At 47.5% G+C, this 52,350-nt stretch carries 77 protein-coding genes (1 of these 77 only partly in view); 68 read left to right on the plus strand and 9 right to left on the minus strand.

Features of this window, described 5'->3' with window-relative positions; translation table 11 throughout:
- The coding region (locus RDW05_RS03800) for a helicase-related protein (protein ID WP_307977895.1) at positions 1 to 1,389 on the plus strand (1,389 nt) is incomplete at its 5' end.
- A 2-nt stretch (positions 1,390 to 1,391) separates the two neighbouring features.
- Positions 1,392 to 2,621, plus strand: a complete 1,230-nt coding sequence (locus RDW05_RS03805; RefSeq protein ID WP_307977896.1) for a DNA-processing protein DprA — start codon at positions 1,392 to 1,394, stop codon at positions 2,619 to 2,621.
- A 199-nt stretch (positions 2,622 to 2,820) separates the two neighbouring features.
- Here RDW05_RS03805 and RDW05_RS03810 read toward each other — a convergent pair whose 3' ends face one another.
- Together RDW05_RS03810 and RDW05_RS03815 are read right to left on the minus strand one after the other, a co-directional pair.
- Positions 2,821 to 3,774: an L-lactate dehydrogenase gene (locus tag RDW05_RS03810; protein ID WP_307977897.1), complete on the minus strand. Its 954-nt coding sequence runs from the start codon at positions 3,772 to 3,774 to the stop codon at positions 2,821 to 2,823.
- Positions 3,775 to 3,891: 117 nt separating this feature from the next.
- Positions 3,892 to 4,101, minus strand: coding sequence for a DUF1858 domain-containing protein (locus RDW05_RS03815; protein ID WP_021719814.1), 210 nt, complete (start codon positions 4,099 to 4,101; stop codon positions 3,892 to 3,894).
- A 237-nt stretch (positions 4,102 to 4,338) separates the two neighbouring features.
- Here RDW05_RS03815 and mraZ point away from each other — a divergent pair, with 237 nt between their 5' ends.
- The 29 genes from mraZ (at position 4,339) to RDW05_RS03960 (ending at position 27,110) form a co-directional block, all read left to right on the plus strand.
- A complete protein-coding gene (mraZ, locus tag RDW05_RS03820; RefSeq protein ID WP_021719813.1) occupies positions 4,339 to 4,770 on the plus strand; it encodes a division/cell wall cluster transcriptional repressor MraZ in 432 nt (143 codons plus the stop codon).
- A gap of 14 nt (positions 4,771 to 4,784) precedes the next feature.
- Complete coding sequence (gene rsmH / locus RDW05_RS03825) at positions 4,785 to 5,717, plus strand: 16S rRNA (cytosine(1402)-N(4))-methyltransferase RsmH (protein ID WP_021719812.1); 933 nt, start codon at positions 4,785 to 4,787, stop codon at positions 5,715 to 5,717.
- Between the two features lie 45 nt (positions 5,718 to 5,762).
- Positions 5,763 to 6,167, plus strand: coding sequence for a septum formation initiator family protein (locus RDW05_RS03830; RefSeq protein WP_304277611.1), 405 nt, complete (start codon positions 5,763 to 5,765; stop codon positions 6,165 to 6,167).
- A 165-nt stretch (positions 6,168 to 6,332) separates the two neighbouring features.
- On the plus strand, positions 6,333 to 7,820 hold the full coding sequence (locus RDW05_RS03835) for a UDP-N-acetylmuramoyl-L-alanyl-D-glutamate--2,6-diaminopimelate ligase (RefSeq protein ID WP_307977898.1): 1,488 nt from the start codon (positions 6,333 to 6,335) through the stop codon (positions 7,818 to 7,820).
- On the plus strand, positions 7,814 to 9,178 hold the full coding sequence (gene murF, locus RDW05_RS03840; RefSeq protein ID WP_307977899.1) for a UDP-N-acetylmuramoyl-tripeptide--D-alanyl-D-alanine ligase: 1,365 nt from the start codon (positions 7,814 to 7,816) through the stop codon (positions 9,176 to 9,178). Before RDW05_RS03835 ends, murF begins: the two co-directional genes overlap by 7 nt.
- A 24-nt stretch (positions 9,179 to 9,202) precedes the next feature.
- Positions 9,203 to 10,165: a phospho-N-acetylmuramoyl-pentapeptide-transferase gene (gene mraY / locus RDW05_RS03845; protein ID WP_307977900.1), complete on the plus strand. Its 963-nt coding sequence runs from the start codon at positions 9,203 to 9,205 to the stop codon at positions 10,163 to 10,165.
- 88 nt (positions 10,166 to 10,253) lie between these two features.
- Entirely contained in the window at positions 10,254 to 11,627 is a 1,374-nt protein-coding gene (murD, locus tag RDW05_RS03850; protein ID WP_307977901.1) for a UDP-N-acetylmuramoyl-L-alanine--D-glutamate ligase, read from the plus strand.
- Entirely contained in the window at positions 11,624 to 12,727 is a 1,104-nt protein-coding gene (gene murG / locus RDW05_RS03855) for an undecaprenyldiphospho-muramoylpentapeptide beta-N-acetylglucosaminyltransferase (RefSeq protein WP_307977902.1), read from the plus strand. The genes murD and murG overlap by 4 nt, the downstream gene beginning before the upstream one ends.
- 13 nt (positions 12,728 to 12,740) lie before the next feature.
- Positions 12,741 to 14,135 (plus strand): UDP-N-acetylmuramate--L-alanine ligase, encoded by a 1,395-nt coding sequence (murC, locus tag RDW05_RS03860; RefSeq protein WP_293723359.1) that lies wholly within the window; start codon positions 12,741 to 12,743, stop codon positions 14,133 to 14,135.
- On the plus strand, positions 14,125 to 15,072 hold the full coding sequence (locus tag RDW05_RS03865; RefSeq protein ID WP_304258733.1) for a D-alanine--D-alanine ligase: 948 nt from the start codon (positions 14,125 to 14,127) through the stop codon (positions 15,070 to 15,072). The genes murC and RDW05_RS03865 overlap by 11 nt, the downstream gene beginning before the upstream one ends.
- Positions 15,073 to 15,107: 35 nt before the next feature.
- Positions 15,108 to 15,896 carry a cell division protein FtsQ/DivIB gene (locus RDW05_RS03870; RefSeq protein WP_307977903.1) on the plus strand — a complete coding sequence of 263 codons (789 nt, stop codon included), beginning with the start codon at positions 15,108 to 15,110 and terminating at the stop codon, positions 15,894 to 15,896.
- Positions 15,897 to 15,945: 49 nt separating this feature from the next.
- Positions 15,946 to 16,644, plus strand: coding sequence for a DUF881 domain-containing protein (locus tag RDW05_RS03875; protein WP_021719802.1), 699 nt, complete (start codon positions 15,946 to 15,948; stop codon positions 16,642 to 16,644).
- On the plus strand, positions 16,641 to 16,973 hold the full coding sequence (locus RDW05_RS03880; RefSeq protein ID WP_293723366.1) for a small basic family protein: 333 nt from the start codon (positions 16,641 to 16,643) through the stop codon (positions 16,971 to 16,973). The genes RDW05_RS03875 and RDW05_RS03880 overlap by 4 nt, the downstream gene beginning before the upstream one ends.
- Before the next feature lie 111 nt (positions 16,974 to 17,084).
- Complete coding sequence (gene ftsZ, locus RDW05_RS03885; protein WP_307977904.1) at positions 17,085 to 18,155, plus strand: cell division protein FtsZ; 1,071 nt, start codon at positions 17,085 to 17,087, stop codon at positions 18,153 to 18,155.
- Positions 18,156 to 18,174: 19 nt separating this feature from the next.
- Positions 18,175 to 18,642 (plus strand): transcriptional regulator NrdR, encoded by a 468-nt coding sequence (gene nrdR / locus RDW05_RS03890; RefSeq protein ID WP_021719799.1) that lies wholly within the window; start codon positions 18,175 to 18,177, stop codon positions 18,640 to 18,642.
- A gap of 11 nt (positions 18,643 to 18,653) precedes the next feature.
- Positions 18,654 to 18,905, plus strand: a complete 252-nt coding sequence (locus RDW05_RS03895; protein ID WP_293723371.1) for a hypothetical protein — start codon at positions 18,654 to 18,656, stop codon at positions 18,903 to 18,905.
- Positions 18,906 to 19,029: 124 nt separating this feature from the next.
- Positions 19,030 to 19,857 carry a peptidoglycan editing factor PgeF gene (gene pgeF / locus RDW05_RS03900; protein ID WP_307977905.1) on the plus strand — a complete coding sequence of 276 codons (828 nt, stop codon included), beginning with the start codon at positions 19,030 to 19,032 and terminating at the stop codon, positions 19,855 to 19,857.
- Positions 19,858 to 19,993: 136 nt separating this feature from the next.
- Positions 19,994 to 20,728 (plus strand): alpha/beta fold hydrolase, encoded by a 735-nt coding sequence (locus tag RDW05_RS03905; protein WP_307977906.1) that lies wholly within the window; start codon positions 19,994 to 19,996, stop codon positions 20,726 to 20,728.
- Between the two features lie 62 nt (positions 20,729 to 20,790).
- Positions 20,791 to 21,351, plus strand: coding sequence for a peptidylprolyl isomerase (locus RDW05_RS03910; RefSeq protein WP_307977907.1), 561 nt, complete (start codon positions 20,791 to 20,793; stop codon positions 21,349 to 21,351).
- A 33-nt stretch (positions 21,352 to 21,384) separates the two neighbouring features.
- Positions 21,385 to 22,392 carry a PhoH family protein gene (locus tag RDW05_RS03915; protein ID WP_307977908.1) on the plus strand — a complete coding sequence of 336 codons (1,008 nt, stop codon included), beginning with the start codon at positions 21,385 to 21,387 and terminating at the stop codon, positions 22,390 to 22,392.
- Entirely contained in the window at positions 22,382 to 22,888 is a 507-nt protein-coding gene (gene ybeY, locus RDW05_RS03920; protein ID WP_009145976.1) for an rRNA maturation RNase YbeY, read from the plus strand. Before RDW05_RS03915 ends, ybeY begins: the two co-directional genes overlap by 11 nt.
- Before the next feature lie 56 nt (positions 22,889 to 22,944).
- Complete coding sequence (locus tag RDW05_RS03925; RefSeq protein WP_307977909.1) at positions 22,945 to 23,352, plus strand: cytidine deaminase; 408 nt, start codon at positions 22,945 to 22,947, stop codon at positions 23,350 to 23,352.
- Between the two features lie 63 nt (positions 23,353 to 23,415).
- The gene (gene era, locus RDW05_RS03930; RefSeq protein WP_298883569.1) at positions 23,416 to 24,285 is read left to right on the plus strand and encodes a GTPase Era; all 870 of its coding nucleotides are present in this window, start codon (positions 23,416 to 23,418) and stop codon (positions 24,283 to 24,285) included.
- Positions 24,286 to 24,414: 129 nt separating this feature from the next.
- Entirely contained in the window at positions 24,415 to 25,179 is a 765-nt protein-coding gene (locus RDW05_RS03935; protein WP_304277587.1) for a hemolysin family protein, read from the plus strand.
- Positions 25,172 to 25,933, plus strand: coding sequence for a DNA repair protein RecO (recO, locus tag RDW05_RS03940; protein ID WP_307977910.1), 762 nt, complete (start codon positions 25,172 to 25,174; stop codon positions 25,931 to 25,933). Before RDW05_RS03935 ends, recO begins: the two co-directional genes overlap by 8 nt.
- Before the next feature lie 25 nt (positions 25,934 to 25,958).
- On the plus strand, positions 25,959 to 26,165 hold the full coding sequence (locus tag RDW05_RS03945; RefSeq protein WP_307977911.1) for a hypothetical protein: 207 nt from the start codon (positions 25,959 to 25,961) through the stop codon (positions 26,163 to 26,165).
- Positions 26,166 to 26,465: 300 nt separating this feature from the next.
- Positions 26,466 to 26,705 carry a hypothetical protein gene (locus tag RDW05_RS03950; RefSeq protein ID WP_307977912.1) on the plus strand — a complete coding sequence of 80 codons (240 nt, stop codon included), beginning with the start codon at positions 26,466 to 26,468 and terminating at the stop codon, positions 26,703 to 26,705.
- A gap of 21 nt (positions 26,706 to 26,726) precedes the next feature.
- Positions 26,727 to 26,867 (plus strand): hypothetical protein, encoded by a 141-nt coding sequence (locus tag RDW05_RS03955; RefSeq protein ID WP_304104983.1) that lies wholly within the window; start codon positions 26,727 to 26,729, stop codon positions 26,865 to 26,867.
- A gap of 51 nt (positions 26,868 to 26,918) precedes the next feature.
- Positions 26,919 to 27,110 (plus strand): hypothetical protein, encoded by a 192-nt coding sequence (locus RDW05_RS03960; protein ID WP_304104986.1) that lies wholly within the window; start codon positions 26,919 to 26,921, stop codon positions 27,108 to 27,110.
- A gap of 249 nt (positions 27,111 to 27,359) precedes the next feature.
- Here the strand turns inward: RDW05_RS03960 and RDW05_RS03965 are convergent, their stop codons facing one another.
- The 5 genes from RDW05_RS03965 to RDW05_RS03985 form a co-directional block, all read right to left on the minus strand.
- Positions 27,360 to 28,460 carry a site-specific integrase gene (locus RDW05_RS03965; RefSeq protein ID WP_307977913.1) on the minus strand — a complete coding sequence of 367 codons (1,101 nt, stop codon included), beginning with the start codon at positions 28,458 to 28,460 and terminating at the stop codon, positions 27,360 to 27,362.
- 185 nt (positions 28,461 to 28,645) lie between these two features.
- Positions 28,646 to 29,626 (minus strand): RhuM family protein, encoded by a 981-nt coding sequence (rhuM, locus tag RDW05_RS03970; RefSeq protein ID WP_307977914.1) that lies wholly within the window; start codon positions 29,624 to 29,626, stop codon positions 28,646 to 28,648.
- Between the two features lie 195 nt (positions 29,627 to 29,821).
- Entirely contained in the window at positions 29,822 to 30,811 is a 990-nt protein-coding gene (locus RDW05_RS03975; RefSeq protein WP_307977915.1) for an Abi family protein, read from the minus strand.
- Positions 30,812 to 31,187: 376 nt separating this feature from the next.
- Positions 31,188 to 32,279, minus strand: coding sequence for an Abi family protein (locus tag RDW05_RS03980; RefSeq protein ID WP_307977916.1), 1,092 nt, complete (start codon positions 32,277 to 32,279; stop codon positions 31,188 to 31,190).
- 138 nt (positions 32,280 to 32,417) lie between these two features.
- Complete coding sequence (locus RDW05_RS03985) at positions 32,418 to 32,792, minus strand: helix-turn-helix transcriptional regulator (protein WP_307977917.1); 375 nt, start codon at positions 32,790 to 32,792, stop codon at positions 32,418 to 32,420.
- A 147-nt stretch (positions 32,793 to 32,939) separates the two neighbouring features.
- Between RDW05_RS03985 and RDW05_RS03990 the strand changes: the two genes are divergently transcribed.
- Both RDW05_RS03990 and RDW05_RS03995 read left to right on the plus strand, forming a co-directional pair.
- Positions 32,940 to 33,131 carry a helix-turn-helix transcriptional regulator gene (locus tag RDW05_RS03990; RefSeq protein WP_276765294.1) on the plus strand — a complete coding sequence of 64 codons (192 nt, stop codon included), beginning with the start codon at positions 32,940 to 32,942 and terminating at the stop codon, positions 33,129 to 33,131.
- A 97-nt stretch (positions 33,132 to 33,228) separates the two neighbouring features.
- Positions 33,229 to 33,432 carry a hypothetical protein gene (locus RDW05_RS03995; RefSeq protein ID WP_303707354.1) on the plus strand — a complete coding sequence of 68 codons (204 nt, stop codon included), beginning with the start codon at positions 33,229 to 33,231 and terminating at the stop codon, positions 33,430 to 33,432.
- Here RDW05_RS03995 and RDW05_RS04000 read toward each other — a convergent pair.
- Positions 33,403 to 33,684 carry a hypothetical protein gene (locus tag RDW05_RS04000; protein WP_307977918.1) on the minus strand — a complete coding sequence of 94 codons (282 nt, stop codon included), beginning with the start codon at positions 33,682 to 33,684 and terminating at the stop codon, positions 33,403 to 33,405. The genes RDW05_RS03995 and RDW05_RS04000 overlap by 30 nt on opposite strands.
- Positions 33,685 to 33,757: 73 nt before the next feature.
- Between RDW05_RS04000 and RDW05_RS04005 the strand changes: the two genes are divergently transcribed.
- Positions 33,758 to 33,940 carry a hypothetical protein gene (locus RDW05_RS04005; protein ID WP_307977919.1) on the plus strand — a complete coding sequence of 61 codons (183 nt, stop codon included), beginning with the start codon at positions 33,758 to 33,760 and terminating at the stop codon, positions 33,938 to 33,940.
- On the opposite strand, the gene RDW05_RS04010 is transcribed toward RDW05_RS04005, so the two are convergent.
- Positions 33,925 to 34,116: a hypothetical protein gene (locus RDW05_RS04010; RefSeq protein WP_307977920.1), complete on the minus strand. Its 192-nt coding sequence runs from the start codon at positions 34,114 to 34,116 to the stop codon at positions 33,925 to 33,927. The two genes, RDW05_RS04005 and RDW05_RS04010, sit on opposite strands and share 16 nt — an antisense overlap.
- A gap of 140 nt (positions 34,117 to 34,256) precedes the next feature.
- Between RDW05_RS04010 and RDW05_RS04015 the strand changes: the two genes are divergently transcribed.
- The 34 genes from RDW05_RS04015 to RDW05_RS04180 all read left to right on the plus strand — a co-directional run.
- Positions 34,257 to 34,439, plus strand: coding sequence for a helix-turn-helix transcriptional regulator (locus tag RDW05_RS04015; protein WP_303712644.1), 183 nt, complete (start codon positions 34,257 to 34,259; stop codon positions 34,437 to 34,439).
- A gap of 48 nt (positions 34,440 to 34,487) precedes the next feature.
- The gene (locus RDW05_RS04020) at positions 34,488 to 34,772 is read left to right on the plus strand and encodes a helix-turn-helix domain-containing protein (protein WP_307977921.1); all 285 of its coding nucleotides are present in this window, start codon (positions 34,488 to 34,490) and stop codon (positions 34,770 to 34,772) included.
- A 12-nt stretch (positions 34,773 to 34,784) separates the two neighbouring features.
- Entirely contained in the window at positions 34,785 to 35,051 is a 267-nt protein-coding gene (locus RDW05_RS04025; protein WP_307977922.1) for a hypothetical protein, read from the plus strand.
- 106 nt (positions 35,052 to 35,157) lie between these two features.
- The gene (locus RDW05_RS04030; RefSeq protein WP_307977923.1) at positions 35,158 to 35,394 is read left to right on the plus strand and encodes a YdbC family protein; all 237 of its coding nucleotides are present in this window, start codon (positions 35,158 to 35,160) and stop codon (positions 35,392 to 35,394) included.
- A gap of 57 nt (positions 35,395 to 35,451) precedes the next feature.
- A complete protein-coding gene (locus tag RDW05_RS04035; RefSeq protein WP_307977924.1) occupies positions 35,452 to 35,991 on the plus strand; it encodes a hypothetical protein in 540 nt (179 codons plus the stop codon).
- Between the two features lie 12 nt (positions 35,992 to 36,003).
- Entirely contained in the window at positions 36,004 to 36,345 is a 342-nt protein-coding gene (locus RDW05_RS04040) for a hypothetical protein (RefSeq protein WP_307977925.1), read from the plus strand.
- Positions 36,342 to 36,812 (plus strand): hypothetical protein, encoded by a 471-nt coding sequence (locus tag RDW05_RS04045; protein WP_307977926.1) that lies wholly within the window; start codon positions 36,342 to 36,344, stop codon positions 36,810 to 36,812. The genes RDW05_RS04040 and RDW05_RS04045 overlap by 4 nt, the downstream gene beginning before the upstream one ends.
- Before the next feature lie 5 nt (positions 36,813 to 36,817).
- Entirely contained in the window at positions 36,818 to 37,051 is a 234-nt protein-coding gene (locus RDW05_RS04050; protein WP_307977927.1) for a hypothetical protein, read from the plus strand.
- Positions 37,045 to 37,212 (plus strand): hypothetical protein, encoded by a 168-nt coding sequence (locus RDW05_RS04055; RefSeq protein WP_307977928.1) that lies wholly within the window; start codon positions 37,045 to 37,047, stop codon positions 37,210 to 37,212. The genes RDW05_RS04050 and RDW05_RS04055 overlap by 7 nt, the downstream gene beginning before the upstream one ends.
- A gap of 4 nt (positions 37,213 to 37,216) precedes the next feature.
- The gene (locus tag RDW05_RS04060; RefSeq protein WP_307977929.1) at positions 37,217 to 37,486 is read left to right on the plus strand and encodes a hypothetical protein; all 270 of its coding nucleotides are present in this window, start codon (positions 37,217 to 37,219) and stop codon (positions 37,484 to 37,486) included.
- Positions 37,467 to 37,808 carry a hypothetical protein gene (locus RDW05_RS04065; RefSeq protein ID WP_307977930.1) on the plus strand — a complete coding sequence of 114 codons (342 nt, stop codon included), beginning with the start codon at positions 37,467 to 37,469 and terminating at the stop codon, positions 37,806 to 37,808. The genes RDW05_RS04060 and RDW05_RS04065 overlap by 20 nt, the downstream gene beginning before the upstream one ends.
- Entirely contained in the window at positions 37,805 to 38,155 is a 351-nt protein-coding gene (locus RDW05_RS04070) for a hypothetical protein (protein ID WP_307977931.1), read from the plus strand. Before RDW05_RS04065 ends, RDW05_RS04070 begins: the two co-directional genes overlap by 4 nt.
- 12 nt (positions 38,156 to 38,167) lie before the next feature.
- Positions 38,168 to 38,473: a hypothetical protein gene (locus tag RDW05_RS04075; RefSeq protein ID WP_307977932.1), complete on the plus strand. Its 306-nt coding sequence runs from the start codon at positions 38,168 to 38,170 to the stop codon at positions 38,471 to 38,473.
- A gap of 115 nt (positions 38,474 to 38,588) precedes the next feature.
- A complete protein-coding gene (locus RDW05_RS04080) occupies positions 38,589 to 39,158 on the plus strand; it encodes a hypothetical protein (RefSeq protein WP_307977933.1) in 570 nt (189 codons plus the stop codon).
- Positions 39,159 to 39,241: 83 nt separating this feature from the next.
- Complete coding sequence (locus tag RDW05_RS04085) at positions 39,242 to 39,439, plus strand: hypothetical protein (RefSeq protein ID WP_304228406.1); 198 nt, start codon at positions 39,242 to 39,244, stop codon at positions 39,437 to 39,439.
- Complete coding sequence (locus RDW05_RS04090) at positions 39,426 to 39,746, plus strand: hypothetical protein (RefSeq protein WP_304228403.1); 321 nt, start codon at positions 39,426 to 39,428, stop codon at positions 39,744 to 39,746. Before RDW05_RS04085 ends, RDW05_RS04090 begins: the two co-directional genes overlap by 14 nt.
- Positions 39,739 to 40,179, plus strand: a complete 441-nt coding sequence (locus tag RDW05_RS04095) for a dUTP diphosphatase (protein WP_307977934.1) — start codon at positions 39,739 to 39,741, stop codon at positions 40,177 to 40,179. The genes RDW05_RS04090 and RDW05_RS04095 overlap by 8 nt, the downstream gene beginning before the upstream one ends.
- A 253-nt stretch (positions 40,180 to 40,432) precedes the next feature.
- Entirely contained in the window at positions 40,433 to 40,681 is a 249-nt protein-coding gene (locus tag RDW05_RS04100; RefSeq protein WP_307977935.1) for a hypothetical protein, read from the plus strand.
- Between the two features lie 152 nt (positions 40,682 to 40,833).
- The gene (locus tag RDW05_RS04105) at positions 40,834 to 41,649 is read left to right on the plus strand and encodes a hypothetical protein (protein ID WP_276765852.1); all 816 of its coding nucleotides are present in this window, start codon (positions 40,834 to 40,836) and stop codon (positions 41,647 to 41,649) included.
- Positions 41,642 to 42,025: a RusA family crossover junction endodeoxyribonuclease gene (locus RDW05_RS04110; RefSeq protein ID WP_307977936.1), complete on the plus strand. Its 384-nt coding sequence runs from the start codon at positions 41,642 to 41,644 to the stop codon at positions 42,023 to 42,025. The genes RDW05_RS04105 and RDW05_RS04110 overlap by 8 nt, the downstream gene beginning before the upstream one ends.
- A 101-nt stretch (positions 42,026 to 42,126) precedes the next feature.
- Positions 42,127 to 42,558: a hypothetical protein gene (locus tag RDW05_RS04115; RefSeq protein ID WP_307977937.1), complete on the plus strand. Its 432-nt coding sequence runs from the start codon at positions 42,127 to 42,129 to the stop codon at positions 42,556 to 42,558.
- A gap of 451 nt (positions 42,559 to 43,009) precedes the next feature.
- Positions 43,010 to 43,498: a hypothetical protein gene (locus RDW05_RS04120; RefSeq protein ID WP_277219857.1), complete on the plus strand. Its 489-nt coding sequence runs from the start codon at positions 43,010 to 43,012 to the stop codon at positions 43,496 to 43,498.
- Between the two features lies 1 nt (position 43,499).
- Complete coding sequence (locus RDW05_RS04125) at positions 43,500 to 45,485, plus strand: phage terminase large subunit family protein (RefSeq protein WP_307977938.1); 1,986 nt, start codon at positions 43,500 to 43,502, stop codon at positions 45,483 to 45,485.
- On the plus strand, positions 45,482 to 45,709 hold the full coding sequence (locus tag RDW05_RS04130; protein ID WP_277219855.1) for a DUF6148 family protein: 228 nt from the start codon (positions 45,482 to 45,484) through the stop codon (positions 45,707 to 45,709). The genes RDW05_RS04125 and RDW05_RS04130 overlap by 4 nt, the downstream gene beginning before the upstream one ends.
- 27 nt (positions 45,710 to 45,736) lie before the next feature.
- The gene (locus RDW05_RS04135) at positions 45,737 to 47,371 is read left to right on the plus strand and encodes a phage portal protein (RefSeq protein ID WP_307977939.1); all 1,635 of its coding nucleotides are present in this window, start codon (positions 45,737 to 45,739) and stop codon (positions 47,369 to 47,371) included.
- The gene (locus tag RDW05_RS04140; RefSeq protein ID WP_307977940.1) at positions 47,358 to 48,494 is read left to right on the plus strand and encodes a head maturation protease, ClpP-related; all 1,137 of its coding nucleotides are present in this window, start codon (positions 47,358 to 47,360) and stop codon (positions 48,492 to 48,494) included. Before RDW05_RS04135 ends, RDW05_RS04140 begins: the two co-directional genes overlap by 14 nt.
- Positions 48,494 to 48,865 (plus strand): head decoration protein, encoded by a 372-nt coding sequence (locus tag RDW05_RS04145; protein ID WP_307977941.1) that lies wholly within the window; start codon positions 48,494 to 48,496, stop codon positions 48,863 to 48,865. Before RDW05_RS04140 ends, RDW05_RS04145 begins: the two co-directional genes overlap by 1 nt.
- Before the next feature lie 13 nt (positions 48,866 to 48,878).
- Positions 48,879 to 49,931 (plus strand): major capsid protein, encoded by a 1,053-nt coding sequence (locus RDW05_RS04150; protein ID WP_307977942.1) that lies wholly within the window; start codon positions 48,879 to 48,881, stop codon positions 49,929 to 49,931.
- Between the two features lie 11 nt (positions 49,932 to 49,942).
- Positions 49,943 to 50,260 carry a hypothetical protein gene (locus RDW05_RS04155; protein WP_307977943.1) on the plus strand — a complete coding sequence of 106 codons (318 nt, stop codon included), beginning with the start codon at positions 49,943 to 49,945 and terminating at the stop codon, positions 50,258 to 50,260.
- The gene (locus tag RDW05_RS04160; protein ID WP_307977944.1) at positions 50,257 to 50,598 is read left to right on the plus strand and encodes a hypothetical protein; all 342 of its coding nucleotides are present in this window, start codon (positions 50,257 to 50,259) and stop codon (positions 50,596 to 50,598) included. Before RDW05_RS04155 ends, RDW05_RS04160 begins: the two co-directional genes overlap by 4 nt.
- Complete coding sequence (locus RDW05_RS04165) at positions 50,595 to 51,143, plus strand: phage tail protein (RefSeq protein WP_307977945.1); 549 nt, start codon at positions 50,595 to 50,597, stop codon at positions 51,141 to 51,143. Before RDW05_RS04160 ends, RDW05_RS04165 begins: the two co-directional genes overlap by 4 nt.
- 10 nt (positions 51,144 to 51,153) lie before the next feature.
- Positions 51,154 to 51,612, plus strand: a complete 459-nt coding sequence (locus tag RDW05_RS04170) for a hypothetical protein (RefSeq protein ID WP_307977946.1) — start codon at positions 51,154 to 51,156, stop codon at positions 51,610 to 51,612.
- A complete protein-coding gene (locus RDW05_RS04175; RefSeq protein WP_307977947.1) occupies positions 51,602 to 51,853 on the plus strand; it encodes a hypothetical protein in 252 nt (83 codons plus the stop codon). Before RDW05_RS04170 ends, RDW05_RS04175 begins: the two co-directional genes overlap by 11 nt.
- Positions 51,854 to 51,856: 3 nt before the next feature.
- On the plus strand, positions 51,857 to 52,350 hold the start of the coding sequence (locus tag RDW05_RS04180) for a phage tail sheath family protein (protein WP_307977948.1). Its footprint extends 952 nt past the window's final position; only the first 494 of its 1,446 coding nucleotides appear in the window; it begins with the start codon at positions 51,857 to 51,859; its stop codon lies off the right edge, out of view.

Below are 52,350 nucleotides of genomic sequence, written 5' to 3' on the forward strand. Positions count from 1 at the left end.
TTACAAAAGCATGTTGGTATAATTTATTGTGCAACTATAAATGATTGCCAATTAGTAGCAGGCTGGTTGAGAAAATGCTTTCCTGATAAGCGTATAGAAATATATAATGGACAAGTAGATAAACATTTGAGAATAGATTTAGAAACCGATTTTCTGGGTGATAAAATTGATATCTTAGTTGCTACAAGTGCTTTTGGTATGGGGATTGATAAGCCTAATATTGGCTTTGTAATACATTTTAGTAAGCCCAAAAATGTTATTGAATATTATCAGCAGATAGGCAGAGCTGGTAGGGGGAAGGAGATTCCTTTGGCTTATGCAGTGCTTTTAGCATCGCCTAACGATGATGATGTTAATAAGTTTTTTATTCGTAGTGCTTTTGCTACTAAAGACCAGATGATGTCCATTTTTGATTCTATAAAAAAAGCTGATGGTATTTCGAAAGATGATGTTATAAAAGAAGGAAGGCATACGAGTGGATTAGTAGATAAAGTAATAAGATATCTTGTAGCGCAAGATGCAGTGATCAAATATTTTGATTCTGAATCGAGAACTACAAAATATATAGTTAAAGACAATAATTGGCATCCCGATGAAGAGCATATTAATCAATTAACACAACTGCGCCATATGGAATTAGGAGATATGAATGCTTACATTGCCAGCAAGCAATGTTATATGCAATATGTAACCGCTTTATTGAATGATAAAGCATCAAAGCCGTGTGGGCATTGTGCTTTTTGTAAATCTGAGCAGTCTTTGTCAGAGGAATATTCAGCTAGTATAGCATCAGAAGCTGAAGATTTTATTGATAGCTTTGATTATGATGTTGCTGCAAGAAAGAAATGGGCAGTAACTAATAATTTTATTCCAGCAAACGAGAGAATTTGTGGCGATAAAATTTTTGTCTTAACAAAGTATGGTACGGGTAATTATGGTAAGCTTGTTAGAGAAGGCAAATATGAATCTGATCCAGCATACTTTGCAGATGAGCTTGTTGTGGCAGCAGCCAAAAAGCTTAGAGAAGTAGTTCGCAATGAAGACATAAAATACCTTATTCCCATTCCGTCGCTCAACCATCCTTCTTTGGTAAGCAGCTTTACAGAGCGTTTAGCCAAAAAGCTAAATTGTCAATATCTGGATATATTGGGTAAAACTAGTAAAGAAGAACAAAAAAATAAGCACACTTCAGTTCAACAGCAGAAAAATATTGAGGATAGTGTTTTTATAAAGGATAATACTTTGTCAGATGCTAATGTACTTTTAATAGATGATATGGTAGATTCCAAATGGACGATTACTGTTGCTGCCAGCAAGCTGGTTCGTGAGGCTGGTATGGCTAAAGTATTTGCTTTTGCCTTAGCTAATTCACAGAATAGTGAGGATTAAAAATGTCTCATTTAAGCGATAATGCTAAAGTTACAATATTGTTATGTTCTTCACTTGCGCTGAAGGATGATGTGAAACCGTTTACTGCCATTCAGTGGTATAATCTGAGTGTCAAGATATATAAATCTAAGCTGAAGGAACCTGCTGCCTTGCTTGGTTTAAGTGCAGATGAGCTGATTGCTAAACTTGCTATTTCTGAAGCTGATGCTTCAAGAATAACTGTGCTTCTGTCAAGAAGTATAAATGTTGCTTTTGAGTTACAGAAGCTTGAAAGTAAGGGGATTAATGTTATTACTAAAAGTGATGATAATTATCCAAAGCGTCTGATAAAAGTTTTAGGGGGGCGTTATGCTCCGCCTATGCTTTATTATAGCGGAAATTTGGAACTGGCTAAAAATGATTGCATTGGTATTGTAGGCTCTAGAAATATTGATGACAATGGTAAAACTGTGTGTGCTACCATAGCCCAAAAGGCTGCACTAGCAAATATAACTGTTGTTTCTGGCGGAGCTAGGGGTGTTGACAGTACATCGCGTACCATAGCATTAAAAAATGGAGGAGCTTGTATTGAATTTTTAGCTGATTCTATGGCTAAAAAAATAGTGCAGGGAGAGTACATAAAACCAATTTTGCAAAACAGGCTGTTAGTTTTTTCTGTCGTAAGTCCAAATCAAGGTTTTTTGGTATATTCAGCTATGGATAGAAATAAGTACATTTATGCAATGGCTAAAAAAACCTTTGCTATAGCTGCTGATTTAAATAAGGGTGGAACATGGACGGGTGTAATGGAGTCCCTAAAAAGAAAGTGGGGACATCCTTATGTCTGGGATACTGATATCTATCGTGGTAATTCGGAATTGATAAAAGCTGGTGCAACTCCTTTTTCTAATCCTAATGAACTTGATTTTTCAAATTTGGAGCAGGATGAAGCTGTTAATAAATTAACTATGGATAATTTATTTGCAGAACCATCTGATACAGAAGCTTATCTGGTCAGTGATAATTCTTCGGAATATAGTCAGGAGAAGGCCTTTAACAGTGATGCAATTTATAAAGCTGCTTTGCCAATAATCAAAGATTTTCTTGAAAATGAGCATACTTCGAAGGAGATAATTGAAGCATTAGATATTGTTCCTAAGCAAGCAGAGAAGTGGTTGAAAAAGGCTGTTGCTGAAAAGCATATTATCAAATTAACAAGGCCAGTAAGATATATTGTTGCAGAGGATAATTAAAAGTAATAACGCAATGTAGTAGATAGCATTTGAGTTGTAGTTGCTAACCTTTGGGTATGCTTGCTGTTGGCCTGAGCTGGGAGTATTAAGCCTAAAGTCTGCAAGAGTTTAATATATGCTAAAACATGAAAACACCGACGTCTGCCGTACTTGTGGTACGGCGGATGCCGGTGTTTTTTGCTGGGGGGAAGGTATAAGCTTACAGGCTTGCTGCTCTCTCCAAGAAGCCGCGCAGAATGTCGCAGGAAGCGGTGAACTTAGCCTGCTCTTCTTCCGCCAGCGGCAGCTCTAAAATCTCTTCAATACCGTTTTTGCCGATTACGCAGGGAACACCTGCAGCTACGTCCTTCTGGCCATATTCGCCGCTAAGTACGGTGGAGCAGGGCCAAATCAGCTTTTCGTCATGGAAGATGGCTTTAATCAGCATGCAGGCAGCGTTGGCAATGCCGAATTCCGTGCAGCCCTTGCCGTCGACTTCAATGTCGCCGGCTCTTTTAACCTGCAGCTGCAAATCCTCCAGGCTGAGTGCTGCCAGCTCCGGACGTTCAGCGCGCAGCTGGGCAAAGCTCTTGCTGCCGATACGGATGGCAGACCAGACAACGAAGCTGGAATTACCATGCTCGCCCATGCAGAAGGCCTGAATAGATTTGCGGCTGTAGCCTGTAGCGGCGCTGAGCACGCGCAGCAGGCGGTAGCTTTCGAGGCTGGTGCCGGTGCAGAAGCAGCGCTGCGGCTCCCAGTTCATCTTGCGGCGGATATGCTCGCAGATGATGTCTGCCGGATTAGAAATGCTGATCATAATGCCCTTGAAGTCAACCTGCTTAAGGTGGCTGATAACCTCGTTGGCCATCTTAATGGAATCGTCAAACATATCAAGACGTGTTTCGCCGGGACGACGGCTACGGCCGAAAGCCATTACCAGAATGTCTGCATCGTTCAGCTCGCTGTATTCACCGGCGCGGATGATGGCATCACGGCCGCAAAGTGCACCGCTGACGCCGTCATCTAAGTCCAGCGCCTGTGCGGCAGCCTTTTCCTTGAGAATATCAATGAGCACAATATCGTCAGCCTCACCGGATTGGATAAGAGCTAAAGCAACATGGGAGCCGACATGACCTGCGCCGACGATTACAACCTTACGAGTTTTTAACATAACCAAAGCCTCCTTATGAAAACAGGGAACCGTCCCCACTAATGCTGGAGATAGTTCCCTCATTTTTGCTATGCTGTAATAAATATGCCAATGCCGTATTTATCACATTTCGCTATATTATTTGTTTGCTTCTGCTTCAGCAATAACCTTGTTGATATCTTCGATAAGAGCATCAACATCAATGCCGTGAGCGCCAGCGCCCTGACCGATGGTTTCGAAATGAGCAGCCATGCAGCCGATGCAGCCCAGACCATATTCAGCGAAAACCTCCATGATTTCAGGATGGTTTTGAACGGCTTCAATAATGCCGGTATCTTTAGTAATCATTGTATAAATCTCCTTCTTTTAATAAAAATTGTACACATAATCCGTACTTACTCATTATATCATTTGTATCTCTAAAAGCCAAATTTATTACGGAAAATTTTTTGCGAAATCAGCTTGACAGAGTTCACATTTTTTTAATTATTTTTTTACATTAAGCTGTGAAATACTTGCGTTTGCAGCCGATTAACGCTATAATGGAGAAAAGTGGTGTAATGTGGGTGAAAAGGGGGCGACATTATGCTTTTGGGTGAATACGAACATACCATAGATGCCAAAGGTCGTCTTGCTATGCCTGCAAAGCTGCGTGAAAGCTTGGGCGGTAAGTTTATCATCACCAAGGGTCTTGATGGCTGCCTTTTTGTATACGATATGGAGCAATGGCAGAAGCTGGAGCAAAAGCTGTCCGCCTTGCCGATGAGCCGCAAAACAGCGCGTGATTTTACCCGTTTCCTCTTTGGCGGTGCCTGCGAGGGCGAATGCGACAAGCAGGGCAGGGTGCTGCTGCCGGCAAACCTGCGTGCTCACGCCGGTCTGGAAAAGGATGCTGTAATCGTTGGCGTTGGCAGCAGAGCTGAAATCTGGGACGCCGGCCGCTGGAACAAATATAATGAAGAAAATGCTGAGGATGTGAGCGAGCTTGCCGAGCAGCTTGCTGATTTAGGCATATAAGATTGGTGTTGGCTATGGAATTTAAGCATACAAGTATCCTGCTCGCTGAGAGCGTGGAGTTTTTGATAACAGATAAAAATGGTATTTACGTGGACTGCACCATGGGCGGTGCCGGTCACACCAGTGCCTTTGCCGCTCAGCTGGAGGCTGGTGGCCTGATGCTTGGCATTGACCAGGACGATGATGCGATTGCGGCAGGCTCTGCGCGTTTGCTGAACAAGTTTGCCTGCAAAACCGCTGTTGCCAAGTCTAATTTTGAAAACTTTTCCCAGGTATTGGATTCTATGGGCATTGATAAAATTGACGGTATCTTTTTTGATTTGGGCGTTTCCAGCTACCAACTGGATACACCGGAGCGTGGTTTCTCATATATGCATGACGGACCTTTGGATATGCGCATGAATAAAGAAGCAAGTCTGGATGCAGAGTATATCGTCAACCACTATAAGGAAGAAGAACTGGCGGATATTATTCACCGTTACGGCGAGGAGCGCTGGGCGAAGCGTATCGCACAGTTTATTGTGGCAGCACGCAAGGAAAAACCGCTGACCACTACCTTTGAGCTGGTGGATGTAATCAAGAAGGCTATCCCCAAGGGAGCAAGGCTTGACGGCCCGCACCCGGCGAAGCGCACCTTCCAGGCGATTCGCATTGAGGTGAACAATGAGCTGGGAATTCTGGCTGATACGATGGAAAAAGCTGTGGACCGCTTAAAGAGCGGCGGACGTATCGGCGTTATTACCTTCCATTCGCTGGAGGACAGAATTATCAAGCAGACCTTTGCTAAGCTGGCCAAGGGCTGCACCTGCCCGCCACAGCTGCCTGTATGCGTGTGCGGCAAAAAGCCGCAGCTGCGTAAAACCGGCAATATCGTTCCCTCCAAGGCCGAGGTTGAAGAGAATCCGCGCAGCCGCAGTGCTCGCTTGCGTTACGCAATTAAGATTTGACAGATAGATTAAGATAGATGTGATGTGTGATGAAGGGTGATTTTGATGCTTGCTAGAAAATACGACAATTACGCCTGGCAAGAGCAGCCTGCTGAGCAGTACGAAGCCCCGCAGCCTGTCCGTCGCAGAAGACGTAAACCTGATAAAATGAAGCTTATCCGCAGTGGACTGTTCAAAATTCTGGCAGTTGTCATGGTGGCTTATTTCGCTATGGTTCTGCGCAGCGAGGCTATGGTGCAGTGCAGCAATGAGCTTGTCAGCCTGCAGAAGCAGGAGGCGCAGCTGATTAACCAGAACAACGAGCTGAGAATTGAGGTTGAACAGCTCAAAGGTCCGGAGCGTATTATCGGCCTGGCAGAGCAGCGCCTTGGTATGAGCGTTGCCCGCAGCAACATCTATGTTAAGGCTGGCGAGAATGCAAAAAGCAGCAATTCTTTGGCTACCAAATAACAAATATACATAGCCATTCACTGTATATTGTGATATAATTTGAATGGGTTTTTGGGAGGCAGCCTTTTGGCTGCCGTTTCAATTTAAATTCTCCAGTATAAAAAATCTATAAGAAATTTATGCTTTTGCCGTTATGCCGCAGAAGCTGAAACAGGAGGTTTATAAATGGAAAAGCAATTAGCTTCTCTCCTTGCATTGCTGCCGCAGGCTGAAGTCCTTGGCAGTGCTGATAAAGTAATTACTGATGTAACTGCTGATTCCCGTGCAGTTGTGGCTGGCAGCCTTTTTATCTGCCTGAAGGGCGCGACTGTAGACGGACATAAATTTTTGGCGATGGCTGCCGAAAAGGGCGCTGTTGCTGCGCTGGTGGAAGATGTGCCGGCGGAAGTGCCGCAGGGCATTACCCTGATAAAGGTTGCTGATACGCGCGAGGCGATGGAGCTGGTAACGCCGTATTTTTATGATTACCCCGGCCGCAAGCTGAGAATGATTGGCGTGACCGGTACTAACGGTAAAACCACCTCTACTAACATTATCCGCCTGATTCTGCGTAAGGCAGGCTACAAGGTGGGCCTGATTGGCACCATCAATATCATGATTAACGATGAGATTACTGAATCTCACAACACTACTCCGGACGTAGTTGACCTGCAGAAGACGCTGTATGCTATGTGCTGCGCCGGCTGCGACTACTGCGTAATGGAGGTTTCCAGCCACGCGCTGGCACTGAAGCGTGTTGCAGGCATTGAATATGACTGCGCTGTGCTGACGAATATTACCCAGGATCACCTGGACTTCCATAAAACCATGGAAAATTATCGTGATGCCAAGAGCCTGCTCTTTGAGCATCTGACTGACGGCGATAAGCCGAACAAAAATGCTGTCTTCAACATGGACGACGCCAGCTCCGCGATTATCCGCGAGCGTACCAAGGCTAACGTGCTGACCTATGGCGAAGGCCATGACAATGACATCTACCCGCTGAGCTTTACTGTAGAGCCGAAGCATATGCAGCTTTTGCTGCACACTCCGGTGAGTGAAATGGACCTGGAGCTGAAGATTACCGGCGAGTTCAACGTGTATAATGTTATGGGCGTTATCGGTGCGATGCTGGCTGAAAAGATTGACAAGGATATCATCTGCTCCGTGCTCGACGGCTTTGACGGCGTTCCCGGACGCTTCCAGCTGGTTGAGGCAGGTCAGCCTTATACCGTAATTGTTGACTATGCGCATACTCCCGACGGCCTGGAGAATGTGCTGAAGACTGCACGCTCCATTACCCGCGGCAAGCTGTGGGTGGTGTTCGGCTGCGGCGGCGACCGCGACAACAAGAAGCGCCCGCTGATGGGTGCATTGGCGCTGCAATTGGCTGATAATATCGTCGTAACCTCCGATAACCCGCGTACAGAGGATCCGGAGCTGATTATCGACGAAATCTTTACAGCGCTGCAGGATGTGCCTGCAGGCAAGCAGGTTACCCGTCTGAGCGACAGACATGAGGCTATCTGCTATGCGCTGGCCAACGCTGCTGCCGATGATGTAATCCTGATTGCCGGTAAGGGCCATGAAAATTACCAGATTTTGAAGGACAGAACTATTCACTTTGACGATAAAGAAGTTGTAATGGAATACTGGAGTGATAAAAAATGCTGAAGGCCAGTGAAGTTTTAGCAGCCACCAAGGCTGTTTGTGCAGATTTTGAGTTTAGCGGCGTAACCACCGATTCACGTGCGGTGAAGCCGGGAGAATTGTTTGTAGCGCTGAAGGGCGATAATTTTGACGGCCACGATTATTGTGCCAAGGCTGTGGAGCTGGGTGCTGCGGGCGTTGTTGTTTCCCATGAGGTTAGTGGCCTGCCTGCGGGCGTTGCTGTGTTCATGGTTGATGATACACTGCTTGCCTACCAGCAGCTGGCGCATGCCTACCGTCTGCGTAAGCAGGGCCTGAAGGTTTTTGCTATTACGGGCTCTAACGGCAAAACCTCTACCAAGGATTTGCTGGCTGCCTGCTTGAGCTGCAAATATAATGTTGTCAAAACTCAGGGCAACTTCAATAATGAAATCGGTCTGCCGAAAACATTGCTGAGCATTCAGCCGGATACGGATATTGCCGTTGTGGAAATGGGTATGCGCGGCCTGGGTCAGATTGCTGAGCTGTGCCGCATAGCAGAGCCTGACAGCGGCCTGATTACCAACGTGGGTGAAACCCATATGGAGCTTTTGGGCAGCATGGAAAATATCGGCAAGGCTAAGAGCGAGATTGTAGTTAATCTGCCGGAGGATGGCTTTGCTGTGCTCAACGGCGACAATGAATACGTGCTGGCGGCAGCAGGCAAGACGAAGGCGCAGGTTGTGTACTTCGGCCTGGGCGAAAACTGCGACTTCCGCGGCAGCGACATTGTGACCAGTGGCGCAGGCACTACCTTTACCTGCACACACAAGGCTACAGGTGAGGCTGTGAAGGTGAGCCTGCAGCTGATTGGCGAGCATAATGTTTACAACGCGCTGAGCGCTATTGCCGGCGCTTACTGCTACGGCGTGCCGCTGGCAGCCAGTGCGCAGGCATTGGCAACTGCCCGTCTTACAGGCAGCCGCCAGGAAATAATTTATATCGGCGACATTACCTTTATCAATGACGCATATAATGCAAGTCCTGCTTCTATGGAAGCGGCACTGAAAACCTTGGCGGAGGCCAAGAAGGCAGCGCATGGCAAGGCACGCACTATTGCTGTGCTGGCTGACATGCTGGAGCTGGGCGCTATCAGCGAGGACGCTCATCGCCGCGTGGGGCGCTGGGCTGTAGAAAACGGTGTGGACTTTGTGCTGACCTATGGCCCGCAGGCTGCTTATATTGCGGACGAGGCTGCTAAGCTGGGCGGCAAGAGCAAGCATTGCGCTGACCGTCAGGAGGCAGCGGATGCTTTGCGTCTGATGGCTAATGCAGGTGATATTATCCTGCTGAAGGGCAGTCATTCCATGCAGGTTGACAAGATGCTGGAGCTGTTCAAGTAAACTTTAGAGAGTGAGATTTAATAGATGTTGAAATTAATCGGAATTCCTGTGACTGCGTTTATCGTTTGTGCCTTAATCGGCCCGGTGCTGATTCCTTATCTGCACAAGCTGAAGTTTGGCCAATCCATCCGCGAATGCGGACCGGCAAGCCATATGGCTAAAAGCGGCACACCGACGATGGGCGGACTTATGATGCTGGCAGCGTTGCTAGTTGCTTTGCTGTGGGGCAAGTTTACTCCCCATGTGATTATTGCCCTGGTGCTGACGGTGGGCCATGCAGTTATAGGCTTTATAGATGATTACATCAAGGTTGTAATGAAGCGCAATCTGGGCCTGACAGCGAAGCAAAAATTTTTGCTGCAGTTCATTCTGGCCGGCGCTTATGTATATTTTGCTGAAACCCATATCCACAATACCGAGCTGTGGGTTCCGGGCATCAACGCTGTTATTGACCTGGGCTGGGGTTATTATGTGCTGGCCTTCTTGCTTTTGGTTGGCACAACCAATGCCGTAAATCTGACAGATGGTCTGGACGGACTGGTTTCCTTTGTCAGTCTGCCTGTTACCATGGTTTTCGCTTTTATTGCTTACATGCAGGGTATGTTGGATCTGAGCGGCTTCGCTCTGGGTCTGACCGGTGCCTGCCTTGGCTTTTTGCTGTTTAACCGTCATCCTGCCAGAGTATTTATGGGTGATACCGGTTCCTTGGCCTTGGGCGGTGCTATTGCCGCTTTAGCGCTTTTGACACGTACAGAGCTGCTGCTGGTTATTGTCGGCGGTATCTATGTAGCGGAAGCACTGTCGGTAATTATTCAGGTTACCTATTTCCGCTTCAGCGGCGGTAAGCGTATTTTCCGCATGTCTCCGCTGCATCATCATTTTGAGCTGGGCGGCTGGCCTGAGGTTAAGGTTGTGCGTGTGTTTACAGCAGTAAGCTGCGTATTGTCTGTCATTGGCTTATGTCTGTGGCTTAATGCATTTGTATAAAAAATCTTCGGCTATAACCGTTTTGTCGCAAATTTTGCGGTTAAAGGGCTATAGCCTATGTATGTTTATGAATAGAGGGTGTTTCTTGATGACTAAAAAGGATGCTGTAATCGTTTACGGCGCAGGCATCAGCGGCCGTGGAGCAGCGCAGGTGCTGGCAGATAAAAAGCAGCAGGTATATTTGTATAATGATATGGACTGCACTTTAGAGCCGCAGCTGCTGCAGCTTTTGCAGAGCGTTGGCGGTGGGCTGGCCATCGGTCAGGCTGCATTTGAAGGCCTGCTTGATATTGCAGGGGTGTTGGTGCTTTCTCCGGGTATTGCCTGCGATAACGCAAATGTGCTGCTCGCAGAGCAGCGCGGACTGGAGGTCATCAGCGAGGTAGAGCTGGGCTACAGGCTGTACGGCGGTCATATTGCCGCTATCACCGGTACGAACGGCAAAACCACTACCACTACTATCGTGGGTGAGATGCTCAAGCGTTTGCCAGTGCCTTCCGCTGTGGGGGGCAACATTGGCCTGGCGCTGTCTAAGGAAGTAGAGAGCCTGCCGCAGGAAGGCTGGCTCGCTGCTGAGCTTTCCAGCTTCCAGCTGGAAAAAGTCAGCAGCTTCTGCCCTGATATCGCAGTAGTGCTGAACCTGACTCCGGATCATCTGGAGCGCCATCATACGATGGAGGCCTACGGCGAGGCGAAGAAAAATATTTTTCGTCAGCAGGGTGAGGCACAGGTTACAGTGCTGAATTACGATGATCCTATCGTGCGTACCTGGGGTGCGGAAACTAAAGGCCGCCTGTGTTACTTCAGCCGTAAGGAAAAACTGCAGCAGGGCGTATATATGCAGGATGGTGACTTTATCATCAGCTGGGACGGCAAAGAGGAAACTGTCTGCAATATCAGCGAGCTGCATCTGTTCGGCGGTCACAACGAAGAAAACGTGCTGGCAGCCATTGCCTGCGGCTTTTTCGCCGGTGTGAGCATCAGCGATATGGCTGATGTGCTGCGTAACTTCCGCAGCATTGAGCACCGCATTGAGTACGTCGCTACCATCGACGGCGTACCGTATTATAACGATTCCAAGGCTACCAACACCGATTCTACGATTAAAGCGTTGGAGGCCTTTAAGGACGGCCACATCATCCTGCTGGCAGGCGGTCACGATAAGCTGACACCGCTAGAGCCGATGATGGAGCTGGTGAAGGAAAAGACGGATGCCCTGATTCTGCTGGGCGCAGCCAAAGAACGCTTCCACAAGGCGGCTGTTGACTGCGGCGTGCAGAACATTGTGCTGGCCGACAGCTTTGAGGACGCAGTAGCTAAGGCGCATGCGCTGGCGCATAAGCCACAGGTAGTGCTGCTTTCCCCGGCCTGCTCGTCCTTTGATATGTTCAATAATTATCCGGAACGTGGTAACTATTTTAAAAAGCTGGTACACGAGCTGGAGGGAGGTAACGTTAAGTGAAGGTAATTCTTTCCGGCGGCGGTACGGGCGGACACATTTATCCGGCCCTGACCATTGCGGACCAGATAAAAAAGCTGCAGCCTGAGGCGGAGGTCAGCTTCGTAGGTACCAGGCAGGGCTTGGAGAAGGATATCATTCCCCGCTATGGCTACAAGCTGCAGTTCATTGAGGTGGCAGGCTTCAAGCGCAGTCTGAGCTTTGACACCCTGCGCAGTGCGGCCAAGCTCTTTGCAGGCCTTTATGATGCCTACAAAATCATCAGCGACGAAAAGCCTGACTTGGTGATTGGCACCGGCGGCTATGTCTGCGGTCCTGTTGTCTTTATGGCAGCGCTTAAGGGTATTCCATGCTGCATTCAGGAGCAGAATGCGATGCCAGGTGTGACCAATAAGATTTTGTCACGCTATGTACGCAAGGTCTTTTTGGGCTATGAGGCAGGCCGCAAATATTTCCATGGCAAGGCAGAGCTGGAATATACCGGCAACCCTATCCGCAGTGAAATATTGCAGCATACGCGCGAGGAGGCTATTAAAGAGCTGGGGCTGGACGCCAAAAAGAAGACAATTCTTGTCAGCGGCGGCAGTCGCGGTGCACGCACCATCAACAACGCTATGCTGGAGGCCGAGCTGGCGCTTTCCGGCAGACCGGAGGTGCAGGTGCTGCATGCAACAGGTGATGTGAACTACGAAGCCTATATGGCCGAAATCAAAAAGCGTGGCGGCGTGGCTGATAACATTATCATCAAACCGTATCTGCATAATATGCCGGTGGCGCTGGCTGCCGCAGATCTGGCAGTATTCCGTGCCGGTGCAATCGGCCTGGCGGAGCTGATGGCGAAGGGCGTACCATCGCTTTTGGTGCCTTATCCGTATGCTACAGCAAATCACCAGGAATTTAATGCCAGAGCGGTAGAAGCGCAGGGTGCAGCCAAGGTTATTTTGGATAAGGACCTGACTGGCGATACCGTTTTGGAATTTATCGAGCATTTATTAGTGCACGAGGAGGAATTGCAGCAAATGCAGGCGGCAGCCAAAAAGCTTGGCAGACCGCAGGCTGCAGAGGTTATAGCCGAAGAGGCTGTGGCCTTGACTAAACAATAAGGGAGGGCCTCGAGTGGCTGAAAACAAATTAGCAAACCTGCATAACATACATTTTATCGGTATCGGCGGCGCCGGCATGAGCGCAATTGCTTATGTCCTGATTAAGCGCGGCTATGATGTGAGCGGCTCTGATCTGAACGCCGGCCATATGTCGGCACATCTGGCGGAGGAGGGCGCTATGGTTTATATGGGCCATGCTGCCAGCCAGGTGGAGGATGCCGAGGCTGTAGTTATTTCTACAGCGATTCACCAGAACAATCCGGAGCTGGTGGAGGCACGCAGACGCGGCATTCCTGTGCTGCATCGCAGTGATGTGCTGGCAGCAATTATGAATGCTGACGACGGCGTGGCTGTTGCCGGTGCACATGGCAAAACTACTACCAGTGCGATGATTTCTTGCATTGCGGCCGAAAGCGGCATTGACCCGACTGTCATCATCGGCGGCGAGGTAAGCAGCCTGGGCGGCAACGCGCGCAATGGCGCAGGCCGTTTCGTAGTAGCGGAGGCAGACGAGAGCGACGGCTCCTTCCTCAAGCTGTATCCGTATCTGGCAGTAGTAACTAATATTGAAGATGACCATCTGGACCATTATGGTACAGAAGAAAATATATATCAGGCCTTTAAGCAGTTTGTTGGCAATATCAAAGAGGGCGGCAAGGCGATTCTTTGCTTTGACAATGCCAAGGTGCGCCGTCTGGCTGGCGAAACTGATAAAGAGGTCATTACCTATGGTGTTGAGGGCGAGGGTGCTGACTACATTGCCCGCGACATTTCCTATGGTGTTGACGGCACCAGCTACAAGCTTTACTACAAGGGAGAATTTGTGACTGAGGTACATCTTGTTGTTCCCGGCAGACATAATGTGCTCAATTCTATGGGTGCCTTTGCTGCTGCTCGCGAGATGGGCATTGCTACCGACCAGATTCTTGCTTCCCTGAAAAAGTTTGGCGGTGCTAAGCGTCGTTTTGAAACCAAGGGTAAGGTCAATGGTGTGTGGGTTGTTGATGATTATGCCCACCATCCGACAGAAATCGGCGTAACGCTGAAGGCTGCCAGACAGACTAAGCCTGAACGTTTGCTGTGCGTGTTCCAGCCGCATCGCTACACCCGCACTAAGCTGCTGTTCTCCGAGTTCTGCGAATGCTTTAAGGATTGCGATGAGCTGATCCTGACCGACATTTATGCAGCCAGCGAGGAAGCAATTCCCGGTGTGAGCAGCATGCATCTGGCGGAGGGTATCAAGGCAGCGACAGGTCAGGAGGTGCTGTATATCGGCAAGCTGACCAAGGCTGAAGAATATCTGGAGCGCGTTGTACGTGCCGGCGACTTGGTGATGACCATTGGTGCCGGTGATGTATTTAAAATTGGTGAAGAATTAGTTAGGGAGTTGGAAAGAAATGCAGATTAATAAGCAAGATGTTGTTGCTGTTGTTTTGGGCGGTCCTTCCTCTGAGGCCGAAATTTCGCGTGTTACCGGCGGTGCTATCGCCAATGCGCTGCGCGAAAAGGGCTATAATGCCCAAGAGCTGGAGCTGGAGCCTGCTAATCTGATTAACGAGCTGCGCGCAATGGATGCCAAGGTAGTATTTAATGCAGTGCATGGCATGTACGGCGAAGATGGCCGCCTGCAGAGCATTCTGGAGGCAGCAGGCATTCCCTACACCGGCTGTGGTGTGCTGGCAAGCGCTGTTTCTATGGATAAATCTGCTACGAAGCGTTATCTGCAGTCTGCAGGCATTCCTACTGCACCCTGCATGATTATCAACAAGCGTGATGCAGGCGACCTGCAGGAGCTGGCAGAGAAAATTATTTCCGAGTTCGGTCTGCCTGTAGTTATCAAGGCAGCAACCCAGGGCTCCAGCATTGGCGTTGTTATTCCTAAGACTGCGGAGGAGGTTGTTCCTGCGCTGGAGGAAGCCTTCAAGTATTCCGAAAACGTGCTGGCAGAAAAGTGCATCAAGGGCAAGGAGCTGACCATCTCCATTATGGAAGAAAATGGCGAGCCGAAGCCGCTGCCGGTTATCTGGATTGCACCGCATTCCGGTGCCTATGATTTCCATTCCAAATATACCAAGGGTGCTACGGACTACCATTGTCCCGCACCGTTTGATGAGGAAACTACCGCTTATATCCAGAAAATAGCTGTAGAAACCTACAAGCTGCTGGGCCTTTCCGGCGTAGCGCGTGTAGATGCAATGCTGGGTGATGCAGATGGCGTTGCTTATGTGCTCGAGGCCAACACTGTGCCTGGCATGACCGCAACCAGCCTGGTTCCGAAGGCTGCTGCTGCTGTAGGCATCAGCTTCCCAGATTTGTGTGAGAAAATTTTGCTGAGCGCTAAATAATACAGCGCTTCGCTAATGAATGAAGGAGGTGCAGCATGGATTCGTCGCAAAGCTTTCGCGAGCAGGTGCGCAGGCGCCGACGCCAAAAAATATGGCGGCTGGTAAAACTTGTGTTATTTACGGCGGCCTCTGCTGCCGCCTGCTTCTATGGCTGGCGCTTTCTGCACAGTCCGTCCTTTGCCTTCGGCAGTGTCAGCATTTACGGCACCAGCCTGCTGACGGAGGCGGATGTTATTTCGCTCGCCGGCTGCGGCAAGGGACCGCTGAACCTGTTCAACGCCAGCACGTCGCGTGTGCGTGAAGCACTTTCGCATGATGTGCGCTTTCAAAATGCGGAGGCGGCCTACCGCTTCCCGGCGACGCTGCAGGTGAGCGTTGAGGAGCGTCAGCCGGCACTTTATGTAGCCAATTCGTATCGCAGCTACCTGAAGCTGGATTACAATGGCATTGTCATCAGCGTGACGACGACCATTCCTGATGCTAAGGCACCGGTGCTTGCCGGTGTGAAGTGCGGCAATCTGTATCTTGGCGACAGGGTGGAGGATGAAGGCGTGCTGCAGATCCTGAAGTTTTTGCAGCAGCTGACGCCGGAAGCACAGCAGCGTATTGGAGAAATTGCTGTTGACAACAAGCAGGAGGTCAAGCTGCAGCTGAGCGGCTGCTTCCCGGTGCGTCTTGGTAAAGCGCAGGAGCTTGCGCAGAAGGCGCCGCTGTTTATGACAGTGTTTAATGAAATTAAAGATAAAAATATTAAGGCTGAATATATTGATTTGACCTTTGCCAAGCCTTACATCAAGCTTCTGCCGAAGCAAGGCGCCGTTTAAAGGGATTTGACTGCATTTGTGCAGTGATTGTCACAGTGAGGGAGAAAAAATGAAAGAAATTTTGACTATGGATTTAAAGGGCAAGCTCTTGATTGCCGTGGTATTCATGGTGTTGGGCTTTATGCTTTCTGTACAGTACAAAGCTACTGAGCGTCAGCGCTCGGTACGAATGGACCGCGTTGAGGATTTGTCTGAACGCCTGAGGTCTATGGAAAGCGAAAACAAACAGCTGCAGCTGGAGCTGGAAACCTTGCGTGCAGGTGCTGCCAAGGATCCGGCAGATGAGCGCATGAAGCTGATGGCCGGAACTACTGATGTAGAGGGCACAGGCATTGAGATTTTGCTGGACGACAGCAACATTGCCAAGAAATCCAACGAAAACCCCAATCTGTATATCATTCATGATGAGGATTTGCTGCGTGTGCTCAACGAGCTGCGTGCTGCAGGTGCGGAAGCGATTTCGCTGAACGACCAGCGCATCGTAGCGATGAGCGAGGTGCGCTGTGCAGGACCGACGATTTCAGTCAACAATGTGCGCAGTGCTCCGCCCTATGTAATCAAGGCCATCGGCGCTCCCAAAACGCTGAGCAGTGCGCTGCGTCTGCGTGGCGGTGTTGTTGAAACCTTTGAGTTCTGGGGCATTCAGGTAAAAATCAAAACGGTAGAAAAGCTGCATATCCCGGCGCTTAAATCGTCGCGCAGCTTTGAATATGCCAAAACGGTGGAAGGGAAGGAGGCAGCAAAATGATTGCATTTGCTATTGCGGGCCTTGTGCTGGGCCTGATGCTTGGTGTTTACTGTCCCTTCAGCGTGCCGCCTGAATACGCCCGCCTGCTGGCTGTAGCCGTTATGGCAGGCATGGACGCAGTGCTTGGCGGTATGCGTGCTTCGTTAGAAGGCAATTATGATGCACAGGTCTTTATATCCGGCTTTTTCATTAATGGTATTCTGGCAGCCTTTTTGTGCTATGCCGGCAACCTGATTGGTATTGATTTATATTTGGTAGCAGTCCTGATTTTTGGCATGCGTGTCTTCCAGAATATGGGCATTATCCGTCGCCTGTATATGGGTAAATAGTGCTGCAGAAAAAAATTCTGCAATAAGCAGGAAAATGGCAGGCGTATGTTGAAAAGTAAACAGTGAAGTTTATAGCAAAAAAGCTACCCAAAGCTAAGGGGGACGTAAAATATGTTTGATGACGTAGAAACAACCTTTGAACCATTAGCCAACATTAAGGTAATCGGTGTTGGCGGCGGCGGCAATAATGCCGTTAACCGTATGATTGATGCAGGCGTAAGCGGCGTTGAATTTATTGCTGTGAACTGCGATAAGCAATGCCTGATGCTTTCCAAAGCAGAAAAACGCATTCAGATCGGCGAAAAGCTGACTAAGGGCCTGGGTGCAGGCGCTAATCCTGAAATCGGCGAAAAGGCTGCCGAAGAATCCCGTGACCAGATTCTGGAGGTCCTGAAGGGTGCAGATATGGTATTTGTTACTGCCGGTATGGGCGGCGGCACCGGTACCGGCGCTGCGCACGTTGTTGCAGAATGCGCCAAGGAAATTGGTGCACTGACTGTCGGCGTTGTAACCAAACCCTTTGGCTTTGAAGGTCCTCGCCGTATGAAGCAGGCGGAAACCGGTATCGTTAACCTGAAGGAAAAGGTTGATACCCTGGTTACCATTCCTAATGACCGTTTGCTGCAGATTATTGAAAAACGCACCTCCATGCTGGAGGCATTCAAAAAGGCCGATGACGTTCTGCGTCAGGGCGTTCAGGGTATTTCCAACCTGATTGCTGTTCCCGGTCTGATTAACGTTGACTTTGCCGATGTGAAGACTGTTATGTCCAACGCAGGCAGCGCACTGATGGGCGTTGGTACTGCCAAGGGCGAAGGCGGCGGCAAGGCCGCAGCCGAAGCTGCAATCAAAAGCCCGCTGCTGGAAGCATCTATTGATGGTGCCCGCGGCGTACTGATCAACATTATCGGCGGCAAGGAGCTGTCCCTCTTTGACGTCAACGAGGCTGCTAATATTGTCAATGCAGCAGCAGATCCGAACGCTGTTGTTATCTTCGGTGCTGTTATTGACGAAAGCCTGAACGATGAAATCCGTGTTACGGTTATTGCTACCGGCTTTGAGAAAAAATCTCCGGTTACCAGAAATACTGTTGGTGGTCCGGCATCTATCAACCGCAGCAACGGTGGCGTAATCAAGAGCTTCTCTGATCCTAACGAGATTCCGCCATGGCTGCGCCACTGATTGAAAGGAAGGCAGTAATATGAAGTGCCCGTATTGCTCTCACAGAGACAGCCGCGTTATCGACAGCCGCGCTGTTGAGGAAGGCTGCTCCATTCGTCGCAGACGCGAATGCCCTAATTGCGGCAAACGCTTTACCACGTATGAAAAATATGAGGAAACTCCGCTGGTTGTCAGCAAGAAGGACGGCCGCCGCGAGCTTTTTGACGGCAAAAAGCTGCTGGCAGGCTTGCTCAAGGCTTGCGAAAAACGCCCTGTTCCTTATGAAAAAATCAAAGATATTGCTGACAGCATTGAGCGTGAGCTGCGCATGAGTGCTGATGCTGAGGTTCCCAGCGCCCAGATTGGCGAGCTGGTGATGAAGCATCTGGAGCAGACGGACCAGATTGCCTACGTTCGCTTTGCTTCTGTATATCGTCAGTTTGCTGATGTACGCAACTTTATGCAGGAGCTGGAGCGCATTATGCAGAACACCAAGGAAGAAAAATAGAGGTGCAGTCGATGAAACGGTATTTGCTTCTTGCTTTGACAACTGCTATGCTGGTGGCTGGCTTCAGCAGCTCGGCGCTGGCGAAGGAAAGACTCTTTACCTTTTCCAACAACAATAACGGAGCGGTGAAAGAGGTAAATTACTATTTGGATAACGGTGCCAAGGTTGTGTTTATGGACACTGCAGCCAAGGCTACGGACAGCACTGTGATTATCACCGTTGTGCTGGAAATACCCGATGGTACTGCACCGTATCAAAAGTAAATAGCAAAATGGTGCCGCAGGCACTTATAAAAGGAGACGGCGACAGCCGTCTCTTTTGGTATAAGCAGGATATATCAGCTAAAATTTAGCTGCGAATTTAAGTGCTTTTAAGGGGGATTTCAGAATGCAGGACTTTATCATTACGCAAAAAAATAATCTCTGGTGGGGTTCATTCCCACGTTTGACGCAGGCTGGCTTTGGCAATGCCTGTAGCTGCCGCCTGCATGGTGCCAGCGCTGTCGCAGAGGGGACGCTGAATTTGGCGCTGCACGTGGGAGACGAGGCGGAGCTGGTGCTGCAGAACCGCTGCCGGTTTGCGCAGGCTTTAGGTTTGGATGCAAGCAAATTTACTACCTGCGAGCAGGTGCCTGGCAGCAAGGTTGTTGTAGTTGATGAGGCTTTAGTTGGCGCCGGTGCGACTACGCTGGCTGATACCATCAAGGAGACAGATGCATTGGTTACGAAATTGGCAAATGTGCCGATACTGCTGTTTTTTGCTGACTGCGTGCCACTGCTTTTTGTTGATGAGCACCAGGGCGTGTGCGCTGTAGCGCACGCCGGCTGGCGCGGTACGGTGGCGCAGATTGGGCGCAAAACAGTGGAGACGATGCAGCAAGCCTTCGGCTCCCGTCCCGAAGATATCGTTGCGGCGATTGGTCCGTCTATCGGCCAATGCTGCTATGAGGTGGACGACTTTGTGCGCAGTAAGGCTGCAGGCTACGAGCAGTTCTTTGCGCAACGAGCAGAAAAGTCGGGCAAGTATCTGTTGGATTTGTGGGGCTATAACCGCGAGGTGCTGCTTAACGCTGGCCTTAGGGCAGAAAATATCCTTACTGCCGGCGTCTGCACAGAGCATAACCACGAAATGTTCTGCTCCTACCGCGCGGAGCAGGGCAAAACAGGACGCATGGGCGTGTGCCTGTATAGAATGTCTGACAATAAAAACGCTTAAGTGCTGCGCGTGAAAAAGACTTAGGGTTGAACGTGAGCTTAGAAGCTTAAGGTGATACGTTAAAAAATGCGTTATGCAGCGAGTCGCTGAATGCTTCAGGTAACGCGTTAAAATTTTACGAAAAGAGTGAGTGAAGATGCTGAAGGATACCTTTACATTTCAAGGACCGTTAGGTGAAATAGAGTGTGTTGTAGAACCGAATCGGAGTGAGAATAATGCTGTACTCGTTATGGCGCATGGCTTCCGCGGCAGCCGTGACAGCGGCGGACGCGCTGCAGGAGTGGCGCAGCAGGCTGCTGCACACGCTGCCGTAGTGCGCTTTAACTTTACGGGTACGCAGATAATTTCGCGTCAGGTAGAGGAGCTGCATGCCGTACTGGCAGAGGTACGCCGCAGGCAGCCTGGCTGCAGGCTGTTTCTTTTGGGACGCAGTCTGGGCGGTGCTGCGTCCATCATTACTGCGGCTCAGGATGGTGCTCTCGCCGGACTGATTCTGTGGGCGACGCCTAACGACCTGCGCTTTACCTTTCGTTATGTGATGACGGAGTATGAATACCGCCGTCTGGACAGCGGTGAAACGCTGCACTTTAACGATGAGCGCGGCGAATGCGACCTGACGCCGGATTTTCTGACGGACTTCGACCAATACGATCTGCCTGCACTGCTGCAGAAGGCACAGCCGTTGCCCGTGCTTGTGCTGCATTGCAGCGCGGATGAGGTGGTGCTGGCTGAGCAGGGGCAGCGCAACGCCGCAGCCGTCGGCGAGGCGGCAGAGCTGCATATCTTTGCAGGCGGCGACCATAGCTTTACGCAGTACAGTGAGCAGGCAGGCGCGTTGCTGAGCGATTGGCTGGGCAAACGCTTGAAATGAGGCGCTTGTTAGTTGTATAATATACTTGAGTAATTATATCCTTTTCTATGGGAGGAAAGAGCATGAAGAAATTGTTAATAATCTGCCTGATGCTGGTGTGCGCGCTGGTACTTACAGCCTGCGGTCAGGAAAAGCAGGAGCAGGCGCCGAAGGCAGAGCCTGCGACGGCTGTTTTCAATACGAGCATGGGCGATTTTGAGGTGAAGCTGGCAACAGACTATGCACCGGAAACATCAAAGAATTTTATTACACTTGCAGAAAAGGGCTTCTATAACGGTCTTATTTTCCACCGTGTAATCGATAACTTTATGATTCAGGGCGGTGACCCTGCCGGCAACGGTACCGGTGGCCCCGGCTATACTATTAAGGATGAGTTCAGCAGTAAGCTGCTGCATGACGGCCCCGGTGTAATTTCTATGGCCAACCGCGGTCCGAATACCGGCGGCAGCCAGTTCTTTATCACCCTGCGTGAAACTAAATGGCTTGACGGTAAGCACGCTGTTTTCGGCAAGGTAAGCAAGGGCATGGATGTTGTTTATAAAATCGGCAAAACAGCAACAGATTCCAATGATAAACCGTTGGAGCCTGTAACCATTAAGAAAATTACGATAGAAAAACGTTAACACCCCTTTTGAAAACAGGTAGGAGGAAATTGCTTGGCTAGTGAAGAAGAAAAAATGCAAGGTATACTCGAAACTGTTGACCAGCAGGAAATGGTTGGCATTTGCGGACGTAATGATGAATTTCTGCGTTTAATCCGCAGTGCTTTTGACTGTACAATCGTAGCGCGCGGCAATCAGATTACAATGAGCGGACGCGCTGAAGAGGTGGCGCAGCTGGAACAGCTGCTGCAGGAGCTGCTGTTTTTGTACCGTCAGGGACTGCCGCTGACAACGCATGATGTACGTTACAGCATGTATATGGTGAAGGCAGGAAATTTGGAAAGCCTGCACCGTATGTATGCTGACACGATTATTGTCAATAACCGTGGCCGTCAGGTAAAGGCTAAGACCTTGGGACAGTGGCAATATGTGGAAACAATCCGTCATAACTATATCACCTTGGGCATCGGACCTGCAGGCACAGGCAAAACCTATTTGGCAGTGGCGCTGGCAGTAGCGGCGCTGAAGAAAAAAGAGGTAGAGCGTATTATCTTGACGCGTCCTGCGGTAGAAGCAGGCGAAAAGCTGGGCTTTTTGCCGGGTGATATGCAGGATAAGGTAGACCCGTATCTGCGTCCTCTTTATGACGGCCTGTATGATATGCTGGGAACAGAAACCTTCCAAAAGTATCTTACCAAGGGCACGATTGAGGTTGCACCGCTGGCCTACATGCGCGGACGCACGCTGAATGATGCCTTCATCATTCTGGATGAGGCGCAGAATACTACACCGGAGCAAATGAAAATGTTCCTGACGCGCTTTGGCTTTGGCAGTAAGATGGTTATTACCGGCGATATCACGCAGATAGATTTGCCGGGCGGCAAGAACAGCGGCCTGAAGGACGCTGCGCGTATTCTGGGAAATGTTCCGGGAATCGGCGTAATAAAGTTCAGCGAGCAGGATGTTGTGCGCCATGAAATCGTCGGTTCAATTATCAAGGCTTATGAACGCTTTGAAAAACAAAAAGAAAAATATAACGGAGAAAAACAGCATGATAATTAATTTGGAAAATGACCAGCAGAAGCTGGAGCTTTCCGCGCAGGTGCTGGAGCGCCTGCAGGAGGGCTTGCAGGCAGTGGCACGCTTGAATGAGCTGCCGGAGGAGTCTGAGGTGGATGTCACGATTGTCGACGATGAGGAAATCCATGCGCTGAACCGTGAGTATCGCGGTATGGATAAGCCTACCGACGTTTTGAGCTTTGCGCTGGATGAGGACTGCGAGGATGAAGACGAGCCGGAGCTGATCGGCGGACCGGAGGAGCATCTTTTCGGTGATATCATCATTTCGGCGGAAACCGCGCTGCGTCAGGCAGAGGAATACGGGCACGGACTGGAGCGCGAAATGACGTATCTGGCAGTGCATGGTATGTTCCATCTTCTGGGCTATGACCATATGACGGAGGAGGATAAGGCTGAAATGCGTGCGAAAGAGGAGGAAGCTCTGCGTGCGATTAACCTTTCCGAAGAATATTTTGACCATCCTACAGGCATTCATTAATGCTTAATGCACAATTATTTATAACTAACCTGTAAAAAACATAGGAGGTGCTTTCCATGAAAGACGTAAAACTGAATGAATTATCCCCGGCTTGGCGCGAATTGTACGATGCAGCGGTTGCTGCCCGTAAGAATGCTTACATTCCTTATTCCAACTTTGCTGTAGGTGCGGCAGTACGCTGTGCCAACGGAAAAATCTACGGTGGCTGTAATGTGGAAAACGCTTCCTATGGACTTTGTGTCTGCGGCGAGCGTAACGCAATCTTCCACGCTGCCTGCGCTGGTGAGCGCGAGATGGTAGAGCTGTGCGTAGTTGCAGATACCTCCGGCCCCGTTTCTCCCTGCGGTGCCTGCAGACAGGTAATGCGCGAGTTTGGTATCCAGACCGTGATTTTGGCAAATATGAAGGGTGACTTTCAAATTACCACGGTAGAAGAGCTGCTGCCGTATGGTTTTGAATTATAATAACAGGAGCTGATTAAGATAAAGAAGGTAAACAACGAAGAAGCTAAACATTATGCCGGTTTTGTGGCTATGGTGGGGCGCCCGAACGTGGGCAAGTCCACTCTGACAAACAGTCTGATTGGCGAAAAAATCGCTATTATGTCCGACAGACCGCAGACTACCCGCAACAAGATTATGTGCATTATGAATACTGATAACGCACAGATTATGTTTCTTGATACGCCGGGTATCCATAAGCCACAGCATAAGCTGGGCGAATACATGGTGCGCACGGCAGAAAGCACGCTGCAGGAGGTTGACGTTGTCCTCTTTGTAGTGGATGCAACCGAAAAACGCGGCGCAGGCGAGGATTATATCCTGAACCTGCTGCAGAAGGTAAAAACACCGGTAATACTGGTAGTAAATAAGATTGACAAGCTGGCAGACAAGCAAAAGCTGTTCCAGATTATGGAAGGTTATAATAAGCTGTATAAATTTGCGGCGATTGTACCTGTTTCCGCATTGAATGACAGCGAATTCCCCGGTTTGGTGCAGGAAATTACTAAGCATCTGCCGGAGGGACCGGCGTACTTCCCGGAGGATATGATTACCGACCAGCCGGAGCGCGTAATTGCTGCCGAAATGATCCGTGAAAAGGTATTGCGTCTGACGCGTGATGAAATTCCCCATTCCGTAGCGGTTGAGGTGGATGAATTCAAGGAGCGCGACGAAGAAAACGTATATATCAGAGCAACTATTTTTGTAGAGCGTGAATCGCAAAAGGGCATTGTTATCGGCGCTAAGGGCAGCCTGCTGAAGAAAATTGGCCAGCAGGCGCGTGCTGATATCGAAAAACTGCTGTACTGCAAGGTCTTTTTGGATTTATGGGTTAAGGTTAAGGCTGACTGGCGTAACAAGGATAAAGCTTTGAAGCAGCTTGGCTACAAGGAGTGAGGACTTATCAATTTTTTTCGGAAACTGATTGATTTCTGGCACAGACTGCCGCTTGCCTGGCATTACCTGAAAACAGGAACCTGGCACAAGGAGGGCAGCGCCAGCAGTGAGGATGAGCTGCGCAAGCTGGTGAGCGCCAGCGAGCGCCACGGCCAAATTGACCATGTCGAGGGCAGCATGATCGGCAATGTTTTTGACTTTGCCGACCGTGTAGCGCGTGAGGTCATGGTGCCGCGTCAGGATATGGTATGCCTGTTTTTGGATGATACGCTGGCAGAAAATATGGCTGTTGTACGCAGCAGTCATCATACACGCTATCCGCTCTGCATGGAGGATAAGGATCAGGTTGTGGGCACGCTGCATGTGCGCGATTTGCTGAAGCTTAAGCCGGGGCAGACTACCTTTGACCTGCGTCGCCTGATGCGTCCGATTGTCGTTATTCCGGAGGCTATGCCTGTGCCGAAGGCACTGCGTCTGATGCAGCAGCGTCATGTGCAGATGGTGCTTGTAGCAGATGAGTATGGTGGTACTGCAGGCCTGATTACGATGGAGGATCTGGTGGAGGAAATCGTCGGTGATATTCAGGACGAGCATGAAGCGGCGGAGCCGCCGGATGTGCTGCAGCTTCCCGATGGCAGTATTGAATTTGACGGCATGGTGCTGCTGGACGATGTGGCAGAGCAGCTGCCGATTGTATTTGATGATCCTGAGGAGGATACCATCGGCGGTTATGTGTTTGGTCTGCTGGGACGCAAGCCTGAAATCGGCGATGTTGTGGAAATTTCCGGCTACAGCTTCAAGGTGCTGCGCACAGAAGGCTTCCGCGTAGTGCGTGTGCTGGCCGTTAAACTGGCGCAGGAGCCGGAGCAGAAGGAAGAGCAGCAGGATGAGTGAGTCGCAAAGGGAGCTTTTGGCAGATGATGCGCTTGTTTTGCATGTAAAAAACTGGCAGACGGCTGATAAATATGCGGTCTGCTTTACGAAGGAGCATGGCAAGCTGCGCTTTATCGCCTATGGTGCCCGCTATGAAAAAAATATACATGGCAGATTGCTGCAGCCCTTTGCCAATCTGCATATTGAGGTGCAGCAGGGGCAGAAGATAGACAAGCTGCGCAGCTGTGAGCTTTTGCAGATGCCCAAGTCAATGGATATGCAGCAGATGGCTTATGCGGCGGTAGCGTCGGAGCTGACTGCCGTGCTGACGGAGGATAGAGTGCCGCAGCCAGAGCTTTATGAAATGCTGGGCGCTGCCCTGGCGGCGCTGATGCAGCGCAATCCGCGTCTGGTTGTTTTGTCCTATGCTATAAAATTGCTGGCGGCTACGGGCTTTGCGCCGCAGCTTACGCATTGCGTGCATTGCGGTGAGGCTGTGACGGCCAAGGAGAATGCGTGGTTTAGTCCGCTGCAGGGCGGGCTTATCTGCAGCAGCTGCAAAAGCAGCTATAATGGTGACGGCTTGGAGCCGTGCAGTGCGGAAACACGCGAGCTGTGGCAGTGGCTGGCGCAGCTCGATTACGAGCAGCCGGCGCCCTTTAGGGTGCGAGGCGGTGCGCTCATGGAGCTGGAAAAAATTCTCTTCAAGTTTATCTTCTTTCAGATAGATAAGCCGTTGAACAGCTTAAACTTTTTGAGTCAGCTGCAGCTGTGAGGCTGTATAGAAGAGGGCGTAGTGTATGACTGAAGAAATAAAAACTAAAGGAACCTGGGGCGGTGCTCGTGCCGGAAGTGGACGTAAGAAGCTTGAAGGTGATGCTATAACCAAGCAGGTACAATTCCGCCTTACTGAAGAGCAAGCTGTGACAGTAAAGAAGATTGTCAAGCTGCGTAAGGCTGGCGAGATTACTTTGGAAGATTTAGAGAAGATAACTGCTGCAAAATAGCAATGAGCATAAAAAAGCGTGGACATAGGTCCACGCTTTTTGTTTTGGGGAAGAGTGTGTATTTTTGTAGGCGTTTCAAAATTAACAGCCGATATACTGCAGCGAAAAATCTTCTGCTGCTGAGTTAATTATATTGCTATTATTTAATAACGCGAGATAAGATTTGTTAAGTATCAAGAAAAGATATTCAAGTAAATTGTAAAAATTAGAGCGATATGTTAAAATAAAAGGGAAGCAGAAGGTTTAGGATAATCTTCGAGTAAAGTGATAGAAACCATGAATGCGAGCGGAGGGAAGAGCATGCTTACTCTTGAGCTGTTAGAGCTGACAGAAGAATATGTGCAGTATAAATTTTATCCTGAAGGAAAAAAGGATAATTTTGGGATTGTGCAGGTTAACCGAAAAAATTTTAAGGATCGCTTTATTGTAAAAGAAGCGCTTGACGTATCTGATATGTATCGAGTAATGGCTATGGTCAGAGTAGGCATGCTTGTGCAGGATGGAGAATTTCCAGAAACAAGTGCGTGTGCATGGTATTAAGATTTTAAAGGAGAATGTACAATGAAGATAAAAGTAACGGATGTTTTAGCAATTATATGTTTTTCGTGGGCGCTGTATTATATAAACTTTGACAAAGAAGCTGTCAAAGCATTCATCACAGGCGGTGTGATAGTATGCTGGGTAATGAAAAGAGTAATGTAAAGGGGATTCACTCAAATATATATGATTATATAACAGATAGGAGATTACTTAATGAAAAAGCATGTGATTTTATTTTTGGTATTTGAATTTTTGGCGATAGGACTGATGATCAGATCTATTTTAAACGTAGTAACAGACGAAAAAAGCGCTGTAACCTTTGCTGTTGGCTGTGTGTTTGCCTGGTTTGTAAAGACGAACTGGGAAATTTTTAAGAAGGTAAAGCAGATATATAAGCAGGCTTAAACGGAAACTGCAGCAAATATGTTTGAGCTGTTCTAAAATGCTGTGCTCAACTTGAAAACGCTATTTTTACACACAAAAATACCCCGCAACCTGCATGGTTGCGGGGTTTCTCTCATGGTGATCCAGGAGGGATTCGAACCCCCGACCCACGGCTTAGAAGGCCTAACATCAATAGCCTTAAAAAGCCTTATTTCATGGGGTTTTTAGGATTCAAAAACCCTTTTGGGGCCAACGCTGGGGCCAACGCGGTCAGAGTGCGTATGCCTTGCTGATGATATCCGGAATGCCTTCGTCATAATTAGGTACGGCGTGGCTGTAAAGATTGAGCGTGTGGCTGATTTTACTGTGTCCCAAGCGCTTGGCAACTTCGGCGATGGATACACCATTGGCAAGCAGCTGCGTGGCCATAGTGTGGCGCAGAACGTGGAAGTTCTTGTATTCGACGCCTGCTTCCTGCAGCAGTGCCTTCCAGATGCGTTCCATATTCCTCGGTGCTATCGGCGTGCCGTTGCGGGTGTGGAAAACGTACCTGTTAAACGAAAGCACCGGACCGGAAGAGGCGCTGGCGAGCTTGAGGGCTTTACTGACCTCGGGCGCAATAGTTATCTTGCGTACACCGGCAGCAGTCTTGGGCGGCATATCTGTGAGCTTTCCGCGCACTGCCTGCAGGCTGTTGTCGATGTAGATATAATTTGGCTTTACGTTTGGCGCCTTAAGGCCTAATAGTTCTCCGAGGCGCGCGCCGGTAGTTGCTGCCAGAAGGAAGAAGGGATAGTATTTGCTGTAATAACGGCTGGTCTTGGCCGTCTGCAGAATCTTACCGATTTCTTCCGTAGTGAATACCTGGACTTCAACCTTGGGAACCGGCGGAGCTTCTACCGCCTGCATGAAGTTTTTTGAGAGAAGGTCAATGGCGCAGGCTTTGGTGATGGCAGCCTTCAGGAGCTTATGCACTTTATTCTTGCTGCTGGCGCTCATCGGCGGCAGCTCATTGTAGAATTGCTGCACTGTATGGGCAGTCAGCTTCTGCAGCTCCATTTCTGCAATGGGTGCAATATGTTTTGCGGTCTGTATGTAGCGAACCAGTGTTTTGGGGCGCACCTTGGGTGCTTTGTAGGTAATAAGGTATTCGGAGAGCCATTCGCCTAAGCGCAGGCTGTTGGGCGCTACATAGACGTTCTTGCAGATATCTGCCTGGATAACAGCAATCCATTCCATTGCTTCCTTTTTCGTGGGGAAGCGTTTAGAGATGCGCTTTCCGTCCGGGGCGATTAGTCTTGCCCGGTACATTTTGCGGTCGCTTTCGTAGCTGATGGTTCCTTCGCCGTTAGATTTTTTTGTTTTAGCCATAAAAAATCAGCTCCTTTCATTTTTCGAGCAGAGCTGATATAATAAAAAAGTAATCAGCTCTTGGTGGTTCGGGGGTTGATGACATTGAGCGTGTTGGTAGCACGTTCTTGCAGGTCCCTCGGTGCTGGTAACACCGGGGGATTTTTTATTTGCCGGCAATTTGCTTGCCTTCCGCTGGCGGTATTTTACTTCTTGATGTTTTTAGTTTCCTGCTCCAGTTCTAACAGGTCAAGCTCATCGGCTTGTGCTGCATCGAATGCCTTGCGACGTGCGTCAAATTCTTCGTAAATTTTACGGGCGTGTATTTGGGCTTGTTCCATGGTGACTTTTCCGTGGGATTGCAGCAAGGGGACGCCATGATCTAAAAGCAGCTTATCTACACTGGCACGCCAGAAGTCAAGCGTCAAGTCCTTACGCATTTTTACATGCAATTCAGCACTTTCAAGGAAGATAGTTACTAAACGGTTAAGAACATCTATTTCGTCAGATGTGAGGTAGTTTTTTGCAACGATAACATCAGCTTTGCGTACTATCGAACCGCTCCATGAGGTCAAGGCCATATTCGGAGAATCTGCGTTTGCACGTGTAGCTATAATTTCAGCAGCAGTTTTTCTTGTGACGCCAAAAAGCAGCTTGTTTTGCGTGTCTGCAAAGAATAAGCTCGTTGCTCTTTCGGTAACCTTGTAGTCGCTGGAGAGAGCGAATAAGTCACGCAGCTTCTGATAAAAACGTTTTTCGCTGGCGCGAATATCGCGAATCTGTTCCAGTAATTCGTCGAAATAATCCGGACGGCCATCCGGGTTTTTGAGGCGGTCCTTGTCAAGGATAAAGCCTTTCAGCAGATATTCTTTTAAGGTATTGTTTGCCCATTGACGGAACTGTGTGCCGCGCGGTGAACGGACACGGAAACCGACAGCAAGGATAACGTCAAGACTATAAAAAGCTACGGGCTTATCAGAATTTGCAATGTGAAGAAAGTTCACATTGCTTTTTTCAACTAGTTCACCTTCATCAAAAATATTTTTTATATGCTTGCTGATACCACTGCGCTCTTTGTTGAATAACTCAGCTATTTGTGCCTGCGTCAACCATACAGTGCCGTTATCGGCATAAAGTTTAATTTCGGCTTTACCGTCTGCAGTGTTGTAAATAATAATGTCTGCCATGTTTCATTCCTCACTTTCAAAATCTATTATCCTAAACTCTCCACATCTTCTTCCGCCTTGCGCTGGAGCTTGGCCAGCTTAACATCAATAATATCGTCAATTTCTTCCTTGCCGTCAGCATCCAACTGGCAGTCTTTTTTTATTTGCCGGCAATTTGCTTGTCATTTGCTGGCGGTCTATATTATCCTTAAACCTCTATTCTTTTGTAGAGCATTTTGGTGGAAAATTTGTTAGGAGAAGCCAATTGCAATTTAATCCCATAATATTTTCAACAACTGCTATATCAATGCTGGTAAGTCGATGCTGTAATTTGTTGTGCAGCGCGTAGTTGATTTTATTCAACAAGTTATTGTAACGACTAGGAGACAAGAAATAACGCAAGGAGATAAGCAGGGCTAAAACATCCTGTGTACCATAGGGACGGTGACCGGATTTGTTTTTGGGAATACCAAGCATATCATGTTCTTTTAAGCTGGGAATTGGTCTTGGCAAAGGAACATCTTTGGCGTGGCAGTAGATTCTTTCGCCATGAGCGCATTTGTTACGTAGATTGGCTATGAAATCTATTACTCCTTTGAATTCTTTAGGAGTAAGGGAGAAGGCTGCTGCTATTTCTGTTTTTTCTTCATTCTTCATGCATGAATAAAAAGAGTTTAGCTTACCGAATGTCATTACCTTAGACAATACCCATAACGGCACATAACCATATTTATCCATATAGTGTTTTACCGAGCCATGACGATTTTTTTGTGAATCAATCAGTTTAAGTATATCGAAAATCATGCTATTGGTACGCTTGAAATTTTCGAAGCTCGTGGAGTTGAAACTTTCAGGACGCAAATATGATGTATGGTCATGACCGTGATACTTGGAGAAAACAGCAACAATGCGACTTTTGACGATGTGCTCAACTCGTAAAAGCTCAATCAGCAGTTTCTCTCTAATGGTTCTATCAAAGGTGTACAGAGCTAGCAATTCGTTAAAGGTTGTGCCATCTCTATAATAATCTTCCGGCACGGTGCTGGTGATAAAGATTTTATTGTATCCATTAACAACGTAATAATAATTTTCATAGTCAAGTATTTTGGCAGCCCAAGGCTTATTGTAAATAGTCATGTTTCGTGAAATTAAAAGATTAACCAGTTCTTCGTTCGGCTTATAATTCTTTTGCATTGCAATGGTCATTAAATCACTCCTAAAATGACGAATAGCCCCTGCTTCTACTATGAGAAACAGGGGCTATCGTTTGTCTGGGGGTATGACGAATCAATTCCCAGATCGCTCTGTAGTCATAGTAGCATATATATAGGGTTTTTGTCAATGAAAATATATGAGGAAATTTGCTTTTTCGGCCGTCTTGTGGTATTATATATCAGTTTACCGTCTAAAGGCTACAATATATTGTTTCACTACTTCCCTAAATTATCCTAAACTCTCCACGTCTTCTTCCGCCTTGCGCTGGAGCTTGGCCAGCTTAACATCAATAATATCGTCAATTTCTTCCTTGCCGTCAGCATCCAGCTGGCGGTATTTTAAAATATAGGAAACAGTGATGTTAGTGTCATTGAGACTGTATTATATTGCATAGGTCCATAAATCCTTTTTTCTTTTGCTCTGATAAGATAGCACTTTTAATACAGGCACGAGTAAGACCAATCAGTTTATTAGAAAAATCAGCTCCTAAGCCAGTTATTTCTAAATAATGATTTACTATATATTTCGTCAAAGGCTGAAGCTCTTCTACTCCTATGGGTGGCGCTGTCAGCAGTTTTTGCAAACACTTAAGCAACGAAACTTGTTCTTTAGTATCATTTAGTAAAATAAAAATAGCAATTAAGCAACCATAAGTGTCATCAAAGCTGGTAATGCCAGTAGTAGCAGATTCTTCTTTAATTAAATTTAAAGTGGTTTTATAAGGAAGTTTTGAATTTTTCTGGCTATAGGTAACAAATTTGAGATTATGAGCTATTACATTGCGGAATTTTCTTATTAATGTTAGAGCAGATGTTACGAATGCTATTTTATCTTTTATGGGTACATCGACACTGATCAATGCATTTGTTACTTCTTCTTTTACTTCTGGCTTTAGCAGCAGATAAAGAGTAATTGCTTTATCAAACGATACGTTTTTCATCAATATCCATGCTGGTATATGATGATGTGTATCGTAATAATGTTTACACGGTTGTTTGGTACAGGCAATTAGGTTATTTTGCTTATCTGTTTTGCCAATCTCTCGAAAAATGTTAGTTTTTAAAATGTTAAAGAAGATTTTTCCTTTATATCCTGGTTTATAGTTAGCTTTATCAAGATAGTCATACATAGAAACTCCGTAATGAGCAGAAATTGAGTAGGCCAGCTTTGCTTTAAATGAATTTTCTATAAGCAAAATATTCTTGAATAAGATATTTTGAAATTCCTTGTCAAACAGATGAAAAAAGTAAAGATACAAAAGACTGATACCTTCTTTAAATTTTCCGTTTTGCATCATGCACTCTTGATAACCATTGATGATGTCATAGTAGGAAAAAGTTGACAGAATATATTTGGCAAGTTCCTCATCAACAATATCAAGCCCATAATTATCACGTAAATGCGCAATTTGCTCATCATACGTTTTAAACGGTTTGTCAAATATAATTGGTATACCCATCTAAACACTTCTTTCTGCACAAACTAAAGAAGGCCATCGCCTTACAATAAGACGATGGCCTTCAACCGGTCGCAAGCGATACCGGTGTATCTAGTAGTCTTATTGTAACCTATTAGTAAATTTTTGTCAATTCCTAAATTATCCTAAACTCTCTTCTTCTTTTTCAGCACGCTCATTAGCAAGCTTGTATTCCATATCTAAAACATAATCAACACGCTCCCTGCCGTCAGCATCCAGCTGGCGGTATTTTTTTATGTGTGTTTCTTCCTGCTGGGTGAGGGAGAGAGAGGGGGAAGGTGTTCGCTTAGACATTAAACCGCCGTCTTCTATAATATCGCTTTTCCGGATAGAAAAATAATCGGCTAATTTTTGAATTGCACCCATCCTAGGTTCTTTCAAGCCTTGTTCCCATGTCGAAACAGCTTTATCGCTAACGCCTGCGATTTGGCCTAATTCTTTTTGCGATAATCCGTATCTTTCACGTAAGATTTTTATATTTTCACTGATTCCCATAAGAGAACCTCCTTTGCTCTTTTTAGTCTATAATATACTAAAAGTAGAAAAAAATCAACGTCATAACGAAAATAATCTACTTTAGGTAGTTGACAATCTACCAAAAGTAGATTAGAATAAAATTACAAACAAGGAGGTGAAATTCATATGGGCTTGTCTTTGAAACAAATGCGTTTGATAAAAGGAAAAACGCAGGATGAAATGGCTGAGCTGTTAAATATTCATGTTCAAACTTATAGAAAATTAGAGGAAAATCCAGATGAAGCGACGATTAAGCAGGCTAAGAAGATTTCTGAGTTCCTCGGAGTTTCTTATGATGATATTTTTTTTGCTCAGTAACTCTACTAAAAGTAGAACAAAACCGCCGGCGTGGCGCTGGCGGTAGGGAGGTAATGAAATAGGCTGGCTAATGGTTATTATAAACGGAGGCTAGGACATGGAAGAAGAAAAAGCCTCTAACAATTTGGCTGATAACCAAGATTGCAGAGGCATAGTAGAAAAACATTATCAAAATAATATTTTAGCAATGCATATTAAAGTACAAATCTTAGGGCTTCAAAAAACTAGAGATGTACTAAAATGGATTGCACTGTTCTCAAGAAGATTTTATTTAGATTTTATTGATGATAAAAGCCTTTAGGAGAGCTTTTTGACCATCAAAAGTATCAAAATCAACCTTGGTAACTAAGAAGCAATCGCCGTTGCATTCCAACGAATCACCAACTTTAATATCACAGGGAAGTTGAAAATGCACATACGATTTACGACCTTCTGTATTATCCAAACCGGAGTATTGGCAGACTGTAATACCATTTCTGATTACAGAATAACACTTTAAATCAAAAGCAAAATCAGAAAAATATACATCTGGTGGAATTGGCAAACTTGACATAACAAACACCTCCTTCCTGTGCTTCCATTATAGCACTGCTGCGAGGTGGTGAAAAAGAAGGGAGGTGGGGAAGATGGAGGATACAAATGGAATGCCTGATTTAGGTATCAACATCAGAAATACTGATTTTGAAAAGCTTATGCTAGTGATAATGAAGCTGACAGAGTTCAGCCAGTCGCATAAAAAATTCGAGGCCGTTGTAGCATGTGACCTCGAAAATAAAAAAATCAGTTTAAAGTTTTATGAGCAAACATAGTTGCAATTAGCTGGTATTTGAATAACGTCTTCTATAGCTTCTTTGTTATCCCAAAAAGCTTCGATTATTCTATTATGTTTGGGTATAGTCATAAAAGAGTTGTCATCTAAGGCTTTATATAGAGATTCGTATTCATCAACACTAAGCTGTTCACAGAAAAATATATACCTTTTCATAACAAACACCTCCTTCCTGTCCAAAGTCTAGTAGAGAATTTGAGAGTGAAAAACAGTTCATCTACTACCATAGTATTATAATACTATATCTTGCGTAATGTCAAATGGTCAAATACAAATATATTGCGGAGGTGCGTTAAATGTTAAGGCTGAAAGAAATCAGAGAAGCTAAAGGTGTATCAAGATACCAGCTTGCTAAAAAAGCAGGTTTGCAATATCGAACAATTCCTGCTATCGAAAATGGCGGCGATGTAAAGTTAAGTACTTTAAAGCGTTTAGCCGATGTTTTGAATATAAGCGTTAAAGATTTATTTGCAGATTAGCACTGGACGCGGCGCTGGTGCAGGAGTTGAAGAAGGGAGGGCTGTAATATGGCTGATGTATTGTACATGTCAATTAAGGATTACGCTAAGCACGTATCGGCCAGCGTAGGAACCATCTACGATATGTGCCGGAAGGGCAAGCTGCCGGCCGTAAAAATCGGCGGCTGGCGCATCAATGTGAAGCGTGCTGATGAAATGCTGGAGCAGCTGTGCAATGAGCATATGACTGAATATACACCGGTGATTAAGCCGGCAAAGGTCAGCATCCGCACTGCTAATGCTGCCAATAGCTACCTTGCTCGTCTGGAGCAAATCCGTAAGGGCGTTGTGTAAAGGAGGGAAACGATGATGAAAAAAATATTGTTCATTCTGCTGGCGGCCTGCTGCATTTTGGCAGCGTGGGATTATAGCCGTCCGGTAGAAAAATACGTAGTAAAGACTGTTGCTGGGGAAGGGGATACAATGTGGCACTTGGTAGGCGGTGTCATGGATAGCGAAGGCGACCGACGCGACGTTCGGGAAGTTATCTTCTGGACGCGCAAAATCAGCAATATCAAAGGTGACCTTCAGCCGGGAGATGTAGTCCTCATTCCAATCGAGGTGCGCAGATGAGCACCGCTGGCATGGACAAAAGAAAAAGAGCATTGGCAGCCGCAAACTGTCAATGCTCAAAGCAATAAGATCATAGATATTATAACAAAAGCAAGGAGTAATTACAATGCAGATTGAGTTTAAACTGGAAAGAAGAATCGGCGCTCTCGGCGAGAACCCTTCAGGCTACACCAAGGAGCTGAACGTGGTTGTTTGGGATGAGAAATACAAAAAATATGACCTGCGCACCTGGAACCCCAACGGCAAGCCCGGCAAGGGCATTACGCTGACCAAAGAAGAGCTGAAGAAGCTGTATAAGCTCATCGGTGAGGAACTCAGCCAAATGGGAGGACGCAATGAGTAGTATATATAATGGCCGTATGCATGGCACTATCGGCGCTGAGCTGGAGAAGGTGAACCCATGAAAGAGTCAAGATACATGGCCAGCACAGAGCTCAATCAGTTGATGTGGTTGAGCGCTGGCGTACAAGCCTTAGAAATAATCCTTAAGGATGTCAGCACCCAAAACAAAGACTGGCGGCGCTGGCTGAGCACGGCAAAAACCTATATGCATAAGGTTATTGATGACCGCATGAGCAAGCTGGACCCGGTCGAAAAAGTCAAGGTCGTGCGCCGCATAGAGAGAACAGCCATTAAGGTAGCTCATTATGATGACTTTCGCTATGACAAAAGCGACAGCGAGCGTCTGGTGACCATCAGCCAATCCGATTTTCTGGATTTGGTCGATGGTGCGAGTCTCAACTGTTACGCCTGCCCTCAGGGCGACGTGGTCAAGGATTGCCTCAGACGTAAGATGTTCCACCGCCTCGGTCTGCAGGTGCATGCGCTGCGCGAAAACCCCGCACCGGGCGAATGCGAATTTAGATATGAGAATGAGCAAAGGGCGGTAACGCCTCAATATAAAGCTATTAAAAAGGAGCTTATCGACCAATTACCTTAAGGGAGTGAGAGCATGGGAGTAAACAGAGCGCTCCGGAGAGCTGCTGCTAAAAAGGCGTTTAAACAAGACGTCAAGATGAGTGACCTCGACAAGACGTTTTGTAACATTGCCAAAGAGGAAGCAACCAATAAGCTGATAACCGACCTTACTTTTACGCTGATGCGTGCGACGTGTCTTGTCCTGATGAATGATTTTAAGAGCATCCAGAAAAAGGAAACCCGCGTCGAAAATATGGTCAACCTGGCACATGAGTACGTTTTAAAAATCAAAAACAAAGAGCTGAGTCCTGGCGACATTGATGTTATCGCTGAGGTGGAAGCTGCTATGAAGCAGCGTGCGGAGGAAAAGAAATGATTTTATACAGAGCCATGAGCTGGCTGGAGCTGTCGAAGTACTTGTCAGATATCACGATTCGCCCGGCGCCTAGCCTTCCGTCGAAGAATACCTGGAAGAGGAACGTATTGTGCTTTTTCGGCACGGCAAACAACGCAGTTCACTGGGCTGCACCCGGCACGCATGACGTAATAGTCAAGGTTGATATTCCGGAGCATCGTTTGCGTAAAGGCTGGGGCATATATCCGGACCTGGTTGCTCAGCGGACAAGTATTCAGGGTATGTTGACGGCGATATTGGCTGGTGAAGAGAAACAATGGCCATGCGTAAAGGTGAAAGAATACGCCGTAACCTATTATGAGAAGGCCAGCGCCTTCTTCTTGGACTATGCTGAGATTGACTGGCGAAACCCTTATAAAGTTAATGCCTTTAAAAATGGCAAAAAAATAAAGGTTTTGCCGGGATATGATGATTTGATAAAGGAGTGAGCTGCATGATTGATTCTAAGCAATATTTCAGCCCTTGGCAGTTTGGCATGCCTGCCTTGGTAAAAGTTAAGGGAGAGTTTCGCATTTGCCCTACATACCGTCTGATTACCGAAAAATATACGGATATCCGCCGTCGCATGGCTGAAAAAGAAGCTGCAAAGGCCAGCGCCCGCCGCGAAGCTGTTGGCTTTGTCCCGAAGTTCGTGTTGTATCGCAAGGAGCGTGAGGCGAAATGGTAATCATAAGGGCAATCGAAATGGTGATGGGAGCAGTGCTTATACTGCTTTCAGCCGTAATGTTTAAATGGTGGCTGGAAGCGGATGAAAGCATTTTGCGTCTGGTGCAAATTGCACTTTATGGAATCATCGGCATAATGATTATCGTGGATAACTGGAGATGAGAAAATGAGAGAATTAAAATTATCGTCGCCACTTAACATTCAGATCATCACTGAGCCGGAGCGTATGGCTCTGCGTATCGCCTTAGATAAAAGCATTGGCGAGAACCTCGGTATGGTTTTGGCGTTGAAAGATACAAAAAGAGAGATTCCGCAAGGCCTGTATAACAGCGGGCTGGACTACCATCGCGACAACCTGGAAATTTACCTGCGCTTGCGCAATAGGCTTGAAGATGCTATCTACGAGGCTGAGAGCAATGGTAAGCAAGGAGCTTAAAGAGGAGCGCCGTGCTCAAGGGCTGTGCGTATACTGTGGCCGTCCTGCTGTGATTAAGGCGGACGGCACACCGGCCAGAAGATGCAAAGAGTGCAGCGGAAGTCATGTGCGCCAGAAGCGTGATGCAAGGCATGGTATCGAAACACGGGGCAGAGTTACAGGCAAATCGAGAAGTCACGTAGAGCAAAAGTATTATCAAAGACCGTGGCAAGAGCTGGCAATCTGTCCTGATTGCGGGATTCGCACTAACGCAGACTACTGGTATTGCCCCTGGTGTGGCGCTGCATTCCCGAAACCAAAAAAAGGAGATGAAGAGATGTGATTTATTACGGAAACAATGCGACTCCAAAACGCATTGAGTGGTGGAACAGTCTGCAGGAACGTGAACAGAACCTGCGCATTTGTCTGTTTGAAATTCAGAAAATCGCTATTCCTGAACAGAAAACACTGCTGAGATATAAAAAATCACGTAAGGAAGTGCTGAACGCAAAAGCTATCCTCAAACAACTGAAGCTGGTAGCTAAAGCTATCAAACGCCAAATTCCGGGCTACATCAATATTGAAAAGGCAGATGATTGCAGCGCAGCGTATCGTTGCGCATGTTGCCGGCAAGACGTACCTTATTACGCATCCTACTGCCCGAACTGCGGGCAGAGAATTAGCATATAAAGGAGCAAAGGCATGGAGTGGAATGAAGAAGTTGAGAAAAAGCTGAAACGGCGTGGCGAATTCTGGCACGCGGAAAAACTTGCATCGAGCATTATATTCGACGGCCGTCGTGCTGTTGAGCATTACACAGCAGATGAAATGCGTGCAAAATTTGAGCCTATAGCAAAGCAGTACAGAGAAAGCGGGCGCTTTATCAACTGCTTGGATTCTGATGCCTTGGTGATGTACTGCAAAGAGCAGGGCTATAAATGGGAGTGGTATCCACCTAGTCCGTTGGGAGAGTATTGGTTCGTGCTGCCAAAAGAGGAATTGTTTTAGGAGATGCAAAAATGGATCTTATGCTTATTGATTTTGCAATCTGCTTAATCGCTACAATCGCCGTAATGTGCATTGCAATGTGCTATGTTCGTATTAAGCTCGGGAGGGATAAAGCATGAAGCGTCAATGTCACGTATGCGGGCAAAAGAATGGCAGCTGCAATCGCTATATATTGAAGAATGGCCAAGACATAACAATTTGCCCGAGCTGCCTTGCATTTAGCGGTGACGAAACTGCCAAGATAGCGCGTCAGGCTGTTAAACCCAAAAAGAGCGAGCTGATGTACAGCGTGATTGGCGATGCCCTTGCTGCCGACTATGAAAACCTTGATTTGTACGACACTACAGAAGAAGCTCTGAAGGAAGCTAAAGACTTTTTGAAAGCAGGAGATATCGTAACCGTTTTGGAAATGGCGGAATCCGACTGGCAACCATACATTTGCATAGACAGCCTTCTCGAAGAATTTCAAGACCAGGCATTTTCTGAAGGCGGAGAAGCCAGCGAGCCGTGGTGTGATTTCGTTACTGGCAAAGCTATGACGGCCGCTGTGGATGAACTCGAAGACGAGCTTAACGATGTGCTGCAACGCTGGCTTGATAAATACCAGGTTGAAGCTGGCTGGTACAAAGAGACTGGCAAAACATGCAGTTACAGCTTTGATGGAACCGACTTTATCCGTCTCTAACATAATAATCGCTGAACTGTATAGCAAAGGCGAAATGAGAAAAGCGATATTGGCTAAGGTACGTGACTGGCGAGGTGATAAGAATGACAATTGAAGAGTTCTATAAGTGGGCAATCAGAAATGACTGCGAAAATAAGCAAGTTGTAATTTATGGCCATGATGACAATGGTAGACATGTAAAAAATTGGCTGGATGAATCTGACTTAAGAAGACTCAATGTAAGCGTAGCTGTTAATTGCAGATGGCAGATGGGAGTGGAAACAAGTCGTGTTGAAAGGTAGAAAGAAAAAGAATCACGGCTTCCGGATGATGGAGCGTGATATTAAAGCTTGGAAGCGCAAAATAAAGCGTGAAGGGCAAATGAAATGCAGCGAAGAATGTGCTGATCGTTTTAAACGTTGGCCTACTCATAACATCTGTAATTCCTGCCCCTGGGTGAAAACGTCACCTTTTAAGAGTAAGACTGAGATTTATTTGTACTTTCGCAACAAGCGCGCTCGTTTGAAGATGTATCGGGTGGGCGTTGACTTTGGGATGATTGACGAGCATTGCTACGATTATTGGCTGGGGAGGTGTAACAATGATTAAATTTTTACCGACTGCTGACGCACCGGAAAGCACCAGACTGCCGCAGCGCAGCACTAAGTTTTCCGCAGGTTATGATTTTTATGCTCCGACCGACATTTTTATTCCGGCCGGCGGCGAAAGCGTGCTGGTTCCGTTGAACGTCAAAGCTATTATGCCCGGTGATATGGTGCTGATGTTGTTCATCCGCAGCAGTCTTGCCGTTAAATTCAATTTGTCGCTGGTTAACAGCGTAGGTATTATCGATAGTGATTATGCAAACAATCCAAATAATGATGGTAACATAGGCGTCAAATTCAGAAATAGCGGTTGCGAAAACATCATCATTAGAGAAGGCGAACGCTGCATGCAGGGAATTTTTGTACGTTACTTTGTAACTGAAGATGATCATGCGAGCGGCGAACGTGTGGGCGGCTATGGTTCTACAGACCGTTAACAGACAATAAAGCAAATATCTCTGCCGCAGAGCGCAGGCCGTAGAGCTGCTGCCTCGCTCATGTTTAACTAGCGGATTATATACAAGCATTGCAAATGGCGCAGACAAAAAGAAGAAGTATATCGCACGTATGCGGCCTGCGCTCTGCGGCGGACAATATAAGGAGTGCCGGATAATATGGATAACTTCACAGTCAATTTTGCTATAACGGTTATAGTCCTTCTGATTGGATTAGGATTAGCAGGTAATAAAGATGAGAAGTGAAAGAGCCTTCGGCGGAACGAAAGTATACGGGATTACAGTTGACTGTCCTTGTAAAGGCTGTGACCTGCGTGGCTGTGGCTGTGCCAGTATATGTGACGCATATAAAAAATATAAATTCATCCTAACCATTTTAAAGAAGAACCGCCTGGCAAAGGTGCGGGCGGCGAGCGAATGCCGGATGATGCGAGATGAACGCATTGCCGAATGGCGGCGGAACAGATGTTGGCCAAAGGGCTAAACATATATAATGAAGAAAACTTCTGCGGGGCTTTTCTGTCTCGCAGGTTTCTTCATATATAAAGGCATTTCATTTTAAGGGCAGCTTAGCCCTTTAGGCTTGTATGTAAGTAATAACAAAGCGACCACAAAGAAAATCAGGGGGATAAATCAATGGCAATGAGAATAGGCATAAGAGAAAAAACATATTACTGCCAGGGAACCAGTGAAAGCAAAAAGCCTGATTACATTGAAATTGATTTATTTCCTTTCGTGGATGTCAAATACAAACCTTGCAGAAGTGGCAGACAGAAGGCAACTACTCCTAAACAGAAGAACCTTAACGATAAAAAGGCACGCAGATATTTTAGGCTGCTGGCCAAAAGCAATTTTGGCAGCAAAGATATACACCTGACTTTAAGCTATGACAATGATAACCTGCCCGATACACCGGAACAGGGAGAGAAAAGGCTGCGTAATTATATGCGAAGATTGAAAAGATTATATAAAGCTAATGGCAAAGAATTAAAATACATCTACGTTACCGAGGTTAGCAGCAAGGGAAGAGTGCATCATCATCTGCTGATTAATCGTGGAGTAGACCGTGATGCTATCGAAAAAGCATGGGGACACGGTTGGGCGAACAGCAAGCGCATTCAGGCAGAGCATGGAGGTATCGAAGCCCTGGTATGCTATCTGAGCAAAGATCCTAAAGGCCGCAAAAGATACACTTCATCCCGCAATCTTGTCAAACCGTTGGAATCTGTAAGCGATACCAAAACAAGCCGTAAGCAATTCCAGCAGCTGACTCTTTGGCCGGAAGACTGTGAAGATATGCAAAAACACTTTGAGCAGAAGCATCCTGATTATCGTATCATCAGCGTGGAGAAATATTATAATGCTGTAACCTGCGAATGGTATATCAGAGCGAAGATGGAGCTTAGGGATGACTATAAGCGCAAGAAGGGAGCAAAGCGACGGAATGAATAAATTGAATTTAATATTGACCATACCGCCTAGCGTCAATCATTGCTATAAAAACTTCAATGTGATGGGACGCCGGAACCGTGTACTTACGCCATTGGCAAGAGCCTGGAAGGAAGAGGCGTATTATATTGCTAATGCTTTGGCACATCGGGAACGCTGGCGCGTGCCAGAACCGGAAGAAAAGATTGTGCTGGAAGTAGTTGCCTTCTGGCCAGACGGCAGGCGGCGCGATATGAACAATACGCATAAGCTGCTTTGTGATGCCTTAGAGGGTGCATTATATCTTGATGACAAGATGGTGCTCGTGCGTGATATGGATTTTTCCGTTGACAGGAAGCGGCCTAGGCTAGAGGTATGCGTATATGTGAAAGACGATTAAAACGCAAAAATAATCTCTAAGAATATAAAACCCTAGGAAAATACCCATAATAAATTTTTAAGTTTGCATGTAGATTAAGAAAACCGGCAGGAGGGCAGCGTATGACCAAGGAAGAACTAAAAGAAAAGCTGAAAGGCGCTATGTATGCTCAGCGCACATTGGAGGGAGAACTGGATAAGCTGCAGGAGCTGCGTAGTCTTGCGCAAAAGGTTACGCCTGCTTATAGCCAGGCACCGGGAGGCGGCAGCGGGAATGGACAGAAGTTGGAAAACTCCATAGCAAAGATAGTTGAGCAGGAAAAGCTTGTTGCTGAGTGCTGCAATGAGCTGTGCGCCCAGCTGGCAGAAGTCCGGGTTTTAATTGCACTGCTGCCGATGGGACCAATGCGACTTGTGATGCAGCGCAGGTATTTGAATTACCAGAAGTGGGAACGTATAGCAGCAGAGCTTAACTATACATGGCAACATGTACATAAGCTTCATGCCAAAGGTTTAAACAGTATTCTTGAAAGATGCGATAGAATGCGAGGGTGAATCGGTGCTATAATGTATAATAGCGAAAGCGTGAGAGAAAAGAATAGCGAGAGCCGTTGGCCATTGGTCGACGGCTTTTCTATTGTCCGCGTTTTGTGGACAGATGCCCTAGGTTCTTCCAGGAAAATAAAAAGCCTGCGGGTCGGCGAACTCCCGGAAATTGTCTAGCTGTGAATTTAAAAAATCACATTTCCTTCCGCAGGTAAAAAATTGGACATGTCCAAAAGGCGCAAAATTTTTTCTTGACTTCCACTAATACGCAAAAATTTTTCGTCGACAATTTCATAGCCTGTTAGGAACGCAAAAAGCGGAAATTTAGCCTGGACAGCATTTCCGCTTTTGCCATTCTCAATTTCCGCACCGCCTAGGCTGCAAAATAGCCTAAAGCGGTGCATCTTATTACCAGATTTGTATTGCCTACAGTGGACAAACAGCGAAGGAGGTGATGTTCATGGCGAAAAAAATAGTACCAAGAGGCTCCGGCGCTGAGCTTGCACGCCTGCTGGGCATCACTGACAGGCGCGTGCGCCAGCTGGCAGACGAAGAAATACTTACCCGAGAGCCTGAAGGAGATTACCTTCTCCCCGAGGTTATCGCTGAATACTATGCCTATAAATACAAAACTGATGAATCCGTTGACCTGATGAAAGAAAAAGCTCTGCATGAAAAGGCCAAAAGAGAGCTGGCGGAAATCCAGCTGGCTCAAAAGCGGCGCGAGATGCACGATGCTGCAGATGTAGAGGCTGTCCTGACGGAAATACTAGTCAACTTCCGCAATCAGATACGCGGCATTCCGTCGAAGATGGCGCCGCTGCTTTTTGGAAAGAGCAAGCCGGAGATTGAAGAGCTGCTGAGCATGGAGGTTGAAGGACGTTTGGAAGAAATCAGGGATTATACACCGACCATGTTTGATGCTGTTGATGAGAAGGAGGGCGATTAGCATGTGTGCTCAGAAAACGGTATTGCTTTTACGCCGCATTTTCAACAATGGCCTTAAGCTGGCACCTAAAACTACTGTCAGCGAATGGGCAGATACCTACCGTATGCTGCCACAGGAATCAGCAGAACCGGGCAGATGGCGCACCGACAGAGCACCTTATCAGCGCAGCATCATGGATGCCTTCACGGATAAGGGCGTGCATCGTGTTGTTGTCAAGAGCTGCTCGCAGGTGGGAAAGTCAGATATCATGAATAATGTCATTGGCCGCTTTGCTCAGCTTGACCCCTGCACCATGATGATGATTCAGCCTACCTTAAGCGACGGCGAGGATTTTTCCAAGAGCCGTATCACACCCATGATTGAAGCTACCAAAAGCCTGAAAAGCATTTTCCGCGAAAACAAAAGCCGCAATACCAGCAACACTATCATGAGCAAGTATTTTACCGGCGGCAGGCTGATTATAGCAGGTGCGAACGCCCCGAGCGGCCTTGCTTCCAAACCTATACGCATTCTGCTTTGCGACGAAGTGGACCGCTTCCCGGATAGTGCCGGCGTAGAAGGCGACCCGGTTGATTTGGCGGCGAAGAGAACCACTACCTACTTTAACAGGGTGATTGGCCTTTTCAGTACTCCGACGATAAAAGGCACTAGCCGTATTGATGACGAGTATATGACCGGTACGCAGGAGGAATGGCAGCACCAGTGCCCGAACTGTGGCGAATTCCACCTTCTTACACACCGGCAGATGCTTGCCGACTTCGACAGCAGCGAGGAACATAACAAAAAGCATGTTGTCGTCAGATCAGTGAAATGGATTTGCCCTGACTGCGGCTTTGAATTCAGCGAGAACGATATGCGCAACGCCGCGCAGAAGTATGTAGCGCAAAACCCTGCAGCTTTTGCCACAGATACGCGCAGCTTTTTCGTGAACTGTTGGACGAGTCCATGGATTAGCTGGAACGATGTCATGAAGGAATGGCTGGAGGCAGAAGGCGACCCGGAGCGTGAGAAGGTAATATACAATACCCGTTTCGGTGAATCTTACGAGCGTAAAGGCAATTTCGAGAGTGAGGATATCTTCATTAAGCGGCGTGAGGATTATGGCGCTGAGCTGCCGCAAGGAGTTCTGCTGCTGACGGCGGCGGTGGATACGCAGGATAATCGCCTGGAATATGAGGTTGCCGGCTGGGGGCATGGTGAAGAACGCTGGGGCATACGCAAAGGCGTTATCCTGGGCGTTCCCGACACGCCCGAGGTATGGGAGCAATTAGACCGCGTCCTGGACAAAACCTATAAATTTGCTAATGGGCGAGGGTTGAAAATCGCCAGAACCTTTATTGACTGCGGCGGTCACTATACTGATTACGTATATGCCTACTGCTTTAAGAATCGTTTCCGTCAGCGCTTTGCTATCAAAGGCTCAAACATGGCCAACGAAGACCTTGTTGCCAAGATTGGCAAAAAGCAGATGCGTAACAGCTCCATTCCTTTGGTGTTCATCGGCACGGATACGGGCAAGCAGCAAATCATGGACCGTCTCAGCATTGAGGTTCAGGGAGCTAAGTATATGCATTTTCCGCTAGACGATAAGCGTCGGATGAAAAAATTCGTTGAAGCGCTGCAAGGTCTGCTAAAAAATGACGACAAGAGCCTGAGTAATGATGCCGTCATAGAATCTTATGCTAATCGTGGCTATGATCGCATTTATTTTCGCGGTCTGATTTCCGAGGAGCTGGTGCCGCGTAAGAAAAACGGCGTAGTTGTTTTTCAGTGGACGAACATAGCCAAGGATAAGCGCAATGAGCCGCTGGACCTTGCTGTGTATAATCTTGCCTGCATGCGCAGTATTGCACCTAACTTTGAAAAGCTGGATGCTATGCTGGCACAGGGCAACAATGGTGAAGCAGGCGGGGCGACGGCTCCTGCACCTGCTGCCAAGCCACAGAAACGCTATGGCTGCATTAAACGAGGAAGGAGAACAGAATGAGCAACGCATTGAACGAACGCTATCGCCAGTACCTGAAGGCGGAGCAGGCTATTCTGGTAACCGGTCAGAGTTACCGCATTGGCAATAGGCTGCTGACACGCGCTGACCTTAGCGCCATTCAGGCCGAAATAAATCGCCTGCGAGCTATGGGCGCAACCGAAGACGATAATGCGCCTGCATCTGAGGGATATAGGCGTGCAAAAAGAGTGCTTTTCCGTGATTAGCGCTCAAATAAAACAGGAGGCTACGAAATGAGTAAGAAACGAACACCCTACAATCGTAAGGCCAGACATCCTACTGGCCAGACCTTAACACAAGAGCGGCCCACGGGCATCATCCTCAGGCCTGTATTAAACACAGGCTACAGTAATGGTGGTGCCAGTGCCGAAAAACAAGCTATGCGTGGCTATTGGCCGATAAGGTCCAGCCCGAAAAGTGATGTTGACGTAAATCTGAACATCCTGCGCAATCGCAGTGCTGATATGGCCATTAACAGCCCTGTTGGCGCTGCTGCCATCAATCGCTACAGGACGCATGTTGTTGGCGCTGGCCTGGTGCCTTCACCTTGTCCCGATTACCGTCTTTTAGGCATGAGCCCAGAGGAAGCTGCTGAATGGCGCAGACACACTAAGGCAGAGTTTAATCTGTGGGCGCAGAGCGTAGAGTGTGACCTGTATCGCAAGCACAACTTTTACGATATGCAGGATGTTGCTTTTATCTCGTCTATTGTGGACGGAGATGCCTGGGCAGCGATTAAATACCGCAAGGCCTTGGGTGATAATCCTTATACCACCAAGATACAGCTTTTTGAAGCGAGCCGTGTCTGCAATCCTAATACCTATAGTCTTATTGGTGCGCTTAATGAGGTTGAGGTTCGAAATCCCAAGAATGGCAACAGAATTATCAACGGCGTTGAAATTAATACGGATGGTGCCGTTGTAGCCTATTGGGTTGCCGACCGGGTACCTTATGACCCGACGGAAAGCAGGAGCATAAAATGGGTGCGCGTAGAAGCCTTCGGACGCAAAACAGGCGCGCCTAATATCCTGCAAATCAGCCATGAGGAAAGACCGGAGCAGTACCGCGGCGTGCCGATTCTGGCACCGGCCATTGAAGAATTGAAGCAGATGCACCGTTATAGCACAGCGGAGCTTACTGCTGCAATCATCAAAAGCTATTTTACTCTGTTCTTCAAAACGCAGGACGCAGGTGAAGGCTTTCCCAATGCTTTGCCGGAAGCCTTTGGCGAGAATGAAAAGGTTGCCTTCGACCAATATACCTTTGAGCTGGGTGCTGGCACGATGAACGAGCTGCCGCCTGGCTATGAAGTACAGACTGTCGATGCAAATCGTAGCCTATCCACCTTTGAGGCCTTCGTCAATGCGCTGATTGCTCAGGTGGGCGCGGCGCTGGAAATTCCTTCAGAGGTGCTGCTGTCGCGCTTCCAGAGCTCGTACAGTGCTGCGCGCGGTGCCTTGCTGCAGTTTCAAGCTGTTGCTAAGAAGCGGCGCATCTGGTTCGCAAGGGATTTTTGTCAGCCGGTGTATGAGCGCTGGTTGGCTGAGGCGGTGGCTATTGGACGCATTCAAGCGCCTGGCTATTTTAGTGACCCGCTACTGCGTAAGGCATGGAGCCGCGCGTCCTGGTATGGCCCGACTATGGGCATGCTTGACCCGGTGAAAGAGGTTCAGGCCGCCAAGCTGCGTGTTGATTACGGCTTCAGCACTGGTGAACAGGAATCTGCCGAAATCACCGGCACGGAATACGAGGAAAACATTGCGCAGCTGCAAGCTGAACATAAGCATTGGCAAGGCAATGGCCTCAATTATCCGCTTCATCAGAATGTAAAGACTGAGGAAGGAGGTGAGAACGATGGTGAAAAGTAAACCATTTTGGGAGATTATCAACAAAGCATCCGAAAATACTGCTGAAATCCGTATTTATGGCGATATCGTCAGCGAAAAGCCTTGGTATGACAGCAGTGGCGATGTTTGCCCAATAGGCTTTGCTGATGCATTGGCTAAGCTGGAGGGTAAGCCGGTCTGCATCCGTATCAACAGCAACGGCGGCAATGTTTTCGCCGCACACGCCATTGCCAACCAGATAAAGTCTTACTCCGGTGATACCACTGTAATGATTGACGGTTTGGCGGCCAGCGCTGCGACAATCATTGCTATGGCCGGCAAAAAAATCCTTATGCCGGTCAACGCTATGATGATGATTCATGACCCAATGGTTTGCATCGCAGAGCCTGTCAACGCTGAACAGCTGGGCAAGCTTATTGAAATGCTCAAGCCTGTCAAGGCTAGTATTGTGGCAGCTTATAAGGAGCGCTGCAAGCTCAGCGAAAAAGAATTGGAGACCATGATGCAAAACAGCACCTGGCTTACTGCTGAAGAATGCCTTGCCAATGGCTTCTGTGACCAGATTCAAGGTGAGGTTGAACCTGTTCTTGACGGCAATGTGCTTGTGGTCAACCATGTACGGCATCAGCTGAGCCAGGGAGATGCTGACTTAATTAAAAACAAAATCCACAAAAAGGAGGATAAAACGATGAATGAAAATCTTATGAATGCCGTAAACACTATTTTGAGTGCTATCGGTGTCAGAGCAGATGAACAGACCAACAGTGCTGCTCCTGCGAACCAAACCACCGCTCCGGCTAATGAGGAGCAAATCCGCAATGAGGAAAGAAGCCGTCTGGCAGCGCTCAATGCTTTGGATGATGGCAGTGCTGGCGTGAAGGCTGTAATCAATATGGCCATCAAAGACGGCAAGACCGCTGATGAAATCAAAGAAACCATTGATGCTATCAAGGGTGATAAGCCTGCTCCTCAGGCATCTGCAGCTCAAAGCTTTATGAATGATTTGATTGACGACCAGATGAAATCTGGCTCCGGTAATGTAACCGGTCAGCCTGCTAATGGCCTGACTGAGGCAGAGGAAGAAGCCCTGCGCACCGAAAACATGGCTAAAACTCTGCAGAATATGTATGGAGGTAATAAATAATGGCATATGTAACCAGTGAAAAAAGCAATGTGGACCAGCTTATTGGCGGCACCGCTGTGGCTGCTCTTACTAAAAACATTACCCTTAAAGGCCTGAGCGCTGAAAAGGCGCTTAAACGAGGCGCTGTGCTGGCTGTCAGTGAAGGCAAATATCAGATTGTTGATGCTGCATCCGCAACTCCGGCGCTGAAGGTAGCAAACGCTGTGCTGGCCGAAGATGTTGTTGTCGGCACCGGCGATGTAGTTGCTACTGTTTATATTAGCGGCATTTTCAATGCAGAGGAGATGTCTGTTGGCGCTGCATCTGATTCTGTGCAGGCACACGAGGAAGAACTGCGTGCTGTCGGCATCTATCTGACTCATCTGCAATAAGGAGGAATAAACTATGGCATTTGATATCAATTCTACCCGTTCTTTACTGGGCGTAATCAATCGTGCATATCCGCCCAATCCTTTGTTAGTAAACACCTTTTTCCCGAACGCTATTACCTATAGCTCTGAATATCTGGATGTGGATTTCAAAAAAGGCGGTCGCTCCATGGCACCCTTTGTTGTTCCTGGTTCACAAGGTGTTAATATGCAGCGTGATGGCTTTGAAACCAAATCCTACAAGTCACCGCTGATGAAGCCTAAGCGCGTATTGACCGCTGAGCAGCTGCAAAAGCGCCTGGCAGGTGAAAACGTGTATAGCGGTCGTACTCCCCAACAGCGCGCTGAAGAATATCGCGCCGAGGATATCAAGGAATTGACCGATATGTGCTCCCGCACCGAGGAATATATGGCTGCAAAGCTGCTGATTGATGGTAGCTACACCATTAACGGTTATGCTGATGACGGTAAAACCCAAAAGATTGATACCATCTCTTTTAACTTTACTCAAAAGCAAACCTTGTCCGGTACCGATACCTGGGATAAGGACACCTCTGATGCTTATGGTAACCTGCAGGATGCTTCCAAAACCATTCGCCGCAATGCTGGCCTGACTCCGACTATCATGATGTGCTCTGAGGCTACCAGTAACCTGCTGTTGAACAATAAGAGCATTTATGACAAGCTGCTGATTCCGTCTCGCGACAATGCGGCGCTGATGTCCTTCGCGCCTAAGATTCAAAGTCCTGAGGTTATGCGCTTCGGCCTGCTGGGCGCTTTAGGTCTGGAAATGTACACCTACGAGGGTGGTTACATCAACAACGAAGGCGTATTTACTCCGTACCTGCCTGATGATTACGTTATTATCGGCGTTGCCGGTCGTGGCAAGCGCTTGTATGGCGCTGTTACCCAGATGGAGGATGATAAGCAGTTCCACACCTACGAAGGCCGTTATGTGCCTAAGGTTACCATGAACATCGAGAATGACTACTGCTCTATTGCTATGCAGAGCCGTTGCCTTGTTGTTCCTGAATCCGTAGATGATTGGTATGTTATCAAAGTTAAATAAGGAGGAAGCTTATGTATATCCTCGTTAAGAAATTCTCTCTGCGTCATAATAACGTGGTTTATGCAGCTGGCAGTGTTGTCGAGCTGCCAGACGACGTTGCTCAAAAGCTGTATGATGATGCTCCGGAAGAGTTTGAAATCATTGGCGAGCCTGAGGCAGAAACCACTGCTCCGGAAGATGTTGAAATCATTAGCAAAACCGAGGCTGAAAAGCCTGCTTCTGGCAAAAAGAACAAAAAGCAGCCTGCTTCTAAATCTATCTCTAAAGAGCCTGCTGGCGATGATGAAGACGTGCTGCCGGCGGTAGATGAAGCCGCTACCGTACAATGAAAGCGCTGAGCTTTAAAGAGCAGATAGCCGCAGACAATGCGGCTGTCTTTCTCAATGAGATGGAGTTCGCAGAGCTGCATGATCTGAACGGTACGGAGTGCAAGGCGATTGTGCAGGATATCTCCGTGGCGCAGTCGCTTTCTATCCAAGCCGGCAAGGATGACTATTATCCCGGTCTTTATGGCAGTCAGCTGCAGGTTAGCTGCCTGAAGGCTGATTTACCGGAGGTGCCGGTGTATGGCATGCGATTTTATCTGGATGAAAAAATGTATGAGGTTGAAAGTGTGAGTGATGATATGGGCATTTTAACCATTCAGCTGGTGGCGAATGACCGATGATTAGCATTGATGCAAAAAATCTGGAATATGCACAGCAGATGTTGGGCGGGGCTCCTAAGGAGATAAAAAGAGCCATAAAAAGTTCAATAAATAAATCTACCAAACAAATCAAGACGAAAGTTGCGAGGTTGGTAAAGGAACGATATGTTATTTCTAGCACTGTTGTGAAGAAAAAAGTGGAAATACGCAAGGCAACGCTTTCTCGGCTTACTGGTGTTGTTATGAGTACGGGCAGACCGGCAACTTTGACTCGGTTTGATGTACGGAAAAGCAAAAAAGGTCCAATTCGTGTCAGGGTATTGCGCAGCAGTAATCCGAAGCCTATAAAAGGATTGTTTTTGCAGGCTACACGAGCTGGAAATGGACCATTTCCGTTCAAAAGGCTGGGCAAGAGCAGATACCCGTTAACCGTACTACATGGTCCATCTATACCATCAATGATGGGAAATGAAAACACTATCAACAGGCTAACACCTTTTGCAGAAAATGTTCTGAATCAACATTTTTTACGTGAAGTGAACAATCGGTTTTCTAAAATGAAGTAAGGAGCATTTTATGACTACAGTTGGATTAATGGATAACCTGGCTGAGTTTCTGCGCCCAGCAGTTACTGACTACAGCACGCAGCAGCCCTCTGGCCAGCGCGAGATTAAAGTGTATGCCGGCTTTCCGCCGGCACGCATGAACGCTGATGAGCAGGCATCGTTTATCTATGCTCTTGTCACCGGAGCGCAGGACACTGCAGACGGCGAAATGAGCACCGCAACGGTAGAAATTGGCTTCAGCATCTATGACAACAGCGATGCAGATGACTGGCGCAGTCTCTATAATCTTATGGAGCATGTGCGCCAGCATCTTTTAAAGCATCGTCTGGTAGCGAACAGGCACCGCCTGCAGCTGCCGCTGAAGCTGGAAGTGCCGGAAGCACAGCCTGCACCGCAGTGGCAAGGCAAAATTACGGCGACTTATACTATCGGTCAACCTTATGAGGAGGACATTTATTATGGCGATTAAAAATCAAAAACCAGCAAGTGAAAAGCTGATTTATATCGGCCCTAACCTGAGCCGAGGCAGATTGCTGCAATATCAGGTTTTTATTGGCGGCTTGCCGACGCATCTTGAAGAAGAATTTGCGGCAATGCCTGCGCTGAAGCGTTTGTTTGTGCCTGTGGCAGAGCTGAACGCGGCGATGGCGCAAGCAAAGCAGCCCGGCACACCGCTCTACAAATACTACAAAGAAGCATTGGAGGTGTAAGCAATGGCATATAAACATGGCGTCTATACGCAGGAGGTGCCTACAAGTATTGTGCCTGCGGTAAATACTACTGCTGGCCTGCCAGTAGTATTTGGCACGGCTCCGGTGCATCTTGCAAGTGACCGTGCGCCTATCAATAAACCTGTTCTGTGCTATAGCTATTCTGAGGCGGTAGGGCAGTTTGGCTTTAGCAAGGACTTTGCAAAATATACTCTGTGCGAGGTTATTTACAGCCAGTTTGCACTGTATAATCGCGCACCGGTTGTTTTTGTGAATGTACTGGACCCTAAGACACATAAAAAGACTGTGTCCGACAAGGAAGTGACGCTGACTGATAAGGTTGGCAAGCTTGAGGCGGCTGTGCTGCTGGAAACCTTGAAGGTAAAAAAGGCCAGTGCTGGTCAGCCGTTGAGCGCTGGTACTGATTATGAAGCAGCCTATGATGATGACGGCGTTTTGGTTATTACGGCGCTGGATGGCGGCGAAGCAGAGAGCGC

The organism is uncultured Phascolarctobacterium sp., from assembly GCF_902463975.1.
Lineage (GTDB): Bacteria > Bacillota > Negativicutes > Acidaminococcales > Acidaminococcaceae > Phascolarctobacterium_A.

Excerpts from the sequence above, each read along its gene's own strand:
- RDW05_RS03805 (WP_307977896.1), top strand. The coding sequence starts at position 1,392 with ATGTCTCATTTAAGCGATAATGCTAAAGTTACAATATTGTTATGTTCT.
- RDW05_RS03810 (WP_307977897.1), bottom strand. The coding sequence starts at position 3,774 with ATGTTAAAAACTCGTAAGGTTGTAATCGTCGGCGCAGGTCATGTCGGC.
- RDW05_RS03815 (WP_021719814.1), bottom strand. The coding sequence starts at position 4,101 with ATGATTACTAAAGATACCGGCATTATTGAAGCCGTTCAAAACCATCCT.
- mraZ (WP_021719813.1), top strand. The coding sequence starts at position 4,339 with ATGCTTTTGGGTGAATACGAACATACCATAGATGCCAAAGGTCGTCTT.
- rsmH (WP_021719812.1), top strand. The coding sequence starts at position 4,785 with ATGGAATTTAAGCATACAAGTATCCTGCTCGCTGAGAGCGTGGAGTTT.
- RDW05_RS03830 (WP_304277611.1), top strand. The coding sequence starts at position 5,763 with ATGCTTGCTAGAAAATACGACAATTACGCCTGGCAAGAGCAGCCTGCT.
- RDW05_RS03835 (WP_307977898.1), top strand. The coding sequence starts at position 6,333 with ATGGAAAAGCAATTAGCTTCTCTCCTTGCATTGCTGCCGCAGGCTGAA.
- murF (WP_307977899.1), top strand. The coding sequence starts at position 7,814 with ATGCTGAAGGCCAGTGAAGTTTTAGCAGCCACCAAGGCTGTTTGTGCA.
- mraY (WP_307977900.1), top strand. The coding sequence starts at position 9,203 with ATGTTGAAATTAATCGGAATTCCTGTGACTGCGTTTATCGTTTGTGCC.
- murD (WP_307977901.1), top strand. The coding sequence starts at position 10,254 with ATGACTAAAAAGGATGCTGTAATCGTTTACGGCGCAGGCATCAGCGGC.
- RDW05_RS03865 (WP_304258733.1), top strand. The coding sequence starts at position 14,125 with ATGCAGATTAATAAGCAAGATGTTGTTGCTGTTGTTTTGGGCGGTCCT.
- RDW05_RS03870 (WP_307977903.1), top strand. The coding sequence starts at position 15,108 with ATGGATTCGTCGCAAAGCTTTCGCGAGCAGGTGCGCAGGCGCCGACGC.
- RDW05_RS03875 (WP_021719802.1), top strand. The coding sequence starts at position 15,946 with ATGAAAGAAATTTTGACTATGGATTTAAAGGGCAAGCTCTTGATTGCC.
- RDW05_RS03880 (WP_293723366.1), top strand. The coding sequence starts at position 16,641 with ATGATTGCATTTGCTATTGCGGGCCTTGTGCTGGGCCTGATGCTTGGT.
- ftsZ (WP_307977904.1), top strand. The coding sequence starts at position 17,085 with ATGTTTGATGACGTAGAAACAACCTTTGAACCATTAGCCAACATTAAG.
- nrdR (WP_021719799.1), top strand. The coding sequence starts at position 18,175 with ATGAAGTGCCCGTATTGCTCTCACAGAGACAGCCGCGTTATCGACAGC.
- RDW05_RS03895 (WP_293723371.1), top strand. The coding sequence starts at position 18,654 with ATGAAACGGTATTTGCTTCTTGCTTTGACAACTGCTATGCTGGTGGCT.
- pgeF (WP_307977905.1), top strand. The coding sequence starts at position 19,030 with ATGCAGGACTTTATCATTACGCAAAAAAATAATCTCTGGTGGGGTTCA.
- RDW05_RS03905 (WP_307977906.1), top strand. The coding sequence starts at position 19,994 with ATGCTGAAGGATACCTTTACATTTCAAGGACCGTTAGGTGAAATAGAG.
- RDW05_RS03910 (WP_307977907.1), top strand. The coding sequence starts at position 20,791 with ATGAAGAAATTGTTAATAATCTGCCTGATGCTGGTGTGCGCGCTGGTA.
- ybeY (WP_009145976.1), top strand. The coding sequence starts at position 22,382 with ATGATAATTAATTTGGAAAATGACCAGCAGAAGCTGGAGCTTTCCGCG.
- RDW05_RS03925 (WP_307977909.1), top strand. The coding sequence starts at position 22,945 with ATGAAAGACGTAAAACTGAATGAATTATCCCCGGCTTGGCGCGAATTG.
- recO (WP_307977910.1), top strand. The coding sequence starts at position 25,172 with ATGAGTGAGTCGCAAAGGGAGCTTTTGGCAGATGATGCGCTTGTTTTG.
- RDW05_RS03945 (WP_307977911.1), top strand. The coding sequence starts at position 25,959 with ATGACTGAAGAAATAAAAACTAAAGGAACCTGGGGCGGTGCTCGTGCC.
- RDW05_RS03950 (WP_307977912.1), top strand. The coding sequence starts at position 26,466 with ATGCTTACTCTTGAGCTGTTAGAGCTGACAGAAGAATATGTGCAGTAT.
- RDW05_RS03955 (WP_304104983.1), top strand. The coding sequence starts at position 26,727 with ATGAAGATAAAAGTAACGGATGTTTTAGCAATTATATGTTTTTCGTGG.
- RDW05_RS03960 (WP_304104986.1), top strand. The coding sequence starts at position 26,919 with ATGAAAAAGCATGTGATTTTATTTTTGGTATTTGAATTTTTGGCGATA.
- RDW05_RS03965 (WP_307977913.1), bottom strand. The coding sequence starts at position 28,460 with ATGGCTAAAACAAAAAAATCTAACGGCGAAGGAACCATCAGCTACGAA.
- rhuM (WP_307977914.1), bottom strand. The coding sequence starts at position 29,626 with ATGGCAGACATTATTATTTACAACACTGCAGACGGTAAAGCCGAAATT.
- RDW05_RS03975 (WP_307977915.1), bottom strand. The coding sequence starts at position 30,811 with ATGACCATTGCAATGCAAAAGAATTATAAGCCGAACGAAGAACTGGTT.
- RDW05_RS03980 (WP_307977916.1), bottom strand. The coding sequence starts at position 32,279 with ATGGGTATACCAATTATATTTGACAAACCGTTTAAAACGTATGATGAG.
- RDW05_RS03985 (WP_307977917.1), bottom strand. The coding sequence starts at position 32,792 with ATGGGAATCAGTGAAAATATAAAAATCTTACGTGAAAGATACGGATTA.
- RDW05_RS03990 (WP_276765294.1), top strand. The coding sequence starts at position 32,940 with ATGGGCTTGTCTTTGAAACAAATGCGTTTGATAAAAGGAAAAACGCAG.
- RDW05_RS03995 (WP_303707354.1), top strand. The coding sequence starts at position 33,229 with ATGGAAGAAGAAAAAGCCTCTAACAATTTGGCTGATAACCAAGATTGC.
- RDW05_RS04000 (WP_307977918.1), bottom strand. The coding sequence starts at position 33,684 with ATGTCAAGTTTGCCAATTCCACCAGATGTATATTTTTCTGATTTTGCT.
- RDW05_RS04005 (WP_307977919.1), top strand. The coding sequence starts at position 33,758 with ATGGAGGATACAAATGGAATGCCTGATTTAGGTATCAACATCAGAAAT.
- RDW05_RS04010 (WP_307977920.1), bottom strand. The coding sequence starts at position 34,116 with ATGAAAAGGTATATATTTTTCTGTGAACAGCTTAGTGTTGATGAATAC.
- RDW05_RS04015 (WP_303712644.1), top strand. The coding sequence starts at position 34,257 with ATGTTAAGGCTGAAAGAAATCAGAGAAGCTAAAGGTGTATCAAGATAC.
- RDW05_RS04020 (WP_307977921.1), top strand. The coding sequence starts at position 34,488 with ATGGCTGATGTATTGTACATGTCAATTAAGGATTACGCTAAGCACGTA.
- RDW05_RS04025 (WP_307977922.1), top strand. The coding sequence starts at position 34,785 with ATGATGAAAAAAATATTGTTCATTCTGCTGGCGGCCTGCTGCATTTTG.
- RDW05_RS04030 (WP_307977923.1), top strand. The coding sequence starts at position 35,158 with ATGCAGATTGAGTTTAAACTGGAAAGAAGAATCGGCGCTCTCGGCGAG.
- RDW05_RS04035 (WP_307977924.1), top strand. The coding sequence starts at position 35,452 with ATGAAAGAGTCAAGATACATGGCCAGCACAGAGCTCAATCAGTTGATG.
- RDW05_RS04040 (WP_307977925.1), top strand. The coding sequence starts at position 36,004 with ATGGGAGTAAACAGAGCGCTCCGGAGAGCTGCTGCTAAAAAGGCGTTT.
- RDW05_RS04045 (WP_307977926.1), top strand. The coding sequence starts at position 36,342 with ATGATTTTATACAGAGCCATGAGCTGGCTGGAGCTGTCGAAGTACTTG.
- RDW05_RS04050 (WP_307977927.1), top strand. The coding sequence starts at position 36,818 with ATGATTGATTCTAAGCAATATTTCAGCCCTTGGCAGTTTGGCATGCCT.
- RDW05_RS04055 (WP_307977928.1), top strand. The coding sequence starts at position 37,045 with ATGGTAATCATAAGGGCAATCGAAATGGTGATGGGAGCAGTGCTTATA.
- RDW05_RS04060 (WP_307977929.1), top strand. The coding sequence starts at position 37,217 with ATGAGAGAATTAAAATTATCGTCGCCACTTAACATTCAGATCATCACT.
- RDW05_RS04065 (WP_307977930.1), top strand. The coding sequence starts at position 37,467 with ATGGTAAGCAAGGAGCTTAAAGAGGAGCGCCGTGCTCAAGGGCTGTGC.
- RDW05_RS04075 (WP_307977932.1), top strand. The coding sequence starts at position 38,168 with ATGGAGTGGAATGAAGAAGTTGAGAAAAAGCTGAAACGGCGTGGCGAA.
- RDW05_RS04080 (WP_307977933.1), top strand. The coding sequence starts at position 38,589 with ATGAAGCGTCAATGTCACGTATGCGGGCAAAAGAATGGCAGCTGCAAT.
- RDW05_RS04085 (WP_304228406.1), top strand. The coding sequence starts at position 39,242 with ATGACAATTGAAGAGTTCTATAAGTGGGCAATCAGAAATGACTGCGAA.
- RDW05_RS04095 (WP_307977934.1), top strand. The coding sequence starts at position 39,739 with ATGATTAAATTTTTACCGACTGCTGACGCACCGGAAAGCACCAGACTG.
- RDW05_RS04100 (WP_307977935.1), top strand. The coding sequence starts at position 40,433 with ATGAGAAGTGAAAGAGCCTTCGGCGGAACGAAAGTATACGGGATTACA.
- RDW05_RS04105 (WP_276765852.1), top strand. The coding sequence starts at position 40,834 with ATGGCAATGAGAATAGGCATAAGAGAAAAAACATATTACTGCCAGGGA.
- RDW05_RS04110 (WP_307977936.1), top strand. The coding sequence starts at position 41,642 with ATGAATAAATTGAATTTAATATTGACCATACCGCCTAGCGTCAATCAT.
- RDW05_RS04115 (WP_307977937.1), top strand. The coding sequence starts at position 42,127 with ATGACCAAGGAAGAACTAAAAGAAAAGCTGAAAGGCGCTATGTATGCT.
- RDW05_RS04120 (WP_277219857.1), top strand. The coding sequence starts at position 43,010 with ATGGCGAAAAAAATAGTACCAAGAGGCTCCGGCGCTGAGCTTGCACGC.
- RDW05_RS04125 (WP_307977938.1), top strand. The coding sequence starts at position 43,500 with ATGTGTGCTCAGAAAACGGTATTGCTTTTACGCCGCATTTTCAACAAT.
- RDW05_RS04130 (WP_277219855.1), top strand. The coding sequence starts at position 45,482 with ATGAGCAACGCATTGAACGAACGCTATCGCCAGTACCTGAAGGCGGAG.
- RDW05_RS04135 (WP_307977939.1), top strand. The coding sequence starts at position 45,737 with ATGAGTAAGAAACGAACACCCTACAATCGTAAGGCCAGACATCCTACT.
- RDW05_RS04140 (WP_307977940.1), top strand. The coding sequence starts at position 47,358 with ATGGTGAAAAGTAAACCATTTTGGGAGATTATCAACAAAGCATCCGAA.
- RDW05_RS04145 (WP_307977941.1), top strand. The coding sequence starts at position 48,494 with ATGGCATATGTAACCAGTGAAAAAAGCAATGTGGACCAGCTTATTGGC.
- RDW05_RS04150 (WP_307977942.1), top strand. The coding sequence starts at position 48,879 with ATGGCATTTGATATCAATTCTACCCGTTCTTTACTGGGCGTAATCAAT.
- RDW05_RS04155 (WP_307977943.1), top strand. The coding sequence starts at position 49,943 with ATGTATATCCTCGTTAAGAAATTCTCTCTGCGTCATAATAACGTGGTT.
- RDW05_RS04160 (WP_307977944.1), top strand. The coding sequence starts at position 50,257 with ATGAAAGCGCTGAGCTTTAAAGAGCAGATAGCCGCAGACAATGCGGCT.
- RDW05_RS04165 (WP_307977945.1), top strand. The coding sequence starts at position 50,595 with ATGATTAGCATTGATGCAAAAAATCTGGAATATGCACAGCAGATGTTG.
- RDW05_RS04170 (WP_307977946.1), top strand. The coding sequence starts at position 51,154 with ATGACTACAGTTGGATTAATGGATAACCTGGCTGAGTTTCTGCGCCCA.
- RDW05_RS04175 (WP_307977947.1), top strand. The coding sequence starts at position 51,602 with ATGGCGATTAAAAATCAAAAACCAGCAAGTGAAAAGCTGATTTATATC.